This window comes from uncultured Mailhella sp. (assembly GCF_944324995.1).
Classification (GTDB): Bacteria; Desulfobacterota; Desulfovibrionia; order Desulfovibrionales; family Desulfovibrionaceae; genus Mailhella.
Genome location: NZ_CALUYL010000004.1, coordinates 1 through 57,196, shown reverse-complemented (window position 1 = coordinate 57,196; position 57,196 = coordinate 1). Strand labels below are relative to the sequence as shown.

Here is a 57,196-nt window from a genome sequence, read left to right as displayed (position 1 = left end):
GCAGTCCGGCGCGCTCTTTCTCGGCGGCATGTATCTAGCCCTGCGCGGCGTCATCCGCTGGGAAGTGCCGTTCTCATTCCTCGTCGGCGTGTTTCTTTCCGCATCCGCGCTGCATCTGGCCGATCCCGCTCTGAGCGCCGGGCCTCTCTTCCACATCTTCAGCGGCTCGACCGTGCTCGCCGCCTTCTTCCTCGCCACGGAAGACTCCTGCTCGCCGCATCGCCGCCTGCCCATGCTGCTCTACGGTCTCACCGGCGGCATTCTCGTGCTGCTCATCAGAACCTTCGGCATCTACACCGACGGCGCGCCCTTTGCCGTCATGCTCATCAACCTGCTTGCGCCCATGTTTGCCCTTATCCGCTCGCACCCCTTCGGCACGAAGCCCGGAAAGGCCGCACGCGCGTTCAGCCGCAAAGGGGGGACCAACGCATGAAAAGCATTGTTCAAATGATACTCGTGCTGTCCATCCTGTGCGGCACGGCCGGATTCTGCCTCTCCTACCTTAAAATGACCACGGCTTCCCGCATCGAAAGCCAGGCGCTCACCTTCGTTCAGGGCCCCGCCATTCTGGACGTGTTCAAGGACGCCGACAATTCTCCCATCAACGACCGCCGCGCCTTCACCCTGAAGGACGGCCGCACCGTCAACGTCTTTCCCAGCATGAAGAAGGGAAAGCTCGTCGGCGTTGCCGTGGAACAGTTCGGCAGCGGCTACGGCGGCGATCTCGGCGTGGTGGTCGGATTCAACGTGCAGAACGACACCCTTGCCGGCATAGGCATCACCACCATGAAGGAAACCGCAGGCGTGGGCACCAGAGTCAAGGAACCCGCCTTTCTGAAGCAGTTTCCCGGCAAGAGCCTGCCCGTCAAGCTGAGAAGCCAGGGCGGCGACATCGACGCCGTTTCCGGCGCCACGGTTTCGTCCAACGGCGTCATGGGCGCGGTGGACAGCGCCGTGGCCGTCTATCAGGAACTCAAGCCCCTCCTTCTGGAGACGTGGAAATAACGGAGGAACCATGAATCGCTTCATGCAGGAACTGACCAAGGGTCTGTGGAAGGAACTTCCTCCGTTCCGGCTGCTTCTGGGCCTGTGCCCCGTGCTCGCCGTAACCAAGAGCGCTTCCAGCGGCGTGGGCATGGGCATGGCCGTGCTCTTCGTGCTCACCCTCTCCAACATGCTCATCTCCATGGTGCGCAACATCATTCCCTCCAAGGTGCGCATCGCCTGCTTCATCACCATTTCCGCCACGCTCGTGGTGGCCGTGGAACTGCTCATGCAGGCCTACGCCTACCCCTTGTATCTGCAGCTCGGCATCTTCGTGCCGCTCATCGTGGTGAACTGCATCATTCTCGGCCGCGCCGAAGCCTTTGCCGCCAAGAACCCCGTGCATCTCGCCATCGCCGACGGCCTCGGCATGGGGCTCGGCTTCACCATGTCGCTCACCTTCCTCGGCTCCATCCGGGAAATTCTCGGCGCGGGAACCTGGTTCGGTCACCCCGTCATGTGGGACGGCTTCCAGCCTTTCACCATCATGGTGGAAGCGCCCGGCGCCTTCCTCTGCCTGGGGCTCACCCTCGCCGCCATGAACTACGGCACGCACCGTCAGCTCATGAAGAAGAGCCGCGAAAATTCCGAAGAACTGCCTTCGCCCTGCGGCGGCTGCCGCGCCTGCGCCCTGGGACGCAGCAATAAAGACTGAACCAGCCACGGCCGCCACCGCCCCCGCTGAGGCAGAGCGACCGGCAGACGACAAGGAGAACGCCCATGAGCGTTTTTGAAGTTTTCATTTCCGCCATATTCGTCAACAACATCGTGCTCTCCCAGAACCTGGGCAACTGCCCCTATCTGGGATGCTCCAAGGAAAAAGGCGTAGCCCTCGGCATGGGCACCTCCGTCATTTTCGTCACCGTCATGGCCACGCTGTGTACATGGCTCGTGCAGAAATATCTGCTGGTTCCCACCCATCTGGAATACCTGCAGACGCTGGTGTTCATTCTCATCATCGCCTCGCTCGTGCAGTTTGTGGAAATGTTCCTCAAAAAGGCCGTTCCGCCGCTGTACGCCTCGCTCGGCATCTTTCTTCCGCTCATCACCACGAACTGCTGCGTGCTCGGCGTAACGCTGCTCGTGCAGAGAGAACAGTACAACCTCGTCGATTCCCTGCTCTACGCCTTTGCCACGGGCGCAGGCTTTCTGCTGGCCCTGCTGCTCATGGCCGGCGTGCGCGAACGTCTGGAAACCTGCCGCGTTCCCAGCGCTCTTGCGGGCACGCCCATCGCGCTCATCATGGCAGGCATCATGTCTCTGTCCTTCATGGCCTTCAAGGGCATGGTGTAGGCGGGGCCGCTCCCGCTTCGACAGCTTTCCATCGTCAGCATAAGGACGTCGCTCATGGTTCTCTACTCCATACTTGCTCTTACCGGACTCGGCTTTGTGGCCGCCGTCCTGCTTTCCGTCGCCTCCCGCGTCTTCGCCGTCCATGAGGATCCCATGGTGGGAAAAGTTACCGACAGCCTGCCCGGCGCCAACTGCGGCGGCTGCGGCTACGCCGGCTGCGAAGGCTATGCCAACGCCGTGGTGCATGATCCTTCCATTCCGCCGAACCTGTGCGTGGTCGGCGGCGCCAAGGTGGCTTCCGCCATCGGCGAACTCACCGGCAAGCTGACCACCGAAATGGAGCCGCTCGTCGCCTACCGCCGCTGCGACAAGAACGCCGGTCAGGTGGCCCGCCGCTTCGACTACAAGGGCATCCCCTCCTGCGCCGCGGCCGCCGCCCTGCATCACGGTTCGGATCAGTGCGGATTTTCCTGCCTCGGCTTCGGCGACTGCGTCAAGGAATGCCTCACGAGCGCCCTGCACGTGGAAAACTTCATCGTGGAAGTCAACGAATCCATGTGCATAGGCTGCGGCAAATGTACCAAGATCTGCCCCAGAAACGTGCTCCAGCTCATTCCCAAGCGCGCCCGCGTGGCCATCACCTGCTCCACGCAGGACAAGCTCAAGGCCGTCATGGACGTGTGCAAGGTGGGCTGCATTCACTGCTCAAAATGCGTCAAGACCTGCCCGGCCAAGGCCATCGCCATGGTGAACGACCGCATTCAGATCGATCAGAAGCTCTGTCTGGAATACGGCGACTCCTGCGGTCAGGCCTGCGCCAAGGCCTGCCCCCGCGGCATTCTGCGTCTGCACGGCGCAGCCGCGCTCGCCGCTCAGGCCGAAGCCTGTGAAAAGGCCAGAGCCCAGGAAAAAGCCGAATAGTCTTCTCTTCCCTCCGTCGCCTCTGCGAGGTTTTCATGCTCACCCGACGCTTCTTTCTCCGCTGTCTCACCGCTGCCGCCGCAGCCGCTCTGCCCGTTTCCGCGCTCGCCCGAACCGCGGCCCCCTTCACCGAAACCCGCGTCATGATGGGCACGTTCGTCACCATCAAGACCAGCGGCGTTTCCGAAATGCAGGCGGCCGACGCCGTGGGCAGAGCCTTTGAACGCATGTCGGAGCTCGAAGCGCTGCTCACCCGATTCGACAGCGCCTCCGCCCTCGGCCAGCTCAACGCCGCCGGACGCCTCAAGGATGCGCCCGCGCCGCTGCGCACGGTGGTACAGGCGGCCTCGCGCATGCACGCTCTCACTGGCGGAGCCTTCGACCCCACCGTGCTTTCGCTTCTGGAAGTGCTGGAGCGCTCCTCGGCGGGCATCGACGCCAAAGAAGCGGCCGAGGCTTCGGAACTCATCGGCATGACGCACGTTGAGGCCTCAGGCAGCGACATCCGCTTCGACCGCAGCGGCATGAAAATGAGTCTCGACGGCATCGCCAAAGGCTACATCGCCGACGAAGGCGCGCGCCTGCTTCGCGAATCGGGCGTGAGGAACTTTCTGGTCAACGCCGGGGGAGACATCGTGGCTCAGGGCGGCAAAAACGGCGCTCCCTGGCGCGTGGCCGTGGAAAACCCGGAAAAGTATCGCGGCAACACCGCCTATCCGGCCGTCCGCAATCTGACGAATCAGGCCATGGCCACGTCCGGCACCTATGAGAACAGGTTCGACGGGAAAGGCGCGCTCAATCACATTCTGAATCCCGCAAACGGCCTCTGCGCCACGGTTCCCGGCGCCTCCGTGGTGGCCGCCTCGGCCATGGAGGCGGACGCCCTCGCCACGGCGCTGTGCGTCATGTCCCGCCCGGTGGCGTTCATGGAAGGTGTGCCTCAGGCTTCCTGCCTGATAACCCTGCCGGCAGGCAAGGTGCAGCGCTCCAGCCGCTGGAGCTGACGGCCCCGCGGCGTTTGCCTGCGTCGGCGTTTCGGCAACGTCCCGCGTTCGCCCTCACGGGCGTCAGGACAAAAGCACACTGCGCCCGACGCTGCTCGCAACGCCGCGACGTTCTCCGGATCATCTTCGGAACGCGGCCGCCGGAACGTCGTCCGACTTTTCTCAGCGCAGCACCCGATGCCCGGGCGACACTTCTTCAAACGTCGTTCCGAGCTCTTCTTCGTCGTAGGAAAGAATGGTCCGCGCTCGCTCATAGCGGGGATCAGGCTCCGGCATGGCGGAAAGCAGCACGCGGGTGTAGGCGTGGCAGGGATGCGCAAACAGCTCGTCGGCCTCCGCCTCTTCCACAAGACGGCCTGCGCGCATGACGCCCACGCGGTCGCACAGATACCGCACCATGGCCAGATCGTGCGAAATGTACAGGAAGGAAAAGCCCTGCTCCTGCTGAAGCTGCTGAAAAAGCGTCACTATCTGCGCCTGCATGGACACGTCCAGCGATGCCACGGGCTCATCGGCAATCACAAGTTCCGGATGCACGGCCACGGCCCGGGCTATGGCCACGCGCTGACGCTGACCGCCGGAAAGCTCGGCAGGCTGACGGCACAGCGCCGAGGCGTCCATTCCCACGCGGTGCAAAAGACGTTCCAGCGTCTCCCGGCGCTCTTTGCCGCGCGGCAGAAGCCCCCAGATTTCCAGAGGCTCCGCAAGAATTTCCTCTACGCTCATCACCGGATTCAGCGCCGCCGAGGAATCCTGAAAAATCATCTGCATGCCCCGTCGCACCTCGCGCCGATGCCGACGAAGCACACTGCGATCCGAAATTTTCATCCCCCGAAACCATATTTCTCCCGAGCTGACCGGATAGACGCCCATGATGGTGCGCGCCAGCGTGGACTTGCCGCAGCCCGATTCCCCCACAAGACCGTAGATCTCTCCCGGGCGCAGCGTCAGCGAAAAATGACGCACCGCCTCCACGGTGAGGGAGCGATCCACAACGAAATTCCGGCAGCAGTCGCGAATCTCCAAGAGAGGGGCAGACATGTTCAACGCCCCCTTCCGCGCACAGGGCACGCCACGCGCGGCGCGCGCGGATCAAGAAGCCAGGTGGCGGCGCTGTGCCCCGCAGACACGGGGAAAAACGGCGGCATTTCTTCGTAGTCGATGTCGAGGGCGTATTCGTTGCGTTCGGCAAAGGCGTCGCCGCGGGGAAGATGCGTCATGTCCGGCGGCATGCCGGGAATGCCGCGAAGCCGCTCGCCCCGCCGCGCCCTTGACGGCAGCGCCTGCAGAAGTCCCCAGGTGTAGGGATGCCGGGGATCATAAAAAATGTCCTCCGCGCTTCCCGTTTCCACTATTTTTCCCGCGTACATGATGGCCACCCTGTCGGCCACGCGCGCCACTACGCTCAAATCGTGCGTGATGAGCACGATGGCCGTGCCCCTGCTCGCGCTGACCTCGCGGAGCAGATCAAGAATATGCGCCTGCACGGTGACGTCGAGCGCGGTGGTCGGCTCGTCGGCAAACAGCACGAGGGGATCCAGGGCCAGCGCCACGGCCAGCACGCAGCGCTGACGCATGCCGCCGGAAAAGCAGTGCGGCTGCAGCTTCATGCGCTGTTCCGGGCGATCTATGCCCACAAGACGCAAAAGCTCCACGGCTCTGCAATCGGCCTCGCTCCCTGACACCCCGCGGCGGCGCAGTGCCTCCGTAATCTGACGCCCCACCGGCATGGCGGGATTCAGCGACGTCATGGGATCCTGAAACATCATGGAAAAGAATTCGCCCCGCAGTCGCTGCATCTGCCGTTCGGAATACGCGCAGATGTCTTCGCCAGCCGCCAGAATGCGACCGCGAAGGCGCGCCCGCTCCGGCAGCAGCTTCATGACCGCCCGGCAGAGCACGGACTTGCCGCAGCCCGATTCCCCCACCACGGCCAGAATCTCGCCCGGGTGCAGCGCAAGAGAAACGCCCCGCACCGCATGCAGCGTGCCCGACGGCGTGTCGAAATCCACTTCCAGATTCTCTATCTGAAGAACCGGTTCCTTTGATGTTCCGCTGTTCATCCTCTGACCCGCACCTGTCATGATCAACGATTCCGCCCCAAAATTTCTCTGAACGCAGACGGTTCCGCCGCAAAGAGCCTCTCTCCACGCCCGGAGGCTTCCCGCTCAGACGTTCCCGAGTCGGCGCAAAAGGATAACCCTCCGCACCGACTCGGGATGTCGCCTGTTTCTGCCAAATCAAACGCCGGGCTGGCGCTCCAGCGTCCAGTCTTCAATATTCCACATGACGCCCGCCGCATGATGCCCGAGCACCCGCGAAACGTCCAGTCCGCGCAGTCCTTCCACCGTCACGTAGTTGCCGTCCAGATAGGCGATGAAAAGATGCCCCGGATGCTTCGCGTACTCCACTTCAAACGCGCCGTAAATGCTCCTGCGCTTGTCCTGGTCCAGCGTCCCGCGGCCCTCGCGAAGCAGACGGTCCACTTCGGCGTTGGAATAGTGCATGGTATTGTCGCTCGCGCCGGTCACAAAGTCCTTGAACACGGCGTCGGGGTCGAATTCGGCGGCGAAACCGGCAAGAAAGCCGTCATATCCGGCAGTCCAGTCAAAGCGCGTGACCAGCGCAATCTTCATGTCCACGCCTGCCTGCCTGAGCTGATGCGACACCACGTTGGCGATGTCCACGCGCTCCTCTTCGTAGTCCCGAACCTGAATGGTGAAGGAAAACTTCTCGCCGTTGCGCTCGTATATGCCGTCGTCGCCCTTTTTCCATCCGAGCTTCTCCATTTCGGCCGCAAACTTCTTCATATCATAAGGATACATGTCGGCCGCGGGATTGCCGCCGAAACGGTTCTTCTGAATGGGGCTGTACGCAGGCGAACCATGACCGGCAAGCACGCTCTTCACGATGGCGGGCTTGTCGAGCGCGTAGTTCAGCACGGCGATGGAATCGGCGTTGCGCTGCCAGAAGTCGGAACGAAAATCCATGGAGCAGGAACGATAGTCCGCCGTCTGGAAGTCCACGTTGCGGAAGCCTTCCCGGCCGCGGAAACGGTCGGCATAGCGGGCGTTCAGCCACGCCACATCCGCCTCGCCGGACTGCAGCATGAGCGCCTTGGTGCTCTCCACGGCCACGGTCTTGTAAATGACGCGCCGAATGTTCGGCACCTTGCCGTAATAGTTCTCGTTGCGCTCCAGCACGATGTAGCCGCCTGCGGCGTCCCAGCTCACGAAGCGGTAGCGGCCCGTGCCCACGGGCGCATAGTTGGCCGGAGCCGTGTTGATGTCCCGCCCGGCAAACAGATGCTTCGGAAGTATGCCGATGGTGAAGTTGTCCGGCATGGCCGCGTTGGGACGAGAAAGCGTGAACACCACGGTATGCTCGTCGGGAGCCGTGACGGAGGCAATGTCCTCGTAGTTGCTGGTGACGGAGGAAGTCAGCGTCTTGTCTTTGGTGAGCGCCTCGTAGGTGTAGAGCACGTCCTCAACGGTGAACGGCCTGCCGTCGTGCCAGAGCACGCCCGGACGAAGCCTGAACGTGTACGTCGTGCCCTCCACGGACATGCTCTCGGCAAGATCCGGCACGGGACGACCGTGGGCGTCGTACTTCATGAGCCCGGAAAAAATGATGGTGGGCAGCTCCTGATGATTGTTCAGCAGCGGATTGATGGTGCTCTCGTTTTCGCCCGCATACATGAGCGTGTCGTTGTCGAGTTCGGCCGCGCCTGCGGGAACGACCATCAGGCACGCAAGAAAGCATGCGGCAAGCCATTTCAGGTTCATGTTGCCTCCGTGGGGCAGATCAAAGGTTGCTGGGGCCGCGCTCGCGGATCCGGCGAAAGGCCTGACCCAGAACTGTCAAGCACAGCAGTATGACCATGAGAAAAATTCCGGGAAAAACAATGACCCACCAGGTGTTCAGAAGCAGCGCCTTGTCCGCGAGGGCCAGCATGCTGCCGAGCGACACCACGTCCACCGGAAGCCCCAGACCGATGAAGCTGAGGGTGGCTTCCATGATCATGCCCGTGCTGACGCTCGACACGATCATGAACAGCACGGCGGACATCACGTTGGGAATGAGATGCCTGCGCAGAATCCGGAAAAACGACGCGCCCATGCAGCGCGCGGCCAGCAGATAGTCGCTGCCCCGTATCTGCCGCACTTCGCCCCGCACCATGCGGGCCAGGGCGAACCAGCCGGTGACGCCGATGACGAGGGAAAGTTCAAGAATGTCCGGCGTGCCCATGAGCGAAAGCAGCAGTATCTGCGAAAGCAGCCGGGGCACGCTCTGACACAGCTCGACCACGCGCATCATGGCGGCGTCCGCCACGTCGGAAGCCATGCCGGACGCGCATCCGTACCCGAGGCCGAGCACGGCAATGACCGCCGTGCTCAGAAGTCCCACGGTCAGCGAGGCGCGGCATCCTCTCCAGATGATGGAATAAATGTCCCGCCCGAGCGAATCCGTGCCGAACCAGAACTCGGCGTCCGGCGCATGATCGACAAAGGCGAGATGAAACAGGGCGGGATCATGCCTCGCGAGCTCGTCGGAAAACAGACAGGCCGTCACGATCAGCGCAAAAAGCAGACCGGCCAGCGCCGTGGTCGCGCGGATCCGACGCCTCCGGCAGGGGCGGACGTCGTCGGAAAACGGTTCGGCACGATGCGCTCCGACAAGCTGAAAGGACGTCGCTTTCATACGCCTCCGCGTTCCGCGCCCTTCATGCGGGAGTCGATGATTTCGTTGACGGCCTGCGCCAGAATGCTGCTCACAATGACCAGGAACCCGGCGAGCATGACCATGAGCATGAGCATGTTGTAGTCGTGATACTTGGCGCTCGACACGGAAAGCAGACCGATGCCGGGATAGTTGAACACGGTTTCGGCCACATAGGTTCCGCTCAGCACGTGGGGAACGGAAATGGCCATGAGGCTCACGATGCCGGGCAGCACGTTGCGCAGGCAGTGACGCATGAGCACGCGCCGTCTGCCGAGGCCCTTGGAGCGGGCGAGCAGAACATAGTCGCGCCGTACCTCGTCGAGCAGGCGATTGCGTATCATGCAGGCGTAGTACCACACGTGACTGGCCACCATGACCACGAGCGGCAGCACGAGATGCCGCATTCTGTCGGCCACGTCTCCGGCCATGCCGGGGCGGTACGCGCCGCTGCCGGGCAGCCAGTGCAGATTCACGCTGAACACCAGCACCAGCATGGTGCCGAGCCAGAACGCCGGCGTGTAGAAGGCCACGGTTCCCGCCGCGCACAGCGTGCGGTCTATCCAGGAATCCTCGTAGCGCACGCAGATGAGCGCCATGCCTATGGCCAGCGCAAACACGAGCGCGTAGGCCGCGCCTCCGAGAATCAGCGTGTTGCCGATGAGCGGCCCGGCCACTTCCAGCGCCGGACGCTTGTACTTGAGCGACATGCCGAAGTCTCCCTGCGCCACGCCGGAAAGCCACTTTTCATACTGCACCCAGAGAGGCGCGTCGAGCCCCAGCCTGTGCCTTGCGGCCTCAAGCTCCCCGGTGCTCATGGACTGCACGGCGTCGCCGTAAAAGGACTGCAACGGATCTCCCGGAGCCATGCGCGACAGGCAGAACACCAGCACGGACAGCCAGAACATCATCAGGACAATCATGACGACGTGCTTGCCCAAAACGCGGGCCACGGCTCTCGCTTTCATGAATATTCCCCTCCCGGCGGGAAAAAACGCGGTGATCGGACGACGCATCCGGCCATACACAACAACGTCGGTCATAAAAACCGGCTCACGCTTCCAAAGTGTTATTTTTTAAAAAATCGTGTTACGAATATAGAGGGGCTCTCCTCTCCTGTCAAGGCGACCACATATCGCCGGAACTCGCCCCTTTTCCGCGGCTCTCATGCGACGCACGGATCATTATTTTTCATGCTGTTTCAACGTGTTGTGCGAATATTTACCGCCTCCTGCCGAAGACGGAGTCACGAAGTGCGGCAGGCGCGCATCTGCTTTCGTCCGTTATTTTTTCGCGCCTGCCCCCGGCGCTCCCGCCCGATGCACGCCGGAAGCTCCGGCGTCCCGCAATCTGCCCTCAAACTTCAATCTTCCCCACCCGCGTGGGGCAGCGCCCTGCCGCTCGCGCCTCCATGACGGGCGCTTTTCCTTTGGCAGAGCCTTTCGGCGATGCCGATTCAGCAGGCCTGACCAGTCGAACGCGCGTCCGTCTCATCCGCCCTTCCCGGCACGCACGATGACACGGCGAAGGGCTCCGGACACTCCCGGACGCTGCTGCATCCCCATGACGACGCGGCCCGTCTTCGCCCTTTTCCGCAAGTCCTTTTTCGTCCACACTGTCGTGGACCAAAGCACCCGCCGCGCTTCTCTCCCTTCTTCCGCAATGCTATATTCTCCCTCGGGCCGCCCGGGAGGCCGGACATTCATCGGGAGAACAGCCATGAAACCGCATCATCTGGAAAAGGAAAAATTTTTCCACTACAAGGGCACGACGGCCTGCTACGCGCTCATCGTCACCGCAGACTGGCAGGTCGTTCTTGCCGACAAAATGCCCCCGCTGAACATGTGGGGAGAACAGGAACCCGAAACGTTCCCACACGCCGTCGATCCCGTCATTGCCTGCATGGCCTATCGCTGGGCCGCACGCGTCTTTCTCGACTGGCTTCATACACGGCATCCGCCGCAGTTCTGGTTCAGCACCGACGAGGTGAAGAATCGCCGTTCCCTGTATATGCGCTATGCTCTCAAGCTCGAAGAACACGGCTACCGCTGCTACGCCTCAAGCGACGACATGTTCCGCTTCGTGCGCACGGCGGATGACTGAACGCTCCGCACGGCGTCGCGGCCTCCCCCGACCGGAACCTCCGCCTCGCAGAAACGGGCACGGCCAAAAATCGCCCGGAAGCACAACGCCTGCCCTGCCGAAAGCCCCGCGGGAATTAAACGCAGAAAGGGCTTACGACATTCATCGTAAGCCCTTCCGAAATTTGGCTCCCCGAGACGGACTTGAACCGCCAACCTAGTGATTAACAGTCACCCGCTCTGCCTATTGAGCTATCGGGGAACGAAGCAACATTTGCTGCGAAAAATTACTTAGCGGATTACACCTGCACCGTCAAGCGTTTTCTTTCATCTTACGTAAAAAAATTCGGAACTTCAGGAAACATTCGGAAAACGCCGCCGTGACGTCCGGTTTTTCGCCGCACAAAGCCCGCGTCAAATATCGTTTCCGGAGGAATGCCGCCAGTCGTCATGTCGCCCTGCCGCTCTTCCGATTGAGGGATACGCTTCGCGCGGAAGCGAAATCGAAAAAACAGCATCATGCTCCGGCGTATGATATCGCATGGAATGAGGGATGCGCACGGACCGTCCGCACGCAAAACCATACGTTCACGCCGGGCCGCGTTCACAGATTTCCGTTGAGGGATTCCCGGCGGACCGCCCGCCTGGAAAAACAGAATTCTGTCTGCGGCATCGCTTCGCCGACTGAGGGACCGCCCCGGATCGTCCGGAGCGGAATCATTGAAGCGGATCAGGGCATGTCTTCTGCCGACATCCCTCCCGTAACTGCTATTTCAACACGGCGCCGGTGTTGGCGCTGCTTACCAGACGAGCGTAACGGGCAAGCCAGCCGCTCTTGATGTTGGGTTCGCGGGGCACAAACGCCGCCTTTCTGCGGGCGAGCTCTTCTTCGCTCACGTTCACATTGATGCTGGCGTTGGGAATGTCGATGCTGATGATGTCGCCTTCCTGAATCAGGCCGATGGGACCGCCGTCCGCGGCTTCAGGAGAGACGTGGCCGATGGAAGCGCCGCGGCTTGCGCCGCTGAAGCGTCCGTCGGTGATGAGGGCCACGGTGGTGTCCAGCTTCATGCCGGCAAGGGCGCTGGTGGGATTGAGCATTTCGCGCATGCCCGGGCCGCCCTTGGGGCCTTCGTAGCGGATGACCACCACGTCGCCTTCGTGAATCTTGCCGTTGTAGATGGCGTCGATGGCTTCGTCTTCGCTGTCGAACACGCGGGCGGGGCCGCTGTGCGTGAGCATTTCAGGAGCCACGGCGCTGCGCTTCACCACGCAGCCGTCGGGAGCGATGTTGCCCCAGAGAATCTGAAGGCCGCCCGTGGGGCTGTAGGGATTGGAAAGAGGACGAACCGCGCCGGTATCCTTGATGACCGCGCCCTTGATGTTCTCCGCAACGGTCTTGCCCGTGGCGGTGATGAGGCTGGTGTCGAGGAAGCCGCCCTTGGCAAGTTCGGCCTGCACGGCGGCAATGCCGCCCGCGGCGTACAGATCCTGCATGTGGGTGGGGCCGGCGGGCGCAAGGTGGCAGAGGTTCGGCACCTGCGCGCTCACTTCGTTGAACAGGGAAAGATCAAAGGCCACGCCGGCCTCGTGGGCAATGGCCAGCAGGTGCAGCACGGTGTTGGTGCTGCAGCCGAGCGCCATGTCGCAGGCCAGGGCGTTGCGCAGAGACTTTTCGTTCACGATGTCGCGGGGCTTGATGTCGCGCTTCAAAAGTTCCATCACGGCCATGCCGGCATGCTTGGCAAGCTGCATGCGGCGGGCGTGAACCGCAGGAATGGTGCCGTTGCCGGGCAGCGCAATGCCCACGGCTTCGCACAGGCAGTTCATGGAGTTGGCGGTGTACATGCCCGCGCAGCTGCCGCAGCCGGGGCACACGCCGGTTTCGCACTCTTCAAGCATGGCGTCGTCGATAAGGCCGATCTTGCGGGCGCCCACGGCTTCAAACATTTTGGAGAGACTTACTTCCTCGCCGTTGTACACGCCGGCCATCATGGGGCCGCCGCTGCACACCACGGAAGGAATGTTCAGACGCAGCGCGCCCATGAGCATGCCGGGCACGATCTTGTCGCAGTTGGGCACCAGCACCAGGGCGTCCAGCTGATGCGCCATGGCCATGGTCTCCACGCTGTCGGCAATGAGTTCACGGCTCGCCAGCGAATACTTCATGCCGATGTGTCCCATGGCAATGCCGTCGCACACGCCGATGGCCGGAATGAGAATGGGAGTGCCGCCTGCCATGCGCACGCCGGCCTTGACGGCCTCGGCGATCTTGTCCAGATGGGCGTGTCCGGGAACGATCTCGCTGTAGGCGCTGACGACGCCCACGAGCGGACGATCAAGTTCTTCCTTGGTGTAGCCCATGGCATAGAAAAGACTGCGGTTGGGCGCGCGTTCCACGCCCTGCGTGACATTCGCACTGCGAAGCTTCATGAGATGCTCTCTCCTGTTCCCCTGAAAAAAAGACAGAAAATCGCCGGACAGAGGGGTCTGCCCGGCGATGTTTTCAAACCAGTGTTACTTCTTGAGCCAGCTCATCATCTGACGCAGTTCGGCGCCGACCTTTTCCAGCTGATGCTCGGCTTCCAGACGACGGGTGGCAAGGAACTTGCCCTTGCGGCCGGCGGAGAATTCCTGCATGAACTCGGAAGCGAAGGTGCCGTCCTGGATTTCTCTCAGGATCTGCTTCATTTCCTTGCGGGTTTCGGCGGTGATGATGCGCTTGCCGGTGCGGTAGTCGCCGTATTCGGCGGTGTTGGAGATGGAGTAGCGCATGAAGCCGAAGCCGCCGTTGTTGATGAGGTCAACGATGAGCTTCATTTCGTGGATGGTTTCAAAGTACGCCATTTCAGGAGCGTATCCGGCTTCCACGAGGGTTTCAAAACCGGCCTTCATGAGTTCGGTCACGCCGCCGCAGAGCACGGCCTGTTCGCCGAAGAGGTCGGTTTCGGTTTCTTCACGATAGGTGGTTTCCAAGATACCGGCGCGGCCGGCGCCGATGCCGGAAGCATAGGCCAGGGCGTAGTCCTTGGCATGACCGCTGTAGTCCTGAGCAACGGCGATGAGGCTGGGAACGCCCTTGCCTTCCAGGTACTGGCTGCGCACGGTGTGGCCGGGGCCCTTGGGAGCGATCATGATGACGTCGATGTTGGAAGCGGGCTTCACGAAGCCGAAGTGGATGTTGAAGCCGTGGGCGAAGCACAGCACGTTGCCTTCCTTCATGTGGGGGGCGACCTGCTTGTTGTAGATGTCGGCGGCGACTTCGTCGGGCACGAGCATCATGACGATGTCGCCGGCTTCGGCGGCGGGTTCCACTTCCATGACCTTCAGACCGGCGGCTTCAGCCTTGGCCCAGCTGGAGCTGCCCTTGCGCAGACCGACGACAACGTTCACGCCGCTTTCATGCAGGTTCTGAGCATGAGCGTGACCCTGGCTGCCGTAGCCGATGATGGCGACAGTCTTGCCGTCGAGCATGCCGAGATTGCAGTCTGCGTCATAGTACTTCTTAATCATGATAACTTCTCCATTTCAATGACTATAATTCATTCTCAGCAGCAAAAGGTCAATCCTTGCTGCTTTTCCACCAATCACTCTGCGATCCTCTGGGCATGCCGATGATGCCGGAACGGCACATTTCGAGGATCTGATAGGGCGACATCACCTCAAGGAAGCCTTCTATCTTGGAAGGCTTTCCGGTGAGTTGTATTACCATGCTACTAGAGGTAAGGTCAATAATGCGCGCCCGATAAACCTCAACGATATCCTTGATGGGCGAAATTGTGGCGGCGTCGAAGGCGATGCGCAGCATGATGGTCTCGCTCAGCAGGCTTTCGTTGGGCGGAAGCAGGGTGATGGACTTCACTTCCTCCATCTTGAGGGTCTGCTTCACGATCTGATCGAGAACGTGGGTGTCGCCTTCCGTCACGATGGTGATGATGGAAATGGCGGGATCGCTGGTCTGCGCGGCCGTAACGCTGGTCATGTTGAAGCGGCGGCGGGCAAAAAGGGAGGACACGCGTGCCATGACGTTGGCGTTGTTATCCACCACGATGGAAATCACATGTTTCGTCATATTGTCCCCCTTCTCTATTCCATGATGATGGAGTCGCAGGTGCAGCCGCCGGGAATCATGGGAAGCACCTTCTCATCCTTGTCGATGCAGCAGTGGATCCACACGGGGCCGTCGCTCGTGAGCGCTTCCGCCATGGCCTTTTCCAGATCGGCCATGGTTTCGCAGTGGAAGCCCTTGCCGCCGAAGCCTTCAATAACCTTCACGTAATCGGTGCGGCGGTTGAGGTCGGTGCAGGAGTAGCGCTTGCCGTAGAAGCTCGTCTGCCACTGACGCACCATGCCGAGAACGTGGTTGTCGAGAATCACGGTGATGACGGGCAGATGGAAGCTCACCGCGGTGCAGGCCTCGTTCATGTTCATGTGGAAGGAGCCGTCGCCGGTAAAGAGGATCACGCGCTTTTCGGGGCAGGCGATCTTGGCGCCGATGGCCGCGCCGTAGCCGAAGCCCATGGTGCCGAGGCCGCCGCTCGTGAGGAAGTGGCGGGGCTTGACGTGATGCAGATACTGAGCGGCCCACATCTGATGCTGACCCACGTCGGTGACGTAGATGGCGTCGAGTCCGGCCATTTCGTTGACCTTGCGGATGACCTGATGCGGCTTGAGCACGGTGTCGCTGTCTTCGGGATGATAGTCTTCCTGACGCCATTCGGCGATCTGGGTGAGCCATTCGTCGCGGCAGGTCTGATGCACCTTGGGCAGCAGCGCGCAGATGACGTCCTTCACGTCGCCGACGAGGCTGACGTCCACGTTGACGTTCTTGTTCACTTCGCTGGGATCGATGTCGATCTGAATGAGCTTGGCGCGGCGGCCGAACGCGTCGGGGGCGAGGGCCACGCGGTCGCTGAAGCGAGTGCCCACGGCCACCATGACGTCGGCGTAGTCAAGGGCGAAGTTGCTGGTGCGGCAGCCGTGCATGCCCACCATGCCGAGATTGAGCGGATCGTCGCTGTCGATGACGCCCGCGCCCATGAGGGTGTAGGCGCCGGGCATGCAGGTCTTCTTCATGAGGGCGGCAAGTTCCGCGCTCGCGCCCGAGGAGATGACGCCGCCGCCGTAGTAGATGGCCGGACGCTGGGCGTTGTTGATGATTTCCGCCGCCTTGTCGATGGCTTCCATGTTGATCTTCGTGGTGTAGGTATCGCGCACGGGAGCCGCGGGCACGAATTCGGCCACGGCCGAGGTCATGTCCTTGGGAATGTCCACGAGCACCGGGCCCTTGCGGCCGGTCTGGGCGATGCGGAAGGCCTCGCGCAGGATGTCGGCCAGATCCTCCACCCTGTCCACCACGAAATTGTGCTTGGTGATGGGCATGGTGATGCCCGCAATGTACACTTCCTGGAAGCTGTCCTGTCCGATGAGGGGCGTGGGCACGTTGCCCGTGATGGCAACCATGGGCACGCTGTCCATGTAGGCGGTGGCAATGCCGGTAACAAGGTTGGTCGCGCCGGGGCCGCTCGTTACCAGGACAACGCCGGTGCGGCCGGTAGCACGGGCGTAGCCATCGGCCGCATGCGCGGCGCCCTGTTCATGGGCAGTAATAATATGGTGGATACGATCCTGGTATTTATACAGTGCGTCGTACAGATTCAACACAGCGCCGCCGGGGTAGCCGAACAGCGTATCCACGCCCTGCTCCACCAGCACTTCACAAAAAATTTCCGAACCGGTCAGTTTCATATTCTTCATCCTTATGGGCTGAAACCATGCTGATCCGCACGAAGCGGACCTCCCCCAGTCGCACGATCCGCCTTTGGGCGGTGTTTTTCATCCTGCGCCCCGCTGCGGACCCTTGCGGTTCGTCTCTCTGGGGGTACAGGCATAAATCGTAGAATAATACTGGACTGCTTCTTCTTGTCTTGTCAAGTGAGGAACGCCAAAATAACCCGTCGAAAAAGCAAACTATTTTTTTCACATTTTCGGAAAGCGACCGTAACAACACAAAAAGCGCCCCATCGGACTCCCCGACAGCGTTCCCTCTCTCCCTCTGATACATATTAGGATCATACATTTCTCCGACGTAACATAACCGTACCGTTGCCGACGCCGCACGGAAAAGAAACAACACGGCGCAGCGCGGTTATGTTTCGGCAAACGAGACCGTCCGGCTCGCGGCCTGCGAGTTCCCGCCGCGTCCGGGCCGCGCGTCGAACATGCCGCGCAGAGGCCAGTGCCCGCTCACAAAAAGGAACTGCCGGCGTTTTACTGAAACGCCCTGCACACCACGATCCTCCATTAAAAATAAGCCTGGCCCTGCACAACAGTTGCACGGCCCTTCCTCGGAAAGAAATTCGGGTTCGGGCAACGCTGCCTTCCGCGCCGCACGCCGCAAAGCCCTGGACACGGAGGGGCCAGCCTCCCGCAGAGCCCACAGGCAGCGACCGCCCGCCGCGTTCGCCGTCCGCCCGCAGTCCCCAAGAAAACGCACGAGCCACCCATGTTTCCTCAATATTCCTCCATCGCCCCGCAATGCTCCGCAGCGCGCCGCCGCTTTTCCCAAAAACACGCCTCAATTCCTGAAACATGTCTTTTTTTCCACGACGCTCGACAAGCATCGAATATTGGAGCACACTCAAAAGCAACCACGTTTTCCGAATATTTCTTTTCTTTTTCTGCTCCGCAGTCGCCGGACGCTTCATGTCGGCAGAAAACAGGGCGGCGTTTCCGCCAGGGAGCTTTTCATGCGTCAGAACATCTATTCCGGGCTCGACCGGCTGCCCCGGGGACTGGCGTCCGACCGCGTCACGCCGGGCTGTCTCGTGCTTGAGGGCGGCGCACTGCGCGGAACCTACAGCGTGGGCGTGATGGACGCCCTCATGGAAGCCGACGTCAACTTTGCCTGCACCATCGGCGTTTCCGCCGGAGCGCTCAACGGCATCAGCTACGTTTCCGGTCAGATCGGGCGTTCCGCGCGCAGTCCGCTGCGCTACCGGCACGATTCCCGCTATTTCGGACTCGGCGCCTTTCTGCGCAACCGCACGCCCTTCGGCTTCGACTTCATGTTCGGCGAGCTTTCCCGCACGCTGGACCCGCTGGACACGGCGCGATTCTTCCGGCCGGAACGCCGCTTCGTGGCCGTGGCCACCAACTGCCTCACCGGCAAGCCGGAATATTTTGAAAAGGGCCGCTGCTCCGACATCATGCTGGCGACGCGCGCCTCCTCCACCATGCCGTACATCTCGCAGATGGTGCGCATGAACGGCACGCCCTATCTCGACGGCGGCTGCTCGTGCAAGATTCCCTTCCGCTGGGCGCTGGAGAACGACTTTCGCGCCGTGGTCATCGTGAAGACCAATCCCGACGACTATCGCCGCGATCCCGAGGCCGGGCGCAACCTCGCCCGGCTGTTCTACGGGCCGAAGTGGCAGGCCCTCTCCGACGCTCTGGCCCGGAGCAACGCCGACTACAACGAACTGTGCGACGAGATAGAAAAACTCCGGCAGGAAGACCGCGTGTTCGTGATAAGCCCGTCGCGCTCCATGCACATAGGCCGCATGGAAAAGGATCTGGAAAAGCTCGGCGAATGGTACTGGCTGGGCTATCGCGACGCGCAGGCGCTCATGCCCGACCTCAGGGCCTATCTGGCCCGAAAGAACGGCGAAACGGACGACGCAGACAAAGAACGGATTGCAGAAAGCGCCGCGCCTTCCGAAGCTCAGCCCGCAGCAGACGCCGCATCTGCCGAAGCGCCCGCGCAAGACCGGTGAAGACAAAAACGCAGAAAGCTCCCGACGAATCGGGAGCCTTCTTTTTAATGATGGAGTGACGGGCGGCGTTCAGACCGCCGACGTGCCGCGCTACTTCGCCACGGAGGCAAAGGCGTCCAGACCGAAACGGGGACGTTCCGGGGTTTCTCCGGCGTTCAGCTTGTCGCGCAGCTCAATAAGCGCCTTGCGGAGCTGTTCGGGGCAGGACGTCACCTTCGAGGTGGGGCAGATGGGCATGTCGGCGAAGCGGTCGATCACGTCGTCGATGGACATGCCGCGAATCAGACGGCCTATGCCGTTCAGATTGCCGGGGCAGCCGCCCTTGAACTCGAAGTTGTTGATGGTCCGGCTTTTTTCATCCACGTCTATCATGAACATCTTGGAGCAGACGCGCTCCGGCGTGAAAACAAACTGCATGAGTTTTCCTCCTTAATTGGAAAACAGTGTATTACGAAAAACTCTCGCCTCTGGCAAGCCGCGAACGCCGCCGCCCTCCCCGAAGGCTCTTATTTTCCGAGCCGTCATGCACTCTGGAGGCACGCACTCCCCGAACGCCGCCGTGCTTCCCCGGCGTTTTTCTTTTCCCCCAACGCCGTCGGATGTTCCCTCCCGGGCTCTTCTGCCCCGGGCCCTGCGCCGCACGCCCGTTCTTTCCACTCGAAAACGGCCCTCTCCCTCCCCAAAGCCGTGCAAGACAACCTTTTCCCATCGGAGACGGCGCACTCCCCCGCACACCCCGGAATCTGACTTCCCCTCCTGTGCCCGCGCCGCCGAACGCCGCCGCAGATTACCGCGCAGCACGGCCTCGGCGCGGGGCCTCTTCCTCAGACAGGCGTCGTCGGCAGGGTCTTTTCCGGCGCGCATGGTTGACGCCGCGCCATTTTGTCCTATCTTGAACGTGCCGCGCATGACGCCTTCCGCATTCCGCCCCCGGGTGTCCGGAAGAATCGGCATCGCGCCGGACGCCGCCGCGCCCGCATCAACGCGCATCCGCGCTCTCAGGAAGGTCATCATGAAGAAAAGAAAAATAGTCCCCATCACCGTTCTCTCCGGCTACCTCGGCGCGGGCAAGACCACGCTGCTCAATCACGTGCTTTCCAATCAGGAAGGCTACAAGGTCGCCGTCATCGTCAACGACATCGGCGAAGTCAACATCGACGCGAGCCTCATCGCCAAGGGCGGCAGCGTGGAAATGGACGACAGCCTCGTGCCGCTCTCCAACGGCTGCATCTGCTGCTCCCTCAAGGTCGATCTGCTTCAGCAGGTGCTCAATCTCATCGAATCCGGCCGCTTCGACTACATTCTCATCGAGGCGAGCGGCATCTGCGAACCGCTGCCCATCGCGCAGACCCTCTGCCTCGGCGACGAATCCCTGCCCAAGATATGCCGCCTCGACGGCATCGTCACCGTGGTGGACGCCCGCCGCATGGTGGACGAATTTCTCGGCGGTCAGCGCCTCGTGGAAGAGGACATCGACGAAGAGGACGTGGCCAGTCTCGTCATTCAGCAGATAGAGTTCTGCACCACCATCGTGCTCAACAAGGTGGAAGGCCTCACCGAAGATCAGCTCGGTCTGCTCAGAACCGTGATCCACAAGCTCCAGCCCGAAGCGAACATCATCGAAACCAACTACGGCAAGGTGGACGTGAAGGACATTCTCGACACGGGCCGCTTCGACTTCGACCGCGCCTGCTCTTCCATCGGCTGGGTGCAGGCCCTGGAAGCCGACGCCCCCGAAGAGGACGAAGACGACCACGACGATGACCACGATCATCATCACGATCACGAACACAAGCATCATCATGATGATGACGACCACGACGAGCACAAGCACCATCACCACCACGATGACGACGAGCACGAACATCATCATGACCACGATCATGACGAGGACGAGCACGAACATCATCACGGCCATCATCACCATCATCATCACGGCGATCATGAGCACGGCGAGGAATACGGCATTTCCACCTTCGTGTATTTCCGTCGTCCGCCCTTCGATCAGAAAAAGTTCGAGGACTTCGTCAACGACGCCTGGCCTGCCAGCGTGATCCGCTGCAAGGGCCTCATCTGGTTCCGCGACGAGCCCGACACCGCCTATCTGTACGAACAGGCCGGCCGTCAGATGACCGCCTCGCCCTACGGCGAATGGGTGGCCGCCGCGCCCGCCAAGCGTCAGGCCGCCGAACGCCGCGTGGACAAGCAGCTCGACGCCGAATGGGACGACACCTACGGCGACCGCATGCAGAAACTCGTCTTCATCGGTCAGCACATGGACAAGGCCGCCATTTGCGCCGCCCTGGACGCCTGCCTCGAAAAATAACGTCCTTTCCGTTTCCGTCACGGCGGGCAGCGCCGCTCTTTTGCTCCCTTTGCGCGAAAGAACGGCCTGCCCGTCTTCCTTTTCCCGACGATCGGGCGCGCCCCGGCGCGCAGCGCACTGCGCGCACAACCTTTGCGGCGCGCCGTCAGCGCCCGTCACCTCTACCCGCGCCAGTCGCGGTCATCGTTTTCATCATGCGCAGAAACATCGTTCCCATCACGCTTCTTACCGGCTATCTCGGCGCGGGCAAGACCACGCTGCTCAATCACGTGCTTTCCAATCAGGAAGGCTACAAGGTCGCCGTCATCGTCAACGACATCGGCGAAGTCAACATCGACGCCGCGCTCATCGAAAAAGGCGGCAACGTGGAGATGGAGAGCAGTCTCATTCCCCTTTCCAACGGCTGCATCTGCTGCACCCTCAAGGACGATCTCATGCAGCAGATTCTCGATCTCATCGCCACCTGCCGCTTCGACTACATTCTCATTGAAGCGAGCGGCATCTGCGAACCCATGCCCATCGCCCAGGCCATCACGCTGGGCGACGAAGTCATGCCCACGGTGTGCCGCCTCGACGGCATCGTCACCGTGGTGGACGCCATGCGCATGGCCGACGAATTTCTGAACGGCGAAAAGCTCCTCGGCGACAACGACGAGGACGACGTGGAAAGTCTGCTCATCCAGCAGATAGAATTCTGCACCACCATCGTGCTCAACAAGGTCGATGAAGTTTCCGCCGAGCAGCTCGCCACGCTCAAGGCCGTAATCCGTCAGCTTCAGCCCGAAGCGCGCATCATCGAGACCAACTACGGCAAGGTGGCCGTCAAGGACATTCTCGACACGCACGCCTTCAACTTCGCCAAAGCGGGAAAATCCGCCGGCTGGATTCAGAGCCTTCAGCAGTTCGACGCCGACAAGGCCGCGCACGACGGGCACGATCATCACGAACACCACGCCCACGAGCATCACGAACACGCCGAAGGCCATTCCCACACCGAGGAATACGGCATTTCCACCTTCGTGTACTTCCGGCGCGCGCCCTTCAATCAGGACAAGTTCAGCGACTTCGTGGAAGCGTCCTGGCCGCAGTCGGTCATCCGCTGCAAGGGTCTTTTGTGGTTCAAAAAGAATCCCTCCATGTCGTACATGTTCGAGCAGGCAGGCAAACAGACCGTGGCCACGCCCTTCGGCCGCTGGATGGCCTCCGCACCTGCCGAACAGCGCAAGCAGGCGCGCAGGGCCAATCCCGAACTCGACCGCAACTGGGACGAACGCTACGGCGACCGCATGATCAAGCTGGTGTTCATCGGCAGACACATGGACGAGCAGGCCATCTGCGCGGCGCTGGACGCCTGTCTGGACGAAGACAAGTCCTGACGGGAGTTTGCATAATTCTCCGCGCGTTCCTCTTTTATCTCCATGACAGTTGTGCTAATCTGAACTTCATACCGGGGCAGCGGCGTTTTTCAAGGGTATTCCGGCCCTGTCCCCACGGCACTGGAGCTGCTTATGCTGAATGGTTACGACGTGATTGGCGATATACACGGATGCGCGGACAGACTGGAAGCCCTGCTCTCCCGCCTCGGCTACGAAAAAAACGGCGGCGTGTGGAGACATCCCGACCGCATGGTCGTCTTTCTCGGCGACTACATCGACCGGGGACCGCAGATTCTGGAAACGCTGACCATCGTCCGCAACATGCGCGAGGCCGGTTCCGCGGAGTGCCTCATGGGCAATCATGAATTCAACGCCGTGTGCTGGAGCACGCCCGATCCCGACAATCCGGGCGAGTTCATCCGCAGTCACAACGAGGCGCACACGGCCCAGCACGCCGCCACGCTGGAACAGCTTGCCGGATGCTATCAGCCCTGGATTCAGTGGATGCGCACCCTGCCGCTGTGGCTGGAGCTCGGCGATCTCGGCGGGGACGGCAGTCGCCTGCACATGATTCACGCCTGCTGGTCTCCGACGGCCATGCGCACGCTGCTCAACAACGAATGCGGAGGCGAAAGCCTGGTGACCGGCCGCAAGGACGCGCCCCGTCTCACCGAAACGGGATACGTGCGCGCCGGAGGCGACACGGGAAGCTGCGAATACGAGGCGCTGGAAGTGCTGCTCAAGGGCCCGGAAATTCCGCTGCCGGAGGGCGTCTTCTTTGAAGACAAGGACGGACACCCCCGCCGCCGCATCCGCGTGAAATGGTGGCTCGGCATGGGCCGCACCTGCCGCGAAATGGCCCTCATGGGCCGCGACGACATTGCCTCCCTTCCCGAAGACGCCGTGCCGGACCCCGGAAGCTGGGAATCCATCGACGTGGAATATCCCACCTTTTTCGGGCATTACTGGCGCAGCCCCGGCGAAGAGATACGCCTCTATTCTCCCTCCGTGGCCTGCCTCGACTTCAGCGCGGTACACGGCGGCCCGCTTGTGGCCTATCGCTGGAACCGCGGCGACACCGCCCTGCGGGACGACCGCTTCGTGTGGGTCGGCAAGGAGGCGGACGCCACCTCCCGCTCGCAGCGCATCTTCTTCCCCTGATGCCGCGCAGAGCGCCGGGTAAAGCGCGCTTTTCCCCCTGCGCCGCCTTCCATCATCGACAAAAGCTCCCGCAGACGCGGGAGCTTTTTTCATGCGCAAAAACGCCGCCATCCTGAACCGAAGGCGGCGTTTCTCTGCAAAAAAGATGGAGAGAACCGGGCGGGGCTGCCGGAAAGGGGACCTGTTCCCTTCCGAAAGGCGCTCTTCTCCTGCAGGAAGAACTCCCCGCCCGTTCTGACGACTCTCCGGCAAAACCATGCCGGAAGGCGAGAGACCGTCCGACCTCTCAAAACATGCTGCGGCCGCGCGAGGCAAAAAGGGCCGCACCGACCACCGGCGTTTGCGCCTGCTCGAAGGGGAAAGCCCGCGCCGCGGTCTTCTTCCGAAAACTTCGGCGCAGGCCCGCAGGACAGGCGGCCCGGCGCTGAAAGGACATGCGTTCAACGCCGTCTGCCGGGCTCATCGCCACGCGCAGTTCCCTGCGCCGCCCTTCTCTTCCGAACCGGCCAGGGCTTAAAAACGCAGATCGCGTTCCCCCTGCTCCAGACGCTTCAAATACTGCGCCGTCTGATTTCTCCGAGGCTCCCGGCTGATGCGGGAAAGCTCGTCGGCTATCATGTTCTCGCCGAGCGCGCGCAGTTCGTCGTCGGCGTAGTCCAGCAGATATTCCTTGAAAGTCAGCATGGCGTTGGGCTGACAGCAGTTGCTTATTTCGCCGCTCTTGGCCAGCGGCATGAAGCGGTCGCCGGTGCGGCCGGAACGATAGCAGGCCGTACAGAAGCTCGGCAGGTAGCCGTCGCGAACCAGTCCCTTGAGCACGTCTTCGGGCTTGCGCTCGTCGGCAAGATGAAACTGCGGAGCTTCGCCGGGAACAACGCGCTGCGGATGGGCGTAGCCGCCCACGCCCACGCAGGAGCCCGCGCTCATCTGCGACATGCCGATGTCGAGCAGCTCGCGGCGAAATTCCGCGGACTCTCTGGTGGTGAGAATCATGCCGGTGTAGGGCACGGCCAGACGCGTCACCGCAATGAGATGCTTGAAGTCGTCGTCGCTCACCAGACTGTAGGCGGAATAGTCCACGCCCTCGGCGGGCAGCAGCCTCGGGAACGAAATGGTGTGCGGCCCCACTCCCGCCACCGCCTCAAGATGCTCGGCGTGCATGAGCAGGCCCATCACCTCGTAACGCCAGTCGTACAGGCCGAAAAGCACGCCTATGCCCACGTCGTCCAGGCCGCCTTCCAGCATGCCGCGGTCCATGGCCTCGGTATGCCACTCGTAATTGGCCTTGGGGCCGCCCATGTGCATGAATTCGTAGGTGGGCTTGTGGTAGGTTTCCTGAAAAAGAATGTAGGTGCCCAGTCCGGCATCCTTGAGTCTGCGGTAGTTTTCCGCCGTGGTGGCGGCGATGTCCACGTTCACGCGGCGGATGGAGCCGTTGCGAAGCTTCGTGGCATAGATGGTGTGCATGCACTCAATAACGTAGTCCAGAGGGCAGTTGCGGTCGTCTTCGCCCGCCTCAAGAAGCAGACGCTTGTGACCGAGCGCCTCCAGCGCCAGCACTTCCTCGCGCAGCTCCTCCTGCGAAAGCTTGCGCCGCACGGTCTTGTTGCTCGCGTGAAATCCGCAGTAGCGGCAGTTGTTCACGCAGTAGTCCGAAAGGTACAGCGGCGCGAACATCACGATGCGGCGGCCGTAAATGTGTTCCTTGATTTCGCGGGCCAGCGCGTAGATGCTCTTCAGCGTGTCCTCGTCTTCCACAAACAGAAGCGCGGCCGCCTCGCGATGCGTGAGCCCGCGGTATTCCCGGGCCTTGTTCAGAATGCGGGCCACTTCGGCCCGGTCGGAAGAAAGCTTTCGCCCCTCTTCCAGAGACTCCAGAATTTCGGCGTGGTCGATGAACTCGTTGGAGTCCAGCGAGCGGACATTGTACATGCAGATTCCCCGGCGGATCATCCGCCCCGGCGCTCGGCCGGTCATGGCAGCAGGTGCCGTTCAGACAGGGCGCAGCAATAAAAAAAGCGCCCACCCGTAAGGAAAGGCGCCCGACAATCGCAGCTTCCCGCCGACGGCGGAAGACAAGACGGGGACAGCACAGACCTTTCTGATCGGAAAGCAGAACGCCATCCTCTCAGTCGGGATACCGTAACAAAGCCGCATGGCGCGGCAGACCTCCCGGAAGATGAATCCGCCGGTCGGACGCAGACATCATACGCTTCCTGCGCAATTAGGCAAGGGGAAAGGCCGAAACGTCCGCACCATCTTCCGCGACGAGGCGGCGCGCCCATCATCTTCTTGACAAGCCCGGGCATTCCTGAAAGTCTCCTCGTCAACGAACCGGGCCGCATCCCGGAACAATCCGGCCTTTCCCGTCCCTGCAACGGAAGATTTTTCAGGAGAAGCATCATGGAACAAACCCGCCTCGGCATTGTCGGCATCATTGTGGAAGACCTCGAAGCCTCCGCCGCCCTGAACGCTATTCTGCATCAGTACTCCGACATCATTGTCGGACGTCTGGGCATTCCCTACCGCGACAGGGGGGTGTCCATCATCTCCATCGCCGTGGACGGCAGCAACGAAGCCATTTCCGCCATGACCGGAAAAATCGGTCAGCTGGAACACGTGTCCGTGAAATCCGTCATCACCAAGTAATCTTGCGCCGCGTCAGCAAGCGAAGAGGCCCGCCGGTTCCGCCGGACGGGCCTTTTGCGTTGCGGGCGGCGAACCGGCGCGCCGGTTTATTTTCCGAAAAAAAAGTCCTATGGTCGCAAGGAACTTACGCCTCAGGAGTCACCATGCGAGAAATTTCCGTCGAACTCATACGCGACACCGTGGCGCGGCTGGCCGTGGAGGCCTGCTGCCGCCTGCCCGAATCCACGCTGGCGGCCATGCGCCAGGCCAGAGAATGCGAACTTTCCCCCACCGGCCGCGACGTGCTGGATCAGCTCATCCAGAACGCGGGCATCGCCGCCGAGGAGTGCGTTCCCATCTGTCAGGATACCGGCCTCGCCGTGGTGTTCGCCGAAATAGGTCAGGACGTCCACATCACCGGCGGACTTTTTGAAGACGCCGTCAATCAGGGCATTGCCAAGGGCTACACCGAGGGCTACCTGCGCAAGTCTTCGGTGGCGGAACCGCTCTTTGAACGCAAAAACACCGGCGACAACACGCCCGCCGTCATCCACACGCGCCTCGTGGCCGGCGACCGCATCACCCTGCGCCTGGCCCCCAAGGGCGCGGGCAGCGAAAACAAGGGCGCGCTGCACATGCTGGTTCCCGCCGACGGCATAGAAGGCGTGAAGAAGGCCGTGGTGGAAACCGTGCGCCACGCCGGAGCCAGCCCCTGCCCGCCCATGGTCATCGGCGTGGGCATAGGCGGCAACATGGAACTGGCCTGCCTGTGCGCCAAAAAGGCCTGCGCGCGCGACATTGAAAGCCGCAATCCCGATCCCCGCTACGCCAGACTCGAAGACGAGCTGCTGGAACTCGTCAACAAGCTCGGCACCGGCCCCGCCGGACTCGGCGGCAGCGTGACGGCCTTCAAGGTGAACGTGGAATTCTGCGCCACCCACATCGCCAGCCTGCCCGTAGCCGTGAACATCAACTGCAACGCCGCGCGTCACGCCGAAGCCGTGCTGTAAGGATTCCTCCATGCCCGCCACTCATCATCTTGTCACGCCCCTTTCCAAAGACGACATACGCAAACTGCGCATAGGCGACCTCGCCTTCATCAGCGGCACCATCTACGCCGCGCGCGACGCCGCCCACAAACGCATGATCGAAGCGCTCGACCGGGGAGAATCCCTGCCCTTCGATCCCGCAGGACAGATCATCTATTACGTGGGCCCCACGCCCGCAAAGCCGGGCAGCCCCATCGGCTCGGCCGGTCCCACCACCTCGGGCCGCATGGACGCCTACGCCCCGCGCCTCATGGAACTGGGACTTGCGGGCATGATCGGCAAGGGCAACCGTTCCCGCGCCGTCATGGACGCCATTCGCGACAACGTGTGCGTGTATTTTGCCGCCACCGGAGGCGCGGCCGCGCTCATTTCCCGCTGCATCCGCTCCTACGACGTGCTCGCCTGGCCGGAACTCGGCCCGGAAGCCCTGGCCGCCATGACCGTGGAAAACTTTCCCGTCACCGTAGTGGCGGACTGCTGGGGCGGCGATCAGTACGAAGAAGGGAAAAAGCCCTACCAGAGCATCTGATCCGCCGAGGCGCCTGATATCTGCTCCTGCCGCATGCGTGCGACAGGAGTTTTTTTTACGCTTCCGCCGGTGTTTTTCTCAGCCTTCCAGGGCCTGATTCCCGACGGACAGAGCCTACTTTTCCACGACCATCTTCCGGCAATCGACGCCTTTCGCCTTCGCGCAGGACGCCCGAACTCTGCAACGTCGCGTGAACATCGCCTCCCCGCTGGCGAAAGCCCCGGCGCGTCGAGAGTGTCCGACATAACCACGGACTGGGACAAGCCGGTGCAGACGCTGCGGCGCAGCCTGCGCACGGCAATTCCCCGCGGGCGGGAAAATGCCGCCGGGCCTTCGCTGCCCGACGCCAAGCTCTCCCCCGGCGAAAAAGCACTCCCCGCACGCCCCGGCCCCCTCACTTGTGGATCATGGCCTTTTCGACGCCCCTCCCCGTCCCGGCATCTTCATCCCCTCTCTTCTGCCTGTAAAAACAGGCATGCCCCCCGCAAAACCGGAACGGCCCGTCCCAGACGAAAAGCTGCCGCGCCTGCCGAAGGCATTCCCCTGCCCTCTGCTCTTCACATCTCTTTCTCTTTTCTCTCGCATGAGCCCTGTCCGTTTGCGTCGACGCAAAAAACAACGTCACGGCTTCGTACGACGTCCGCATGATTTGTTCTCTATAGCATCATCTTTCACAAGATTATAACAAAGCTGTCATAATATGCCGGGATTGTTGACGAGTGCGCTTTTCTGCACGTATATATGACAAAGTTGTTACAATTATCTTTTCCCTCCGGGGAAGCAAATAACGGCGGTGCTCCATGGCCGACATCTTCTTCGACAGGCAGGACAGAGAGCTCATGAAGATGATCAACACGATCATCGACTACGGCCCCTCCTCCGACCTTGAACATAAAATATTCAATGCCCGACTCCATCCCCACGGCATACTGAATCTCACCACCACGCACGAGTTCCGCATGGCGCAGGCCGTCATCAATCTGCTCGGCAGCCTCACCAAGTCCGGCCCCGCCGAAGATCGTCTGGCCGCCCTGCGCACGCTGCACGACGAAGTGCTGCACAGCGCCCAGACCACCTTCCGCTACAACACCGGCCGCGTGCTCATTCAGATCATGAAGGCCATCATCCGCTCGCGGGACGACGAGCACGCCCAGCTCCGGCTGATTCACGATTTCCGCAAGGCCGTTTCCGGCAATCCCCGCATCGTGCGGGAATTTCTCAACCGTCATCACCTCATGGAAATGCCGGAAGAATGGAATCAGCTCACCATGGATCATCACGTCCACGATTCCAACACCAAGGGACGCAAAAACGCCACCTTCCTCATCATGGACGCCTGGGTGAAGGGCATACGATATCTTACCGTGGTGTACTACAACTATGTGGATCTGGAAGTGGCCCGCGAGCTGCTGAGCGCCGCCGCGATCATGGGCATTTCCGTGCGTATCGGCCTTGAGTTCCGCGCGGCGTTCCGGGGCCGCTACGTGAACTTCATATGGGCTCCGCGCGGATTCTCCGACATCCAGGACTTCCTGGAATTTCTCTCCTCAGACGCCATGCGGTCCTTCATGAGCGAAGGCCGCATGGCCTCGGCCTGGATTCGGGATCACGTCATGGCCACGCTGGAGCTGTGGAACAAAAAACACGCTCACGCGCTCACGCGGGATCTCGGCATTCCCGTCACCACGCTGGACCCCGACGCGTTTCTCGCCTTTGTGGGCAACGGACAGCCTTCGCTGCTGCATCTCGCGGAATTCGTTCACAAGGCGCTGCTGCCGAAGTTCAAGACCAAAATCGCCGATCTCACCATGGAACTTGAGGAGGCAAGCGACGCCCGCAGAGAAGAAATTCTCCGGCGCATGCGCCGCATGGACGGCTTTACCCCTTCCGTCATTCACGACAGCTGCCTTGCGCCATCCTGCAATCCCGAACTGCCCTCGCCCGAAGATCCGCCCACCTCGCCCGACGACGAGCGCCCGGAACTTCTGCGCCTCAGCGTGCCGCAGCTTCTCGAACGCCTGAGCTCGCTGCGCAGCGGCTACCGCATCACCCTGCAGCTCGCCGGGCTCACCGCCGAAGACGTGCTGGAAATTCTCTGGGACGGTCAGGGGTTCATCACGCATCTGGAGCTGTTCAACGTCAAGGAATGGCACGACGGCAACCTGCCCCACCTCAAGGAAATCAACGATCTCCAGGTCGCCATCAACACGGGCGACGTCATGCGCCTCAAGAAAATTCTGCGCGGCATGCTGCGGAACTTCGACTGCGACTGCTCGCCGGATTCGCAGACCCGATGCGAAAAGTTCCGCTCCATTCTGGCCGACATTCCGGCCCTTCAGGCCCTGTACCGCTACGCGCCCCTTGCCAGTCACATGGGCACGGATTCCACCAGTCACCTCGGCAACCGCTACGGCATGGGGCTGGCCGTGCCCGAAACTCTGCCCGGCTCCGCCCGCAAGCGCCTGACCGGCAACAAATACATAAGTTCCGTCACACTGCCCATGCGTCTTCAGCTCGGCTACCGGGTGGAATACCTGCCGAGCGGTCACCCCTCGCCGCTGCTCACCTGGCTGCGCCGCCGCATGAGCTTTCTCAAATGCGGCATGAACCGCACCAGAGAATGGGAGCCCCTCTATGAAAACGTGCGCATAGAACAGCCGGGCAACATCATCACCATGGGCGGCATCACCGTGGAAAAATCCAACGGTCTCGTGCCCGAACCGGGTGCGCAGGCGCTCGCCCACGACGAGGAGGCAGGAGGCAGAGCCTACCTCAACACCACCATGTCCAACGTGCTCAAGGTGCTGCTGGGCTTCATTCCCGCGCTGCTCACCTTCCTGAACACGCAGGAATGGTGGGTGCTCGCCTGGTTCGGCGCGCCCATCTGGTTCGGCATCACCGGCGTGCGCAACGTCATTCAGGCCGTCATTGCAGGCGGCGGCGTGCGCAAAAACATGCTGCTCTCATGGAAAAAATTCGTGAACTGGTCTCGCGTGTGCGACTCGCTCATGTACACGGGCATTTCCGTCATTCTGCTGGAAGGCCTCACGCGAAACCTGCTGCTCAGCCGCGTGCTCGGCATTACCGTGGAAAACGCCCCGCTGCTCGTGTTTTCCATCATTGCGCTGGCAAACGGCATCTACATTTCCTCGCACAACATCTATCGAGGATTCCCGCGAACGGCGGTCGTCGGCAACTTCTTCCGGAGCGTGCTGGCCATTCCCGTGGCCATGCTCTACAACTCCGTGCTCTATACGCTCTTTCCGCTCATCATCAGCATGCCGCCGGAACAGATACTCATTCCCGCGGCGGCCATCGTCTCCAAATTCGCTTCCGACACCGTGGCGGGCGTCATCGAATCCGTGGCGGACAGGCGCAACAACTACCGCCTGCGCGGATGGGATTACCAAACCAAGCTCAGACACCTGTTCGACTGCTACACCAGACTCGAACTCGCCTTCCCCGACAAGGACATGCTCGCTCTTCTGGCCCAGCCCAGAGAATTCATACGCTTCACGAGTCAGGAAAAGGCCCGCGCCCTGCAGGTGGAAAGCATCATCAACGCGCTGGACCTCATGTATTTCTGGTACTATCAGCCCTGCGCCCAGCAGACGCTGATTGCTCTTCTGCGCGGCATGACCAGAGAGGAACGCGTTGTTCTGGCCCGCTTCCAAAGCATTCTGCTCAACGTTCAGGAAGTCTGTCAGCTCTTTGTGGACGGCATGCTCGGCCTGAACTTCTCCCGCGCCCTCTCCTTCTATCTGGACAACTACGAGGACTACATCGACACCATTGCCCGCCACTGCTCAGCATTCGATACCAGGTACCAGCTGCGCGGCAAAACGTCCTGCCAAAAAGAACACGACTGATCCCGCTCCCAAACAAAACGAACGCCGCGTCTGACCAGAAACAGATCAGGCGCGGCGTAGTCATTTGCGCTCCAGAGCGGCCCGCCGGAGGTTGCGCCTCGGCCGGGCATCGTCTGACGCCGACATGCTCACACGTCACTGCTGCGAGGCAGGGGCCGACGCTTCGGCAGGCGGCCACGGCGTCAGGCGGAAGCCCACATGCGTCACGGTTTTCAGAATCGGCCTTCCCGCCTCCTGCAGCGCCCTGCGCAGAGAATGAATATGCGTGCGCAGCGAATCGCTGTCCGGCGGGAAATCTCCGTAGATTTCATATTCCAGATCCTTTCGGGACACCACGCCGGGAGCCTGCCGCATGAGCCTCGCCAGAATGGTGAAGGCCGTAGGTCTGAGCGTGAGGGGAACGCCGTCGCAGGTGACTGTGTGCATGTGCGGATCCAGTTCCAGCCCGGCCCAGCTCAGCCTGCGGGATCCCTGACGAGCGCCCATGCGCCGCACCACAGCGCGCACAACCGCCTCAAATTCGCGCATGTCGGCAGACTTGTTGATGAATACATCTGCGCCCCAGTTCAGGCCAAGCACTTTGGCCTCCAGGGACTCTCCGTCCATAAACATGATAATGGGCGTTTCCAGCCCCACTTCATCGCGAAGACGACGGCACAGCGTCAGCCCGTCCATCCCGGAAAGCGCTATGTCGATGAGAAGCGCGTCGTAGGAATTGGAAGAGGCTCTCTTCCATCCGGCCGTGCCGCTGGAAGCCATATCCATATTGTAGCCAAGCGGCGTGAGATATTTGTACAGCGTCTGCGCAAACTGTTCATCTTCCGTGACGAGAAGCAGGCGAAGCCCTTTTTCTGACAGCAACGATTCCACGCGTTCAGGACCTCTTTGTAAGGTAAGTAATGTTCATGAACGACGCCGCCGGACACGGACTGCTCTTCCGAACTGCAACGGCGGGAGGTCGCCGGAGACATGCGTCAGCCTGTCATTCCCCGGACTGCTCCGGAACGACACAACGACGCGCCTTCTATCGTTTAATATTTTCCTGTTTTTTCAATGAGCTACAATAATAAAGGCGTTGCCATGTCCCATAAACTCCCCTTCGTCGCACCTGTAAAGGCTTTGCCGAAGCAGGCCATGCGCGTTAAACGCCATGCCGTGGATATTCTCACAGTATGATTCATTTCCCCCAGCAGATAATTAACTATTTTAACAGGCGTCCATGCCATGGTGTACAAAACGCCATGCGTCGCCTTTTCCGCCATTGTCCATCTTTTGGGCAGTCACTCGTTATTTTTATCCAACATATTCATATAACAGAGAATATTCACAAGCGTCATTAATTCAAAAACGGGAAAGGTCATTTTGACCTTTCCCGTTTTATTCATTTGGACACCTTGTTCATGTCCAATACGCCGAAAGCGTATTAGAACAGGTACTGGAAGGTAAGAGCGGTGCTCCAGGAGTCCTTGTCGATCTCATTGTCCGCAGCCCAAGCAGCGTGATCGCCCTTGTCATAGTCGGTGATGATGTAGGCGAGTTCGAGGCAGGCGGTCAGGTTCTTGTAGATCTGATAGGTGCTGGCCAGGTTGAATTCAACGGCGTTATCGTTATCCGTCATGTAGAAGACGGGGTTCACGTTGGCATCACCCTTCAGCATGGCGCTCGCATCGTTGGTGCCCTGGAACCAGGTGACGGTGAACTTGTGGGTCAGATCCTGCAGGAAGCTGACGTCTTCGATACCGGCCTGGAGGCCCCAGGTGCCGCCGATGGCATGACGGCTGTTGTTGTCGTACAGACCGAACTCACCGGCGGTGTAGCCGAAGGTGGGATGGAAACGACCGGCCCAAGAAGGAATCCAGCCCTGACCGAAATACTGAGCGTCGCTGTCGTCACCGGAGGCATACCAGCCGCCGAGGATCGGGGTGCCGTACGCGGTCTTGTAGGAAGCCTTGGCCTGCACATACCAGCCATGACGATCCTGAGGATTGACTTCGGCTCCCTCAGGCTGGCCGCCGTCATAGGAGAGCATACCGTAGGCACCAGAAACCTTCAGCACGAAGGGATCGAAGTAGCTCATCACGAAGTTGGTGCCGGCCCAGAAGGCATTGCCGTCCATATAGTACATATCCGTAGCAAGATAAGGCTTTCCCTTGGCGGTACCGAAGATACCGTCGGTGCTGCTATCAGGATCAGCCCCGTCATCAACAGAGGCGTACATCACATAAGGAGTGAAGGAGAAGCCGTCGAACTTGAAGGCGGCCATGGCGGCAAAGAAGTCGGACTTGTCGGACTGATCGGTATCGTTGCCCGTACCGAAGTAATCGTCACCCGCGCTCGCATAGGCACCACGCAGCCAGAAGGCGGTGAGGTCGAGCCAGTCGGTAGCAGGAGCGGTCACGACGATACCGTCGCGGCCCTGCCACCCGGGATGCATGACAGCATTCTTGCCGAAGGCGTCTTCAGGCAGACCAACGAGCTGACGGCCCATGCGGACCTTCACCACGGTCTGAGGAATCACCCAATCCACATAAGCCTGACGCATACCGACCGCAGCGCTGTTGCCGGTGGTATCGGCACCCCAATCGTAAGTAGAGGTCTTATCCTTGCTGGTGCCGACCTGAACCTGGAAGTAGCCGGACAGGTTTTCATTGGCGGTAAGGGTCATGCCGAGACGCAGACGCTGACCGGCGTTGTCGAAGTTCTGGCCGGTGCCGGCGCGTTCGCCGGTGATGAAGTTGAACAGATACTGGCCGTCCATCTTAAGATCAACAGCGGAAGCAGGGGCAGACGCGGCAAAAACGAGGCCGGCAGCCAGAAGAAGCGTAGTAAGCTTTTTCATTGTAGTCATTCCTTTGCAAAAATTGGTTTGTAACACCGTTATGGAAAATCCCTCTTTTTCCATGAGACGACCTTGGCACCCCAAATTGAAAGGAAACGATATTTTTCTGTTAACAAGATGTTAAAATCAAAGTTTTTCCGCAAAAATTTTTTTATTCTGCCCGCCGCCGTCGCCCGGTTTCGTCAAAAATTTTGTCAAAAATCATGGTTCCGTCGTCCGCTTCTTCCGCGTCGAGCGTTCGCGTTCAGAGCGGCAATGCCGAATCCGCCGCGGCAACTTCGGCGGCAAGCTGCGACACTCTCCCCTTTCCCGACCGCCGTGCCGGAAGGCCTCTTCAGGCCGAGCGCGTTTCGACAGCTGTGCCTGATTATCAAAATCCCCCTATAATTTCCCTATGTTATTCCGCCCCCATCATTTTTCCCTTTCTCCCCGCGCTGCTCCCCGCCGCGCTCAGGGCATAAAAAAAGAGCCCGTCATGCCGATAATCGACATGGCAGGCTCTCTGCCGCCGCTCCGTTGCCGGAGCGGCTATGATTCAATCAGGCCTTACCCTTCCACTCTCTCGAATCTCAGGGTGCCGCCGTCTTCATTCTTGTCAACCACCACGCGCACCTTCCAGCCGTCGCGGATTTCGCCGCTGATGACCGCACGGGCGAGCCTGGTTTCCAGGTTATGCTGAATCCAGCGCTTGAGCGGACGCGCGCCGTAGGCGGGGTCGTAGGCGGATTCGGCAATGAAGTTGCGGGCTTCGTCGGTGAGTTCCAGCGTGATCTTGCGCTCGTCGAGTCTCTTCTGCAGACCCTTGATCTGCAGATCCACGATGGAGCCGATCTGATCCGCGCGCAGCGGATAGAACATCACGGTTTCATCCACACGGTTCAGGAACTCAGGACGGAAGAACTTCTTGAGTTCGTTCATCACCGCGTCGCGCACGCCGGGCTTGAATTCACCCTTCTCGTCGATGCCGTCCAGCATGATCGGCGAGCCGATGTTGGACGTCATGATAATGATGGTGTTGCGGAAGTCCACGGTGCGACCCTGGCTGTCGGTCAGACGACCGTCGTCCAGAAGCTGGAGCAGCGTGTTGAACACGTCGGGATGCGCCTTTTCCACTTCATCGAAGAGCACCACGCTGTAGGGCTTGCGGCGCACGGCCTCGGTGAGCTGACCGCCTTCCTCATAACCGACATATCCTGGCGGCGAACCGATGAGGCGGGAAACCGAGAATTTCTCCATGTATTCGCTCATGTCGAGACGAACCATGTTGTCCTCGGTATCGAACAGGGCTTCGGCCAGCGCCTTGCACAGTTCGGTCTTGCCCACGCCGGTGGGGCCGAGGAAGATGAAGGAACCGAGCGGGCGATGCGGGTCGGAAAGACCGGCGCGTGCTCTCAGCACCGCATCGGACACGGCCTGCACGGCCTCGTCCTGACCGATCACGCGTTCATGCAGACGCGCAGGCAGCTCCAGCAGCTTTTCGCGTTCCGACTGCAAAAGACGCGTCACCGGAATGCCGGTCCAGCGGGCCACGATGTCGGCCACGTCGTCCGGGCCCACTTCCTCGCGGAGCAGGCGGGTTTCCTTGCCGTCGCTCTGAGCAGCGGCCTTCGCTTCGGTCTCCTTGAGCTGTTTTTCAAGCTCGGGGAGCGTGGCGTACTTCAGCTGCGAAGCCTTGGCCAGATCGTAGGAGCGTTCCGCCTCTTCAATCTGATGACGGGTCTGCTCAATCTGTTCCTTGAGCTTGCGCACGCCGTTGATGACCTTCTTTTCCTCTTCCCAGCGGGTGCGCAGCGTGGTCTGCGTGCCGCGCAGGTCGGCGAGCTCGTTTTCCAGCTTCTGCAGACGCTCGCGGGAAGCGTCGTCGGTTTCGCGGCGCAGGGCCTCGCGCTCAATTTCGAGCTGCATGACCTTGCGGTTGATTTCATCGAGCTCGGAAGGCAGCGAATCGATTTCCGTGCGGATCATGGCCGCGGCTTCATCAATGATGTCGATGGCCTTGTCCGGCAGCTGACGGTCGGAAATGTAGCGCTGCGAGAGCACCACGGCTTCCACGATGGCGGAGTCGCTGATGCGCACGCCGTGATGCACTTCAAAGCGTTCCTTCAGACCGCGCAGAATGGAAATGGCGTCTTCGGTATTGGGCTCGTCCACCAGCACAGGCTGGAAACGACGTTCCAGAGCCGGATCCTTTTCAATATACTTGCGGTACTCGTCGATGGTGGTCGCGCCTATGCAGTGCAGTTCGCCGCGGGCCAGCATGGGCTTGAGCAGGTTGCTCGCGTCCATGGCGCCGTCGGTCTTGCCTGCGCCCACAATGGTGTGCAGTTCATCGATGAACAGAATGATGCGACCTTCCGCGCGCTGCACTTCGTTGAGTACGGCCTTCAGACGTTCCTCAAATTCGCCGCGGTACTTCGCGCCCGCAATGAGCGCGCCCATATCCAGAGCGATGAGCTTCTTGTTCTTCAGGCCTTCGGGCACGTCGCCCTTCACGATACGGTGCGCAAGACCTTCCACAATGGCGGTCTTGCCGACGCCTGCCTCACCGATAAGAACAGGGTTGTTCTTCGTGCGGCGGGACAGAATGCGGATCGTGCGGCGGATTTCCTGATCACGGCCGATGACGGGGTCGAGCTTGCCCTTGCCGGCCTCTTCCACGAGATCGCGTCCGTACTTGGAGAGCGCCTCGTAGGTTTCTTCGGGGCTGGCGGAGGTCACGCGCTGACCGCCGCGCACTTCCGCGGTGGCGCGCAGGAACTTTTCCTGATCGATGCCGTTCTTGCGGCAGATGTCGCCCATGGCTCCGCCCGCTTCAATGAGCTGAGCGAAGATGTGCTCCACGCTGATATATTCATCCTTGAGGCGACGAGCGAGCTCATCGGCCTGAGCGAGAGCGCGGGCCAGACGCTGCGTGATGCGTATGGTCTGCTGCTCCACGCCGGAACCGGTCACGGAAGGACGCTTGTCCAGCGCCTGTTCCAGTTCCGCGGCGATGACTTCGGGCTTCGCGTTCATGCGCGAGAGAATGCCGGGAACGAGCCCGTCCTTCTGACGCAGCAGCGCAAGAGCGAGATGCTCGACGTCCACTTCCTGATGATTGCGCATGAGGGCAATGTTCTGAGCGTCGCCCAGCGCCTCCTGCGCCTTCATGGTAAGCTTGTTCATGTCCATAAAAAACTCCTCCCTGCGGAACGCCCGTACCGGGGCTTGCGCCTGTCGGGCAAGGCGAATGCTTCATCGCCCCGCCCTTTCAGGGCGCAGGCGCTCCACACTTCAGACATCAGTTCCGGCCCGGCCGGAACCGTAGATTTGCTTGAAATATCCGCTCGGGAGCGCAGCTTCCCGAACGTGTTGCGCCGGCCGGAGCCTATCGGCGTTCCAGCTCTCTGAGGCGCGTTTCCAGATTCGCAATGCGGTCCAGAAGATCCACGATGATGGTGCCTGCCACACAGGGCATCTCGAAATCTTCGCACAGCCGCGTCAGCTTTCTGGTGCGGTAAATATCGGAACGGCGGAAGAAGACGGCATGGGTCGCCTGACCGGCAGGTTCCAGCCAGCCAAGTTCCATGAGTTCCCGGACACGTTCCACCGGCGTGCCCGTCTGTTCCAGAAATTCGGACCAGGCAACCAGCGCAGAGGCTGCGGGAGAGCACGCGGTTACAGTTTTAATCGCCATATCCCACCTCTTATATCATTCCGGCAGCTTACTTTTGTCCGGCAAGAGCCTTCCAGTGCTTCAGCTGTTCTTCAGTCAAATCTTCCGGTTTGGGCACGCTGATGGCGACGGTCACATATTCGTCGCCACGGCCCGTAGCCGGACCAAGGCCGCGTCCGCGGATACGCAGACGGCGTCCGCTGGAACTGCCGGCGGGAATATTCATTTCCACGTCGCCGTCCAGCGTGGGCACGCGCTTTTTGGTGCCGAACACGGCTTCCCAGGGCTGCAACGTTACGTCGCAGGCAACATCCAGCCCGTCCACGCGGAACACGGGGTGCTTCGCGTAGCGCACGGTGAGATACAGATCGCCGGCAGGATTGCCGGGATTGCCCTTGCCGCGCAGACGGAGCTTGCCTCCGTCGCGTATGCCGGCGGGAATGGTTATCTGCAGGTTGGTCGACGTGCCGCCGCCGGTGAGCGTCACCTGCTTGGTGCCGCCCTTGCGGGCTTCCTCAAGCGTGATGTCGATTTCGGCTTCCACATCGGAACCGCGCCGCGAGCGACGGCTGTAGCCGCTCTGGAACGAACCGAAGGGATCGTCGCTCTCTTGCCTGCCGAAGCCGCCGCGGCCCATCTGACCGAACAGCGCCTCGAAAAAGTCGCTGTTCACGCCGCTGAAGCCGCCCTGCGCGCCGTTGAAATTGAAGTTGAAGTTCTCAAAGCCGGGGCCGCCGGTAAACTGCTGTCCGTCCTTCCAGTTCGGGCCGAGCTGGTCGTACATGCGGCGCTTTTCATCGTCCTTGAGGACCTCATAGGCCTCATTGATGTCCTTGAACTTCTCTTCGGCGCTCTTGTCGCCGGGATTCAGGTCGGGATGATACTTGCGGGCGAGCTTCTTGTAAGCCTTGGAGATTTCATCCTTCGATGCCGAGCGCTCGACGCCCAGCAACTTGTAGTAATCCTTGTAAGCCACACCCATATCATTGTCTCCTGTGATGCTTCATTTTTTCCGCATCGACATTGAGATAAGCACGAGGGCCGGGCAGTCAAGGGGAATTGTGTCTTATTTCAGCAAGAAAGCCGAAAAAAGTGGACGCCGGGGATGATAAATCATCCACTCGTCCGGCAAAAATGTGCTGTTTTTTCACGGGAAGACGCCGGGGACGGAACGCAGCTTTTTTCGCTCCGTCAGGCGAACGGAAAACGGCTTTCGGAAGCGCCGCGCGGTCGGGGAAAAACGCCCGGCAGCCCCCCCGAGCGTTCGGAAATCTTCACGGACGAAGACCGCGGCAGGAACGCCGAACAAACGAAAAGCAGCGCTTCATTCTTCTCAGGCGAAGACGTGGGAGGAACGCCATGACCGGAACACTCCGGGCCGCGGCGGCGCATGCGGCTGCTGAAATTCACGCCTCGGCTCGCCCGCGAGCCGAACGGCCCCATTCCCCGCAACACGGCAGAAATCAGAAAAACGGACGGACTCTCCGCTCCGGGATGTTGAAAAAAGACGCCCGCTTCTCAAATAAAAAAGCGGCCCGGCCGCACGAAGATTCCGCACGGACAAGCCGCCTGACAGAAAAGCCGTTTCCGACCGGTCATGACGCTCGGAAAAAGCCGGAAAAACATCGGCGTTCCTTCCCCGCCTCCGTCCCGATTCCGGGAATCGAAGACGGGCGAAGGAACGCCGTCATTAATTAAGGATAAAGGCACGCCCGGCGGACAGCGCGCCGCCAAGGACGCGCGTTCCGGTAAAACGCCGCCTGCGCGGCGGCCAGATGCATCAGCCGCTGCTCATGACCTTTCTGACCAGCACGCGCTGATTGGGGTACAGCGGCGTGTCGGGCGTGAGCAGCGTGTCTCCGCAGGCCACGATGGCGGTTCCCTGCCGCAGCCCCAGAGTATGCAGCAGAATACCCACGTTCTTGGCCTTCACGCGGGGCACGTCCACCTGCGTCTCTTCCGGCTGGCACGTCACATGCACCACCTTGGCGGGCCAGGGCTCGCCTTCGGCCGGACGGCGGTCGGCCAGCAGCGCGGCGCGGCCTTCGGGCGTCATGAGTTCCGGGTCGCGGTACGGACAGCGTCCGGGGCAGCGATCGTCGGCGCAGCGGCCGAAAGGTTCCGGTTTGCGATCAATCATGGCCTACTTCACCGTCAGCACGACAAAGCCCTTCTTGCCGTACTTGAGCGTATATTCGCCGGCGGGCAGCGCGGTCAGGCCGTCGGTCAGCTTTTCGCCGTTCACCTTGAGGGAGCCGGCGGCAATCTTGCGCTTGGCCTCGCCGCGGGAGGGCACCAGACCGGTGGCGGCCAGAATGGCCACGGGCGAGCAGTCGTCTTCGGCGGAATTGACGCTCCAGGTGATGGCGTCTTCAGGAATGCCGCCCTTGCCGAACACGTTGTTGAAGCCTTCGCGGGCGGCGCGGGCCGCTTCCTCGCCGTGATAGCGGGCCACGATTTCCATGGCGAGCTCTTCCTTCACCAGCTTGGGGTGGAGCGTACCGGCCTGCACGCGGGCCTTCATGTCGGCGATTTCTTCCAGCGACTTCACGGAAATGAGCTCATACCAGTTCCACATGAGGTCGTCGGAAATGGACATGGCCTTGCCGAACTGATCGGCGGGCGCTTCCATGACGCCTATGTAGTTGCCGTAGGACTTGGACATCTTGCGTTCGCCGTCCAGACCCACCAGCAGAGGCAGAGTAAGCGCGCACTGAGCTTCCAGGCCGTAGTGGCCCTGAAGGGTGCGGCCCATGAGAAGGTTGAAGATCTGATCGGTGCCGCCCATTTCCACGTCGGTGCGCAGCATGACGGAGTCGTAGGCCTGCAGCAGCGGATACATGAATTCATGAATGGCGATGGGCGTGTTTTCGCGGTAGCGCTTGGCAAAGTCGTCGCGCTCCATCATGCGGGCCACGGTGCAGTTGGACATGAGGCGCAGAAAATCGGCGGGAGTGAGCTTGTCGCCCCATTCGGAGTTGAAGGCCACGGTCGTCTTTTCAGGATCGAGAATCTTGAACACCTGTTCCTTGTAGGTTTCGGCGTTCTTCTTCACTTCCTCTTCCGTGAGCGGAGGACGCGTCTTGGACTTGCCGGAAGGATCGCCGATGCGACCGGTGAAGTCGCCGATGAGGAAGGTGACGTTGTGGCCGAGTTCCTGGAACTGACGCATCTTGTGGATGACCACGGTATGCCCGAGGTGCAGGTCGGGCGCGGTGGGGTCGAAGCCGACCTTGATGTTCAAAGGCTTGTCACGGGCCAGTTTCTTGCGAAGATCCTCTTCGCTCACAAGGTCCACAATGCCGCGACGTATGATCTTCACCTGTTCGTCAATGGTCATCACTGTATTGCTCCTGCCGATAGCGGCGCTGAATGATAAAAATCCTTGCCCGTCGGAAGGGGCCGGAACACGGGCAAGCAGGCATTCTCGCAGGCTTGGGCGGCTCTGTCAACGCCGCATCCGCCCCGCGCGCCGACTCGCCCTCCCCTTCTCTTCTTCATCGCGCAAAAAAGCGCAGCGGCTCTTGACACCATGCCGAAACGCATTAAAAATAAGCCCATATTTCTCAGGGCGGGGTGAAAGTCCCCACCGGCGGTGATCCGGCCTCGGTCGGAAGCCCGCGGGCAAATCTTCATGGGAAGATGCGCAGATCCGGTGAAAATCCGGAGCCGACGGTAACAGTCCGGACGAAAGAGAATGGATCCCAGGCCTCCTTGCGGAGGCACCCCCTCTCCTCTCTCCCAGCGCCTTATGCCGCCCTGATGCCGGATATTCTCCAAAAAGGAGTTTGTCATGCGTCAGCTTTCCATCCTTGAATCCTTCGGAACTCCCCGTGAACGCGTCGAACGCGCCATAGCCTCGCTCAAAAGCGGCAACGGCGTGCTCATCGTCGATGATGAAGACCGTGAAAACGAAGGCGACCTCATCTACGCCGCCGAAACGCTCACGCCCGCGCAGATGGCCCTGCTCATCCGCGAATGCAGCGGCATCGTCTGCCTCTGCCTCACCGACGAAAAGGCCAACGCCCTTGATCTGCCTCCCATGGTGCAGAACAACACCAACAAGAACCACACGGCCTTCACCGTGACCATCGAAGCCGCAAAGGGCGTCACCACCGGCGTTTCCGCCGCCGACCGCGTCACCACGATCAAGGCCGCCATCGCTCCTAATGCCAAGCCCGAAGATCTGAACCGCCCCGGCCACGTGTTCCCCCTGCGCGCCAAGCCCAACGGCGTGCTGGAACGCCGCGGACACACCGAAGTGACCGTGGATCTGTGCCGCATGGCCGGTCTCGCGCCTGCGGGCGTGCTGTGCGAGCTCACGCTCGAAAACGGCACCATGGCCCGCCTGCCCGAAGTGGCCGACTTCGCCCGCGCCCACAACATGCCCCTCGCCACCGTTGACGACGTGGCGCAGTACCGCATGGAAATGGAAGGCAAGAACTAAGTTTCCGCCGACAAAAAAAGCCCCCGTCCGACGCACGGACGGGGGCTTTTTTTGTCTTCATCAAGACGCGTCATCGCTTCTGAGCACAGGTCAGCCCTCCTGACGCATGCGCCCTGCCGCGCCGTCCAGCGCCGCCCGCATGACCATGAAGAAACGGCCCCGGCGGGAACGGAAGGTGCGCCACGAAAACGGCAGCGCCAGAAGCATGAACGGCAGCGCAAACGGATGCGCCCGCCGCAGAAGATAAAAACGCGCGCGTATGAAATTCATGTCGTCGCGAGGCGCAAGCTCCGGATCGTCGGTCACGCTCAGAAACGGCGTCAGGCCCGCAGTGGAACAGTCCATGCGCCGCACCAGCGCGCCCGGGGCCCAGTTCAGCGCGTATCCCGCCTTTCTGGCCCGAAGTCCGTATTCCACATCCTCATAAAAGCCGCTGAAGCGCTCGTCGAAAAGTCCGATGTCCTCCGCCATGGCCCGGGTGATGAGGCAGGACGCGTCGGAAACGTAGTCCAGACGGGCCGCAATCTCCTTTCTGTCGGAAAGACCGTGCCGCTCCAGCCCCTTGTCCAGCGGAATCTGATCGCCGGTCCAGCGGCTCCAGCGTCCGCCGGCCGCGCATTCCAGCACGTCCGAATCCTTGACGAGCTGCGTGGAGCCCACCATGCCGATGGGCTGGCTGAGCCCGTCCTCCTCCAGATGCCGCAAGAGCGCCGCCAGCGCAAACGATTCCGGACGCGCGTCGTTGCGCAGCAGCCAGAAGGCATGACAGTCCCTGTCGTAGAGAAGAAAGCGCATGCCCGCATTCATGGCGCCGCCTATGCTCTCCGGCTCTTCCCGGCGAAGCAGCACCAGCGGCGCGGCCGACGTATCGGCGCCGTACGCCTCCACCGGTTCGGGCAGACCGTCCCGGGCGGCGAGAGCGCTCCATTCCTCAAGAATGCGGTCGGCCACCTCGTTGTCGGAACCGTTGTCGCATACCACGATGCGACGGGGCAATCCGCTCTGGGCATGCACGCAGGCAAGACATTCCAGCGTATTTTTCCAGTCATTGTACGTCAGAATGATGACGCCGACTTCCGTGTGCTCCATATTCCCACCTCTTGCGCAACGGCCGAAACACTTTTCTGCAAAATATCACTATGGCCCGAGGCCGTTGATCCGTCAAGGCTGATCGCCGTAACGCCGGCGGATGAAGTCCGTCACCTGCCGCTCCTCCGGGCTGAGCGCCTCATCCTCAAGGCTTATCAGATAGTGGCGCGACGGCATGAGATGCAAACCCTCCACGGGAACGGCGCGGATGAGTCCGTTGGTGACGTACCAGCTGTAGGCCGACATCTTGTGCAGAAAACATCCTGCGGCCTTGTTCTGCGCCACCATCTGCATGATGTTTTCCCGACTGTTGACGTAGGCGTAGCGTTTGATGCCCACGACGTCGTATATCTTCTTCTGAAAAAGCTGATTGCGTTTCAGCATCTGATTGGAATACGTGGCCAGGGTCAGCGAGGCGCAGTCCTCCACCGTGAGGCTCTCCTTTCCCGCCAGCGGGTGACTGCTGGAAAGGAACATGTAGTATTCATCCTCCATGAGACTCTCGCAGCGAAAGCCCATGTCCCTGTACTGCGCCACCAGCTTTTCGGCCTCGCCTTCCGAAAAGGCCGTCACCCCCACATGCGCCTTGCCCTGCTGCAAAAAGGAATACAAATCGTACACCGTGGCCTCGTGAAGCACGATGTCCACCAGCGGGAACTCCGGCTTCATCTGGGAGAAGACGTGCTCCGTCAGATAGTTGCAGGCCGAGGGAATGGCCACCACGGGAACAAGCACAGGCTCGCTGCTGCCGGCATTGAGCCTTTTCCAAGAAGCCATCTTCGCCGAAAGCTCGGCCAGCAGACTCTTGCAGTCCTCGTAAATGCGCACTCCCCACGCCGTGGGAACGCAGCCTCGGTGACTGCGCACCAGAAGCTGCACGCCGAGTTCCTCTTCCAGCGCCCGGAGGGCATTGGTGAGCGCAGGCTGCGTGATGTTGAGCTTCTGCGACGCCTTGTTGAACGAGTGCGATTCTACTACCTGAACAAAATATTGAAGCTGCTCGAGACGCATGAGACTCCGACGAAACGTACTATAAAAAAATTTATAACCAGCTTATAAAAAAAAGAAATTATACACAAGAGTCCGCATTCTGTATGACGGTATGGTGAAAGGAGCCGCAGGCTCCCTCAGACAACTTTCAGGAGAAACGCCATGACACAGCCTTCCGCCGTTGACAGCAGGCATATCCTGCATATCGTCATTTTCTTTCTTCTCACCTTCGGCATCGGATTTCTGCCGCCCGTCGGCATTACCCCCATGGGCATGAACATTCTCGGAGTCTTCCTCGGCATGCTCTACGGGTGGACCTTCATAGGCTTCGCCTGGCCCAGCATGATCTGTCTCGTGGCGCTCGGCTTCACCGGGTACGCCGATCCGGGCAAGATCATCGGCAGCGCCTTCAGCAGCCCCGCCGTGCTGTTCACCATGTTCGTGCTGGCCTTCACCACCTACTGCGACAAGAGCGGCATCAACAACGTCATGGCCAAGTGGTGCCTGAGCCGCCGCGTGTTCGCCGGGCATCCGTGGATCTTCACGGCCAGCGTGCTCACGGGCACGCTCATCATCGGCTTTCTCGTGGACGGCGTTCCCGCAGCCTTCCTCATCGCCGGCATTCTCTATTCCATGTTCCACGACATCGACATGAAGCAGGGCGACGACTATCCCGCCTACCTGCTCGCAGGCGTGTACATGGCCGGCGTGCTCTCCTTTGCCTGCAAGCCCTGGGCCGGACAGAACCTCATGGGCATCAGCGCCCTTTCCGACGTGTCCGGCGGAACGGCCGTCATCAACAACATCACCCTCATCGCCATCGCCATGCCGGTGTGCATCGCCACGCTGCTGCTCTACACGCTCATCGTGCGCTTCATTTTCCGCCCGGACATCGCCCGTCTTTCCCATCTCACGCCGGAATACCTCGACCGCATCAGCTCGCAGATACGCATAGACAACAGGCAGCGCGTCGCCGCCACCGCCCTTGTCGTGTTTCTCCTCGTCATGTTTCTGCCCAACATTCTGCCCGCCGGTTCCGCCGCGGCGAATTTCTTCGGCAAGTTCAACATGGTGGTGGCCATGGTGGTCATTCTCGGCGTGCTCTCCTTCCTGCGCGTGGACGGCGAACCCGTGTTCGACTTTCACGACTGCGCTTCCGGCATCAACTGGAATGTCATCTGGATGCTGGCCGCCTCCATGCCCGTTTCCGCGGCCCTGAGCAGCGACGGCGCAGGTCTGAGCAGAGTGCTCACCGACATTCTCAGCAGCTTTGTGGGCGACGGCAACATTCTCATATTCCTCGCCGGCTTCATGATCTTCATCAACATCATGACGCAGTTCACGCACAACGTCACCATCGTGCTCATCGCGGTTCCCCTCATCTGGAACCTCGGCCAGAGCACGGGCATCAATCCTTCAGGCTTCACCGTGCTCATGCTGCTGGCCGCGGGCGCGGCCTACGCCACCCCGGCCGCTTCCACGGTGGGCGCCCTTTCCTTCGCCAACGGCGCATGGGTGGGCATGCGCAGAGCCTTCAAGGCAGGCATCTTCGGCTGCGTGGCGGCCATCATCTGCATGCTCTGCCTCGGCCTGCCGCTCGTCATGGTCACCGTCGGACTCTAACAACATCCTTATCCCCCAAGGAGCACCATCATGGTTATAGATTTTCGCGTCCGCGCGCCTTTTGTCGCCTACAAGGACAGCTTCTTCACCCAGGAATGCCTCGATCACCTGAACAGCGAAAGCATGCTTCGCGTGGACGCTCCGGTTTCCCCGTCCGCCCGGCAGTATTCCATGCCTCTGCTGCTGCAGGAAGCCGACGAAGCCGGCATCGACAAGCTGGTCGTGCCGGTGCGCAAGTCCACGAACGGACGCAACGAGGATCTTGAAGACCTCATTGCGCAGTATCCCGACAGACTTGTCGGTCTCGCGGGCCTCGACCCCCACGATATCAACGCCGCCATTGCGGAAACCGAACGCTTCGTCGTCAACGGCCGCTGCACCGGCGTCGTCATGGAACCCGGCCAGGACAAAACGCCCTGGCTCGTCAATTCCGCCTGGGTCTTCCCCCTGTACGACTACTGCCAGGAACACGGCATTCCGCTGGTGTTCACCTTCGGCGGCATCATGACTCGCTCGCTGCGCTACTACAACCCCGAACTCATCGACGACGTCGCCGCGGCCTTTCCCCGCCTGAACATCGCCCTCATGCACGGCGGATGGCCGTATGTGTCCGAAGTCTGCCAGATCGCCCTGAACCGCCGCAACGTGTATCTCGCTCCCGACTTCTACATGCTCCGCTCCCCCGGCATGGCCGACTACGCCATGGCCGCCAACTATCTGCTGCGCGAGCGCGTCATCTTCTCCTCGGCCTACCCCATCATGCCTCTCAAGGGCGCCAAAGAAGGATATCTGGCGCAGCTGCGCGACGAAGTGAAGCCGCTCGTCATGGGCGAAAACGCGGCGCGCTTCCTAGGCCTGTAACACCTCGTTCGCCGAAGGGCGCGGATTTTTCCCCTGAAACCTTCGCCCTCCGGCGGCATGCGTCGCGCCTTTCTGCGGCCATGCGCCCGGTTCTCCGCGCCTTCCGGGGCACACGTCCTACCTGCCTCTCCGGAACAGGCGTCGCTGCCGCATGCGCCCGCGCACTGAAAAACGCCGGGCGTGTCTCTCCTCGGCTTCGACAGGCCGGGCGCTCTTCGCACAGTCATGACGCACAAAACCGTCGGTCCAAACGGCCGACGGTTTTCCTTTTAAAGAAAAACGCCCGATGTCGCAGAGAACATCGGGCGTCGAGCTTCAAAAAGCTTTGAAACTACAGCAGGTGCGCGCGCAGATCAGCGCCGTCGCGGGGAGAAAGCAGCGCGGGCGCGATGTCGAACACGGTTCTCGCACCGGTTTCACCCTTCTGGGAAAGGCGATACGCGGCGCGGGCGTAGGCGGCCAGCACGCTGGACGTGAATTCGGGGTTGGAGCCGAGCTTCAGGGAATATTCGATGACGTGCTTGGTTTCGCCGTGCTGACCGGTGCAGCCGGTGCGGATCACGAAACCGCCGTGCGGAATGCCCTTGTGATCGCGGTCGAGCTCTTCCTGGCTGATGAAGGTCACCGTGGTGTCGTACTCGTCGAAGTAGTTGGGCATGGTCTTGATTTCATGCTCAATGGCGGCCTTGTCCGCGCCTTCGGCGGCCACGACGTAGCATTCGCGGGTGTGCTTCTGACGGGTGGTCAGCTCGGGATTGCTGCCGCTGCGCACGGCTTCCATGGCGGCGGGCACCGGCACGGTGTACTGACGGGCGTCGAGCACGCCCTTGATGCGGCGGATGGCGTCGGAATGGCCCTGGCTCACGCCGCGGCCCCAGAAGGTGTAGTCATGCCCGTCGGGCAGAATGCAGTTGGCGTACAGGCGGTTCAGGGAGAACATGCCGGGGTCCCAGCCCACGGAGATGATGCCTATGGTGCCGGCCTTGCGGGCGGCTTCGTCCACGGCGTCGAAATGGGCGGGAATGTGAGCGTGCGTGTCGAAGCTGTCCACCACGTTGAACATGGCCGCAAGCTCGGGAGTCTGCTTGGGCAGATCGGTCGCGCTGCCGCCGCAGAGAATCATGACGTCTATGCGTCCCTTCCAATCCGCCACGTCGGCGAGACGGCAGACCGGAACGCCTTCGGTAAGAATCTTGACGGTGGAAGGATCGCGGCGGGAGAACACCGCCACCAGTTCCTGATCGGGATTGGCGGCAACGGCCAGTTCAACGCCGCGGCCGAGATTGCCGTAGCCCACGATGCCGATTCTGATTTTGGACATAAAAAAAGACTCCATGATGAAGATGGTGTTGATTTTTTTTGAACGATAAAAAATTGTCCCGGAAAGTCAAGAAAAAATAACATTTTTGGAAAAGTCCGTGCCGATATGATATTTTTTTGTGTCTTTCGTTACATATTTGTAAATAACCATCGAGAGTCCGGCATCGGGCAGGCGTCCGCTCTATTCTTGACAGGGTAAGAAAAGTGTTATTTTTCCGCATGTTACAAGTAGAGCCGGGCCACAGAGCGCTCTTTTTCGGCAAAAAGCCGGAACAACGCCGAATCATGAAGGCGGCAGTCCGCAAACGTTCCGTACGGGGAAAGACGGAGGACGACGGAACAATTCCGAGCCGCATGGGCTTGTTCCGCGCCGGAGGGCATGGCCTCTGCTGGAAGTTCTTTTCGGCCTGTGGCACAATTTGGTCATGCAACCCCCTCTCAAGGAGAGTGCCATGTTCTACTCGGTGCGATATTTCTCCCCCGTCGGTCCGCTCACCGTGGTCAGCGACGAGGAACACGTCGTCGGTCTCTGGATCGACGGTCAGAAATACTTTCAAAGCACGCTGACCGTCCCGCCGGTGTCCGCCACGGACCGCCCCGTGCTCATGCAGGCCGTATCGTGGCTCGACCGATATTTTTCCGGGCAAAGGCCCTCCCCCGACGAACTGCCCCTCGCCCCGGCGGGAAGCGAATTCCGCCGTTTCATCTGGCAGGCGCTGTGCCGCATTCCCTGGGGAAGCGTGGTCACCTACGGAGAGCTCGCCGAACAGGCCGCCCGCGCCTTTCACAGGAAAACCATGTCCGCCCAGGCCGTGGGCGGCGCAGTGGGGCACAACCCCATTTCCATCATCATTCCCTGCCATCGCGTCGTCGGCAGCAACGGAAGCCTCACCGGATACGCCGGAGGCATCGACAAAAAAATCCGCCTGCTGAAGCTCGAGGGCGTGAACACGGATCTTTTTCATGCCCCTGCTCCGGCCGCTTCCCGTCGGCACCAAACGTCCGCCGCCCAAACGGAGCGCAGGGGCGCGGCAATCCGCATTTCCGGCCGCAACGCCTGAGTTCGGAAGTTCATCGCGCCCCGCGAAAAAATTTGAGTTTCCGGCAGCGCTCCCCGGCGCTTCTTCCTGCGTTTTGACCGCGTTTTCCCCGCAGCTTTCCGTCCGCAGGAACAAATAACGCGCATAAGAAAAGGCCGCCCGATGTGTTGCATCGGCACGGCCTTTTCTCCTTTCAGCGAGTGAAAGAACGGGCAACGTCAGAGTTCATACCAGTCACGAATCAGTTCCCGGCAGATGGTCTCCATGAACGCTATCTGAGAAACCGGACAGGCCTCGTCCACCTGATGGGCCATGGAACTTTCACCGGGGCCGAAAATAACCACCGGGACCTGCGGCAGTCTGGTCCGGAGCGCGGCGGCGTCGGTAAAGAACTGCACCGTGGCCACCTCGGCCGGCTTGCCGGAAAGCTTTTCGTACAGGGCATACACGCGCTTCATCCACGGATGTTCCGGGTCCGTCCACACCGGCGGAATGTCCAGCGTCGTTTCCATGGCGATGTCCTTTCCGCAGATGTCCTGAATCTCTTTCCGCATCTTCTCATGATCCATGCCGGGCACGGAGCGGATGTCCATGGTCAGCACGGCCGAATCAGGTACGGAATTGCTGTTTAAGCCGGAATGCAGCGTGGAGAGCACCGACGTGCCCCTGCCCATGAACGGATGCCTTCCCTCGGCGACAAAATCCAGAAGACGATTGGCGGCCGGAAGCATTTTCGCAAGCGCGCTGTCGCCTTTCTCGGGCATGGACGCATGCGACGTGCGGCCTGACGAGGACAGGCTAAGCCACAAGGCCCCCTTGTGTCCGGCGAGAGGACGCGCTCCTGTGGGCTCTCCCACGACGACGGCCGCAATGTTCCGAAACTCCTGCTCCGGCATGTGAAACGAGCCCTTGCAGCCCCGCTCCTCTCCTCCGTAGAGATGCAGAACGAGATCCCGATCATGAATGCGGGGAGCCATGGCAAGCGCCGCGGCCAGCATGACGGCAGCGCCGCTCTTCATATCGCAGGAACCGCGGCCGTACAGGCAGCCGTCGATGATCTCCCCGGAAAAGGGATCATGCTTCCACGGCTTTGTTCCGAGAGGCACCGTGTCCACATGACCGGCCAGGCACAGCGCCCCGCCCTCGCAGTCTGGATGAAGATGCGCGGAAAGACTGCATTTTCCGGGATCGGTGTCGTCGTACCTGTCGAGAACGACGGTGAATCCCGCCTGCTTCAGCCATGCCGCAATCTGCTCAAGCAGCGCATACTCGTTGCTTCCGCCCGTTATGGTGTCGCAGCCAACCATCCACCGGGCCAGGCCCGTTCCGCTGAAATCATTCATGCCGCTCATCCGAAATACGCCTTCTTTACTTCTTCACTCTTTTTCAGCTCTTCCGCCGTTCCTTCGGCCACCACGCGTCCCTGCGCCAGAACGTAGCCGTAATGGGCTATGGCCAGGGTCTGCCGCACGTTCTGCTCGACCAGGAACACGGCAATGCCGTCTTCGCAAATCTTCCGTATGACACGGAAGTTGTCGTTGACCAGCGCGGGGGACAGGCCCAGAGACGGTTCGTCGATGATAAGGAGCTTGGGCTCGTTCATGAGTCCGCGGCCGATGGACACCATGGCCTGTTCGCCGCCGGACATGGTGCCCGCAAACTGCTCGCGCCGCTCAAGAAGGCGCGGAAAAATGCGGTACACCCGTTCGAGGCGCTGACGGATCTTGTCCCTGTCCTTTTCCATGTAGGCGCCCATGAGAAGATTTTCTTCCACGGTCATCTTGGAAAAGATGCGTCTGCCTTCGGGAATGCAGCTGATGCCGCGCGCCGCAATCTTGTGCGGCGGCAGGCCGGAAATCTCCATGCCGTTGAACAGCACGCTGCCCTTTCTGGGAGGCGTAAGGCCGAGTATGGCCCGCAGAAGCGTGGTCTTGCCCGCGCCGTTGGCTCCCAGAAGTCCGGTAATGCGGCCCGCGCATATTTCCATGTTCACGCCGCAGATGACGTCGGCCTTGCCGTAGGCCACAAACAGATTTTCTACTCTGAGAGGGGAAAACGCGACATCCATCTATACCACCTCCGTTCCCAGATAGGCCTGCTGCACCACAGGGTTGGACGTTACCTCATCATAGCTTCCCTCGCAGAGCTTGCTGCCGAAGTTCAACACGATGCAGCGGGTGGAAATTCTTTTGATGACGCTCATTTCGTGCTCAATGAGGATGATGGACGGCCTGTTGCCTTCAAATTCCATGGCCACAAGCTCGTCCATGAGCTGCCTCGTTTCGTCCTGCGTCATGCCGGCCGAAGGTTCGTCCAGAAGCAGCAGCCTGGGGCGTCCGGTCAGCGCGCGGCAAATTTCCACGCGGCGACGGTCGATCATGCTCAGTTCGCCCACCGGCTTTCTTATCTTGTCGGCAAGCGTGGGATTCAGCGCCTTCAGCATGAGACGCATGTGCTCCTCATCGTCCCGGCACTCCTGAAAGAAGGCCTTTCTGCGTATGACGTTGTGCCAGAAGCTCATATTGAGATTCTTGCAGTTGCCCATCATGACGTTGTCGAACACCGTCAGCTCAAGACACAGCCGCGAACGCTGGAACGTGCGGGCTATGCCGGCCCGGCAGATTTCCTGCGGGGTTTTGGCGGTGATGTCCTTGCCGTCAAAGACGATGTGTCCTTCGCTGGGCGTGTAGATGCCCGTAAGCACATTGAAAAACGTGGTCTTGCCGGAACCGTTCGGGCCCACGAGCCCTATCACGTCACCTTCCTCGACCTGCACGTCGAGCTTGTTGAGCGCAGCCAGGCCGCCGAAACGCATGGTAAGACCGGTACAGGAAAGCAGACTCATGCCACATCCTCCGAAGTAACAACGCGCGTTCTGCGGGGCAGCAGGCCCATGGGGCGGTACACGATCATGAGCAGAACCAGCAGGGAATACAGCAGGTAGCGGTATTCCTGAATGAACTGAAGTTTTTCCGGCAGAACCACCATGATGGAAGTCGCCAGAATGACGCCCCAGCAGTTGCCCATGCCGCCGAGCAGAAGAATGGAAAGGAACAGCAGCGAATCGGAAAACGTAAAGTTTGCCGGGCTGATGTAACCGAGCATCATGGCATAGACGGCGCCTGCCATACCCATGAGCACGTTGCCCATGGTAAAGGCCGTTACCTTCCAGCGGACGATGTTGATGCCAAAGCAGGCCGAGGCCGTTTCGTCAAGCCGCACGGCGTCCATGGCAAGGCCCATCCAGGAGCGCTCCACGCGGCGCACCATGGTGAACACGAGCGCCAGGAACAGCAGGATGAACAAATCGTAGCGCAGATAGAACGAGCCGGTAATCATGCCCCATTCCACGTCGCTGCCAAAATCCATGCCGAACAGGGAAAACGGAGGAACGGCAATGCCCTGCGGCCCGCCGAAGCTTTCGTTGACTTCCAGAAACACGTTGAACAGAAGCGCAAAGGCCATGGTCACCAGCGCGGAATAGTGTCCCGACGTTCTCAGCACGGGCAGCAGCAGCACGCATCCCACAAGTCCGGCCATGACGCCGCCCATAAGAAGCGCGACAAAAGGCGGAACCAGCCCCTGATTGAGCAGCATGCCTGCGGTGTATCCGCCCACGCCGAAAAACGACGCGGCGCTGAAATTGATGACGCCCGTGTAGCCCAGCTGAACGTTCAGGCCGAGCACGGCGATGGTGTAGCAGAAAATGGTTCCTATGAGGAAAAGACAGTAGTGATTGTCGCGGAAGAAGAACAGCAGAATGAGCGAGGCAATGAAGAGCAGCCCGGCCCACAGCCGTTCATGATGAGACACGGCGACAATGACCTTGGCATACGCGCCCATGCGCACCATGAGCCACAGCAGAAGCGCGCCTCCCACCATGTAGGTGCCGATGACGGTTTCATCCTCCGCCAGCAGGAACACCACGGAAAACACCAGCAGCGCCATGGCGGAGATCAGGCAGACGAAAATTTCTCTTGAGCGATCCATATTCACACCCTCTGACTAGAACGTTCCGCCAGAAAACCGGTGGGGCGTATTGCCATGAGCACGATGACGACGGCAAACGCAAACACGTCCTTATAGGCGCTGGAGAACGGCAGGGCCACAGCGCCTATGGTCTGGAGAAAGGCGAACACAAAACCGCCGATGATGGCGCCGTAGATATTGCCGAGACCTCCGATGACTGCCGCACTGAAACCGATGGCTCCCAGAAGCACGCCCATGCTGAAGTTGATTTCATTGTAATAGATGCCGTTCATGAGTCCGGCGAACGCGGCCACTCCGGAACCGAGCGCAAAGGTGAGCAGCACGATGAAGGAGAAATTCACGCCCATGAGCTGCGCGGTTTCGGAATCCTGCGCCACGGCGCGCACCGCCATGCCGAGCTTCGTCTTGTTGATGAGCACATGAATGCCGCCGATGAGCACCAGTCCGCCGACAAACAAAAGCACGTTGTCGAGGCGCACCGTCACGCCGCCCAGCATCCAGGAGGCGTCGGGCAGCAACTTGGGAAAAGGCTGCGGATTGGAGCCGTCGGGATAAAACAGACGTATGGCTTCACGCAGCACGGTTCCCAGCATCATGGTGGCAAGAAGCGTATTCAGAGGCGGCGAAGAACGAAGACGCATGATAAGTCCCCGGGCAAGAAACACGCCCAGAAGGCATACGGCAAGCAGACTGGCCAGCAGCACCCACAGGCAGACCCAGACGGTGTCTATTTCAGGGTACACGGACTGCAGCCAGACATACGTTCCCAAACCGGCAAACGCGCCGACCATGACCGTATCGCCGTGAGAGAAAACAATAATATCCAATACGCCGAAAAACAGTGTAAAGCCGACAGCCACCAGAGCGTACATCATGCCGAGCATGAGTCCGTTCATGATGAACTGCGCCAGCAGAACGCCATCCATAAAACCATATCCTTTTAATAAAGCACTGGGCCGACCGGGGGCATCCGCCCTCAGGCCGGCCCGGGAAACTTACTTGTTGAGCTTTTTCAAGGCACGTTCTCCAGAACAGTACTTGCTGTCTTCCCAGAAGATCCACTGTCCGTCCTGAACGATGTACTTGCTCACGGCAGGCTCGATGTTCTGGCCGTGATCGTCATAGGTCACCTTGCCGACCAGCGTATCGGCAGACTTGATGTTCTGCAGGTAGCTGATGATCTTCTTGTGGTTGGGGCCTTCGGCTTCAATGGCGTCGAGCAGCTGCACCATGGCGGCATAGGCAAAGGGACCGTACGCTTCGGGAGCCTGCTCGTAGCCGTGCTTTTCATAGCTGCTCAGGAAGGCCGCGCCGCCGGGCAGCTTTTCGAGGGGAGAACCTTCAATGAAGCTCATGCAGCCTTCCGCGGCCTCGTCGCCCACGCCGTGAATGAAGGCGTCGGACTTGATGCCGGAAACGCCCTGGAACTGAATGTCCGTCATGCCGAGCTTGACCATCTGCGCGCGGACGCGCACGCCCGTGGGAACCAGACTGGCGAAGTACAGCACCTGGGGATCAAGAGCCTTGATCTTGGTCAGCTCCGCGGTGAAGTCCTGCTGATTGGACGTCACGCCGAACTCGCCCACGATTTCGCCGCCGTTCTTCTTCACGAAGTCGCTGAAGTAGGAAGCGTGTCCCTTGCCGTAGTCGGTCGTATCGTGGATGATGGCGAACTTCTTGTAGCCGAGTCCGGTCATGAACTTGGCGGCCACTTCGTTCTGATTGATCATCGTCCCGGGAATACGGAAGATTTCCTTGTAGTTGTTGCCGTAGGTAATGTCGGGATGCACGGCGCCCCAGATGATGGCGGGCATGCCGAAACGGTGGAAGATGTCCACGGTGCTCAAGGCCACGGCGGAAACGTAATGCGCCACCACGCCGGCTACCTTGCGGTCCGACGCGAGCTTGGTCACGACCTGCACGCCTACGTTGGGCTTGCCTTCGTCGTCCAGCACCACGAGTTCATAGTGATACTTGCTGTTGGGATTCTCATTGCGTTCCTGCACGGCAAGATCAGCCGAGTTTCTGCCGCCCATGCCGAGCGAGCTCAGTCCGCCGGTAAGCGATCCCACAAAACCCACTTTAACCGTTTCCTTGGCATAGGCCGAAGAAAACTCTCCCCCGGTCACCACCAGAAGACCGGTGCAAAGGCAAAGCAGGGAACGTTTGAAAAAAGAAATACCGTTCATATAGCAATGTCCTTTTTTTGTTAGAAGTGCCTGAGACATCTTCCTTCAAGCAAGAACCATGCCATTGCATATAACTCACTATATTCGTTTGATTTATAATTTTATATCCTGCACATTCATTTTTGATGATACAATTATGTCTTTATCTTTTCGTTCCAGTGCATGAAATAGAAAGGCGTTTCTTTTATCAAAACACCGGCAGGCGCGGCATCTGCCGAGCATGAAAATCCGCCATTCTGTCGCAAATATATAAAAATCACAATAAATTCACACGGTTGACAAGAAAAGCCGCTGCATCCATTTCACAGCAGACGTTTTTCTCCGGGGCAGAACTGCATTCGGCGAGTCTGACAGCGATCAATCTAAAAATATATCAGCCGACACGACTCAATCATCCGCCGCCCCCTTATCCTCGCTCGGGGCAACGCTCTTTCGCGAAAATCGAAGAAAAAATACGTCTATTTCAGAGGGTTCCGCCATACTGCCAGGGGAACGTCGCACCTGTTTTTTTTCAGAAAAATTCAGGCCGTATTCCCGCAACGCTTTGCGCAACAAGGCCTGCCGAGCTCTCAACGTTCGCCGCGCCTTTTTCTCCGTTTTTCACGCCTCATCGCACAGCATGTTCAGACTTTCGCGTACACGAAAAATTTTCCAGACTCTCACTATTGATACAAAAAAATTAAGCAGCACAACGCGCCGAGGTTCCCCCCTCAGAAAAGAACGACTTTGCAGAATCCAAAAATATCCTGCGCGCCGTCGGCAATCAAAACAACAAGAATCAGCAGGCAGCCCTTCCGAAAGGTTGGTTTGAAGGAGTTTGAAACGTGTTTTGCAGGCGACTTGAGCGGCACGCCGCCCTGTGAGGCATGCAGCCGGCCATGCCGGATAACGCGCAAAGCGCAACAGCATCTTGCCGAACCCGCAAGTACGATATTGCGGGAGGCTCCTCGATCTGCCTCTGGAAAATTCCTCCGGCCGACTCCGCCGCTGCGATGTTTTTCTTTTGAAGGCTCTTCCGCAGGCATCTTTCCAAACAGGAAAGCCCAATGTTGCGGATGTCGCGGGAGGATCCTCGATTTTTCTCTGCAAACTTCCTCCCGCGGCTTTTCCGCCGCGATATTTTCCTTTTCAGTCGCTTCCCGTGTTGCGGGGGTTCCTCGATCTGCCTCTGAAACATTCCTCCGTCAGACCGGCCGCTAAGAAAATTTTCTTTGCCGCTCTCTTCCGCCGCCTCAGCCATCCGAAGGAATAAAAACAAAAAGGGAAGGAAACCCGAAGTGGATCTTCCTTCCCTCAAAACTCATTCTGCAAGCGCAGGCTTTAAACGACGAAAGGCTCCTGAACAGGAGCCTTTCTAAAGATAACCTTGGCATCGGCC

General features: G+C 60.4%; 50 protein-coding genes, 1 tRNA gene and 1 riboswitch (1 of these 52 cut by a window edge). Of the genes, 21 read left to right on the top strand and 30 right to left on the bottom strand.

Going from position 1 to position 57,196, the window contains the following annotated elements; genetic code table 11:
• The 6 genes from Q0K02_RS03425 to Q0K02_RS03400 all read left to right on the top strand — a co-directional run.
• Positions 1–433: the final stretch of an RnfABCDGE type electron transport complex subunit D gene (locus tag Q0K02_RS03425; RefSeq protein ID WP_294485082.1), read on the top strand. It extends 569 nt beyond the left edge of the window; only the last 433 of its 1,002 coding nucleotides appear in the window; its start codon lies beyond the left edge, outside the window; the stop codon is at positions 431–433.
• Positions 430–1,005, top strand: coding sequence for an RnfABCDGE type electron transport complex subunit G (gene rnfG, locus Q0K02_RS03420; RefSeq protein WP_294485080.1), 576 nt, complete (start codon positions 430–432; stop codon positions 1,003–1,005). The genes Q0K02_RS03425 and rnfG overlap by 4 nt, the downstream gene beginning before the upstream one ends.
• 10 nt (positions 1,006–1,015) lie before the next feature.
• Positions 1,016–1,699 carry an electron transport complex subunit E gene (locus Q0K02_RS03415; RefSeq protein WP_294485077.1) on the top strand — a complete coding sequence of 228 codons (684 nt, stop codon included), beginning with the start codon at positions 1,016–1,018 and terminating at the stop codon, positions 1,697–1,699.
• A 65-nt stretch (positions 1,700–1,764) separates the two neighbouring features.
• On the top strand, positions 1,765–2,337 hold the full coding sequence (locus tag Q0K02_RS03410; RefSeq protein WP_294485076.1) for an RnfABCDGE type electron transport complex subunit A: 573 nt from the start codon (positions 1,765–1,767) through the stop codon (positions 2,335–2,337).
• A gap of 54 nt (positions 2,338–2,391) precedes the next feature.
• A complete protein-coding gene (rnfB, locus tag Q0K02_RS03405; RefSeq protein ID WP_294485075.1) occupies positions 2,392–3,258 on the top strand; it encodes an RnfABCDGE type electron transport complex subunit B in 867 nt (288 codons plus the stop codon).
• 35 nt (positions 3,259–3,293) lie between these two features.
• Positions 3,294–4,262, top strand: coding sequence for an FAD:protein FMN transferase (locus Q0K02_RS03400; protein ID WP_294485074.1), 969 nt, complete (start codon positions 3,294–3,296; stop codon positions 4,260–4,262).
• Positions 4,263–4,424: 162 nt separating this feature from the next.
• On the opposite strand, the gene Q0K02_RS03395 is transcribed toward Q0K02_RS03400, so the two are convergent.
• The 5 genes from Q0K02_RS03395 to Q0K02_RS03375 all read right to left on the bottom strand — a co-directional run bounded on the left by Q0K02_RS03395 (position 4,425) and on the right by Q0K02_RS03375 (position 9,949).
• On the bottom strand, positions 4,425–5,303 hold the full coding sequence (locus Q0K02_RS03395; protein ID WP_294485072.1) for an ATP-binding cassette domain-containing protein: 879 nt from the start codon (positions 5,301–5,303) through the stop codon (positions 4,425–4,427).
• Between the two features lie 2 nt (positions 5,304–5,305).
• A complete protein-coding gene (locus tag Q0K02_RS03390; RefSeq protein ID WP_294485070.1) occupies positions 5,306–6,346 on the bottom strand; it encodes an ABC transporter ATP-binding protein in 1,041 nt (346 codons plus the stop codon).
• 156 nt (positions 6,347–6,502) lie between these two features.
• Complete coding sequence (locus Q0K02_RS03385) at positions 6,503–8,047, bottom strand: ABC transporter substrate-binding protein (protein ID WP_294485068.1); 1,545 nt, start codon at positions 8,045–8,047, stop codon at positions 6,503–6,505.
• 19 nt (positions 8,048–8,066) lie between these two features.
• Entirely contained in the window at positions 8,067–8,963 is an 897-nt protein-coding gene (locus Q0K02_RS03380) for an ABC transporter permease (protein ID WP_294485066.1), read from the bottom strand.
• Positions 8,960–9,949: an ABC transporter permease gene (locus Q0K02_RS03375; RefSeq protein WP_294485064.1), complete on the bottom strand. Its 990-nt coding sequence runs from the start codon at positions 9,947–9,949 to the stop codon at positions 8,960–8,962. Before Q0K02_RS03375 ends, Q0K02_RS03380 begins: the two co-directional genes overlap by 4 nt.
• A gap of 751 nt (positions 9,950–10,700) precedes the next feature.
• Between Q0K02_RS03375 and Q0K02_RS03370 the strand changes: the two genes are divergently transcribed.
• Positions 10,701–11,084, top strand: coding sequence for a hypothetical protein (locus Q0K02_RS03370; RefSeq protein ID WP_294485063.1), 384 nt, complete (start codon positions 10,701–10,703; stop codon positions 11,082–11,084).
• Between the two features lie 164 nt (positions 11,085–11,248).
• On the opposite strand, the gene Q0K02_RS03365 is transcribed toward Q0K02_RS03370, so the two are convergent.
• The 6 genes from Q0K02_RS03365 to ilvB all read right to left on the bottom strand — a co-directional run bounded on the left by Q0K02_RS03365 (position 11,249) and on the right by ilvB (position 16,810).
• A tRNA-Asn gene (locus tag Q0K02_RS03365) sits at positions 11,249–11,324 on the bottom strand.
• A 70-nt stretch (positions 11,325–11,394) separates the two neighbouring features.
• Complete coding sequence (locus Q0K02_RS03360; protein WP_294485062.1) at positions 11,395–11,583, bottom strand: hypothetical protein; 189 nt, start codon at positions 11,581–11,583, stop codon at positions 11,395–11,397.
• 247 nt (positions 11,584–11,830) lie between these two features.
• Positions 11,831–13,495: a dihydroxy-acid dehydratase gene (gene ilvD / locus Q0K02_RS03355; RefSeq protein ID WP_294485060.1), complete on the bottom strand. Its 1,665-nt coding sequence runs from the start codon at positions 13,493–13,495 to the stop codon at positions 11,831–11,833.
• Between the two features lie 84 nt (positions 13,496–13,579).
• Positions 13,580–14,572: a ketol-acid reductoisomerase gene (gene ilvC / locus Q0K02_RS03350; protein WP_294485171.1), complete on the bottom strand. Its 993-nt coding sequence runs from the start codon at positions 14,570–14,572 to the stop codon at positions 13,580–13,582.
• 52 nt (positions 14,573–14,624) lie between these two features.
• On the bottom strand, positions 14,625–15,134 hold the full coding sequence (ilvN, locus tag Q0K02_RS03345) for an acetolactate synthase small subunit (protein ID WP_294485058.1): 510 nt from the start codon (positions 15,132–15,134) through the stop codon (positions 14,625–14,627).
• Between the two features lie 14 nt (positions 15,135–15,148).
• Positions 15,149–16,810 carry a biosynthetic-type acetolactate synthase large subunit gene (gene ilvB / locus Q0K02_RS03340; protein WP_294485056.1) on the bottom strand — a complete coding sequence of 554 codons (1,662 nt, stop codon included), beginning with the start codon at positions 16,808–16,810 and terminating at the stop codon, positions 15,149–15,151.
• Between the two features lie 1,001 nt (positions 16,811–17,811).
• Here ilvB and Q0K02_RS03335 point away from each other — a divergent pair.
• Entirely contained in the window at positions 17,812–18,837 is a 1,026-nt protein-coding gene (locus Q0K02_RS03335; RefSeq protein ID WP_294485053.1) for a patatin family protein, read from the top strand.
• A gap of 90 nt (positions 18,838–18,927) precedes the next feature.
• Here Q0K02_RS03335 and Q0K02_RS03330 read toward each other — a convergent pair whose 3' ends face one another.
• The gene (locus tag Q0K02_RS03330; protein ID WP_294485052.1) at positions 18,928–19,254 is read right to left on the bottom strand and encodes a TIGR03905 family TSCPD domain-containing protein; all 327 of its coding nucleotides are present in this window, start codon (positions 19,252–19,254) and stop codon (positions 18,928–18,930) included.
• A 595-nt stretch (positions 19,255–19,849) separates the two neighbouring features.
• On the opposite strand from Q0K02_RS03330, the gene Q0K02_RS03325 reads away from it, so the two are divergent.
• The 3 genes from Q0K02_RS03325 (at position 19,850) to Q0K02_RS03315 (ending at position 23,700) form a co-directional block, all read left to right on the top strand.
• The gene (locus Q0K02_RS03325; protein WP_294485050.1) at positions 19,850–21,163 is read left to right on the top strand and encodes a GTP-binding protein; all 1,314 of its coding nucleotides are present in this window, start codon (positions 19,850–19,852) and stop codon (positions 21,161–21,163) included.
• A gap of 194 nt (positions 21,164–21,357) precedes the next feature.
• Positions 21,358–22,539: a GTP-binding protein gene (locus Q0K02_RS03320; RefSeq protein WP_294485048.1), complete on the top strand. Its 1,182-nt coding sequence runs from the start codon at positions 21,358–21,360 to the stop codon at positions 22,537–22,539.
• 132 nt (positions 22,540–22,671) lie between these two features.
• Positions 22,672–23,700 (top strand): metallophosphoesterase, encoded by a 1,029-nt coding sequence (locus Q0K02_RS03315; RefSeq protein ID WP_294485047.1) that lies wholly within the window; start codon positions 22,672–22,674, stop codon positions 23,698–23,700.
• Positions 23,701–24,213: 513 nt separating this feature from the next.
• On the opposite strand, the gene hydG is transcribed toward Q0K02_RS03315, so the two are convergent.
• Positions 24,214–25,632: a [FeFe] hydrogenase H-cluster radical SAM maturase HydG gene (gene hydG, locus Q0K02_RS03310; RefSeq protein ID WP_294485045.1), complete on the bottom strand. Its 1,419-nt coding sequence runs from the start codon at positions 25,630–25,632 to the stop codon at positions 24,214–24,216.
• A 471-nt stretch (positions 25,633–26,103) separates the two neighbouring features.
• On the opposite strand from hydG, the gene Q0K02_RS03305 reads away from it, so the two are divergent.
• From Q0K02_RS03305 to Q0K02_RS03290, 4 genes are all read left to right on the top strand, one after another.
• Positions 26,104–26,349 carry a TM1266 family iron-only hydrogenase system putative regulator gene (locus Q0K02_RS03305; protein WP_294485043.1) on the top strand — a complete coding sequence of 82 codons (246 nt, stop codon included), beginning with the start codon at positions 26,104–26,106 and terminating at the stop codon, positions 26,347–26,349.
• A 143-nt stretch (positions 26,350–26,492) separates the two neighbouring features.
• Positions 26,493–27,338, top strand: a complete 846-nt coding sequence (locus Q0K02_RS03300) for a fumarate hydratase (RefSeq protein ID WP_294485042.1) — start codon at positions 26,493–26,495, stop codon at positions 27,336–27,338.
• A 10-nt stretch (positions 27,339–27,348) separates the two neighbouring features.
• Positions 27,349–27,906 (top strand): Fe-S-containing hydro-lyase, encoded by a 558-nt coding sequence (locus Q0K02_RS03295; RefSeq protein ID WP_294485040.1) that lies wholly within the window; start codon positions 27,349–27,351, stop codon positions 27,904–27,906.
• 800 nt (positions 27,907–28,706) lie between these two features.
• Positions 28,707–31,775: a hypothetical protein gene (locus tag Q0K02_RS03290; RefSeq protein WP_294485038.1), complete on the top strand. Its 3,069-nt coding sequence runs from the start codon at positions 28,707–28,709 to the stop codon at positions 31,773–31,775.
• A gap of 135 nt (positions 31,776–31,910) precedes the next feature.
• Here the strand turns inward: Q0K02_RS03290 and Q0K02_RS03285 are convergent, their stop codons facing one another.
• On the bottom strand, positions 31,911–32,645 hold the full coding sequence (locus Q0K02_RS03285; RefSeq protein WP_294485036.1) for a response regulator transcription factor: 735 nt from the start codon (positions 32,643–32,645) through the stop codon (positions 31,911–31,913).
• 553 nt (positions 32,646–33,198) lie between these two features.
• Positions 33,199–34,614 carry an outer membrane homotrimeric porin gene (locus tag Q0K02_RS03280; RefSeq protein WP_294485034.1) on the bottom strand — a complete coding sequence of 472 codons (1,416 nt, stop codon included), beginning with the start codon at positions 34,612–34,614 and terminating at the stop codon, positions 33,199–33,201.
• 72 nt (positions 34,615–34,686) lie between these two features.
• On the opposite strand from Q0K02_RS03280, the gene Q0K02_RS03275 reads away from it, so the two are divergent.
• A complete protein-coding gene (locus Q0K02_RS03275; protein WP_294485032.1) occupies positions 34,687–35,001 on the top strand; it encodes a hypothetical protein in 315 nt (104 codons plus the stop codon).
• Between the two features lie 159 nt (positions 35,002–35,160).
• Here the strand turns inward: Q0K02_RS03275 and clpB are convergent, their stop codons facing one another.
• From clpB to Q0K02_RS03260, 3 genes are all read right to left on the bottom strand, one after another.
• A complete protein-coding gene (clpB, locus tag Q0K02_RS03270) occupies positions 35,161–37,785 on the bottom strand; it encodes an ATP-dependent chaperone ClpB (protein ID WP_294485029.1) in 2,625 nt (874 codons plus the stop codon).
• A gap of 196 nt (positions 37,786–37,981) precedes the next feature.
• Positions 37,982–38,290, bottom strand: a complete 309-nt coding sequence (locus tag Q0K02_RS03265; protein WP_294485026.1) for a chaperone modulator CbpM — start codon at positions 38,288–38,290, stop codon at positions 37,982–37,984.
• A gap of 28 nt (positions 38,291–38,318) precedes the next feature.
• Positions 38,319–39,251, bottom strand: coding sequence for a J domain-containing protein (locus tag Q0K02_RS03260; protein WP_294485024.1), 933 nt, complete (start codon positions 39,249–39,251; stop codon positions 38,319–38,321).
• A 377-nt stretch (positions 39,252–39,628) separates the two neighbouring features.
• Here Q0K02_RS03260 and Q0K02_RS03255 point away from each other — a divergent pair, with 377 nt between their 5' ends.
• Positions 39,629–39,967 carry a hypothetical protein gene (locus Q0K02_RS03255; protein WP_294485023.1) on the top strand — a complete coding sequence of 113 codons (339 nt, stop codon included), beginning with the start codon at positions 39,629–39,631 and terminating at the stop codon, positions 39,965–39,967.
• An 82-nt stretch (positions 39,968–40,049) separates the two neighbouring features.
• Here Q0K02_RS03255 and Q0K02_RS03250 read toward each other — a convergent pair whose 3' ends face one another.
• On the bottom strand, positions 40,050–40,409 hold the full coding sequence (locus Q0K02_RS03250; protein WP_294485021.1) for a hypothetical protein: 360 nt from the start codon (positions 40,407–40,409) through the stop codon (positions 40,050–40,052).
• Positions 40,410–40,412: 3 nt separating this feature from the next.
• Complete coding sequence (tyrS, locus tag Q0K02_RS03245; protein WP_294485020.1) at positions 40,413–41,612, bottom strand: tyrosine--tRNA ligase; 1,200 nt, start codon at positions 41,610–41,612, stop codon at positions 40,413–40,415.
• Between the two features lie 215 nt (positions 41,613–41,827).
• Positions 41,828–41,972: riboswitch (FMN riboswitch) on the top strand.
• 90 nt (positions 41,973–42,062) lie between these two features.
• Here tyrS and ribB point away from each other — a divergent pair.
• Positions 42,063–42,716 (top strand): 3,4-dihydroxy-2-butanone-4-phosphate synthase, encoded by a 654-nt coding sequence (gene ribB / locus Q0K02_RS03240; RefSeq protein WP_294485018.1) that lies wholly within the window; start codon positions 42,063–42,065, stop codon positions 42,714–42,716.
• A gap of 90 nt (positions 42,717–42,806) precedes the next feature.
• Here the strand turns inward: ribB and Q0K02_RS03235 are convergent, their stop codons facing one another.
• Positions 42,807–43,805 carry a glycosyltransferase family 2 protein gene (locus Q0K02_RS03235; RefSeq protein ID WP_294485016.1) on the bottom strand — a complete coding sequence of 333 codons (999 nt, stop codon included), beginning with the start codon at positions 43,803–43,805 and terminating at the stop codon, positions 42,807–42,809.
• Between the two features lie 72 nt (positions 43,806–43,877).
• Positions 43,878–44,816 (bottom strand): LysR family transcriptional regulator, encoded by a 939-nt coding sequence (locus Q0K02_RS03230; protein ID WP_294485014.1) that lies wholly within the window; start codon positions 44,814–44,816, stop codon positions 43,878–43,880.
• Between the two features lie 141 nt (positions 44,817–44,957).
• On the opposite strand from Q0K02_RS03230, the gene Q0K02_RS03225 reads away from it, so the two are divergent.
• A complete protein-coding gene (locus tag Q0K02_RS03225) occupies positions 44,958–46,418 on the top strand; it encodes an SLC13 family permease (RefSeq protein ID WP_294485011.1) in 1,461 nt (486 codons plus the stop codon).
• Positions 46,419–46,448: 30 nt separating this feature from the next.
• Positions 46,449–47,279, top strand: coding sequence for an amidohydrolase family protein (locus tag Q0K02_RS03220; protein ID WP_294485010.1), 831 nt, complete (start codon positions 46,449–46,451; stop codon positions 47,277–47,279).
• A gap of 331 nt (positions 47,280–47,610) precedes the next feature.
• Here the strand turns inward: Q0K02_RS03220 and Q0K02_RS03215 are convergent, their stop codons facing one another.
• Positions 47,611–48,600 (bottom strand): diaminopimelate dehydrogenase, encoded by a 990-nt coding sequence (locus Q0K02_RS03215; RefSeq protein ID WP_294485008.1) that lies wholly within the window; start codon positions 48,598–48,600, stop codon positions 47,611–47,613.
• Positions 48,601–49,051: 451 nt separating this feature from the next.
• Here Q0K02_RS03215 and Q0K02_RS03210 point away from each other — a divergent pair, with 451 nt between their 5' ends.
• Positions 49,052–49,660 carry a methylated-DNA--[protein]-cysteine S-methyltransferase gene (locus Q0K02_RS03210; protein ID WP_294485007.1) on the top strand — a complete coding sequence of 203 codons (609 nt, stop codon included), beginning with the start codon at positions 49,052–49,054 and terminating at the stop codon, positions 49,658–49,660.
• Between the two features lie 197 nt (positions 49,661–49,857).
• Here the strand turns inward: Q0K02_RS03210 and Q0K02_RS03205 are convergent, their stop codons facing one another.
• The 7 genes from Q0K02_RS03205 to Q0K02_RS03175 all read right to left on the bottom strand — a co-directional run bounded on the left by Q0K02_RS03205 (position 49,858) and on the right by Q0K02_RS03175 (position 56,843).
• Positions 49,858–50,982, bottom strand: a complete 1,125-nt coding sequence (locus tag Q0K02_RS03205) for a M20/M25/M40 family metallo-hydrolase (RefSeq protein WP_294485005.1) — start codon at positions 50,980–50,982, stop codon at positions 49,858–49,860.
• Positions 50,983–50,987: 5 nt separating this feature from the next.
• Positions 50,988–51,707 (bottom strand): ABC transporter ATP-binding protein, encoded by a 720-nt coding sequence (locus Q0K02_RS03200; RefSeq protein ID WP_294485004.1) that lies wholly within the window; start codon positions 51,705–51,707, stop codon positions 50,988–50,990.
• A complete protein-coding gene (locus Q0K02_RS03195) occupies positions 51,708–52,484 on the bottom strand; it encodes an ABC transporter ATP-binding protein (protein ID WP_294485002.1) in 777 nt (258 codons plus the stop codon).
• Positions 52,481–53,629 (bottom strand): branched-chain amino acid ABC transporter permease, encoded by a 1,149-nt coding sequence (locus Q0K02_RS03190; protein WP_294485000.1) that lies wholly within the window; start codon positions 53,627–53,629, stop codon positions 52,481–52,483. Before Q0K02_RS03190 ends, Q0K02_RS03195 begins: the two co-directional genes overlap by 4 nt.
• 2 nt (positions 53,630–53,631) lie before the next feature.
• Positions 53,632–54,555 (bottom strand): branched-chain amino acid ABC transporter permease, encoded by a 924-nt coding sequence (locus Q0K02_RS03185; RefSeq protein ID WP_294484999.1) that lies wholly within the window; start codon positions 54,553–54,555, stop codon positions 53,632–53,634.
• A 69-nt stretch (positions 54,556–54,624) separates the two neighbouring features.
• The gene (locus Q0K02_RS03180; protein WP_294484996.1) at positions 54,625–55,818 is read right to left on the bottom strand and encodes a branched-chain amino acid ABC transporter substrate-binding protein; all 1,194 of its coding nucleotides are present in this window, start codon (positions 55,816–55,818) and stop codon (positions 54,625–54,627) included.
• A gap of 710 nt (positions 55,819–56,528) precedes the next feature.
• A complete protein-coding gene (locus tag Q0K02_RS03175; RefSeq protein WP_294484995.1) occupies positions 56,529–56,843 on the bottom strand; it encodes a hypothetical protein in 315 nt (104 codons plus the stop codon).
• Positions 56,844–57,196 lie beyond the last annotated feature (353 nt).

Bases quoted from the DNA above. Each gene is read 5' to 3' on its own strand.
- Q0K02_RS03255 (WP_294485023.1), top strand. From the start codon at position 39,629: ATGACCGGAACACTCCGGGCCGCGGCGGCGCATGCGGCTGCTGAAATT.
- Q0K02_RS03330 (WP_294485052.1), bottom strand. From the start codon at position 19,254: ATGCAGTTTGTTTTCACGCCGGAGCGCGTCTGCTCCAAGATGTTCATG.
- Q0K02_RS03290 (WP_294485038.1), top strand. From the start codon at position 28,707: ATGGCCGACATCTTCTTCGACAGGCAGGACAGAGAGCTCATGAAGATG.
- Q0K02_RS03235 (WP_294485016.1), bottom strand. From the start codon at position 43,805: ATGGAGCACACGGAAGTCGGCGTCATCATTCTGACGTACAATGACTGG.
- clpB (WP_294485029.1), bottom strand. From the start codon at position 37,785: ATGGACATGAACAAGCTTACCATGAAGGCGCAGGAGGCGCTGGGCGAC.
- Q0K02_RS03260 (WP_294485024.1), bottom strand. From the start codon at position 39,251: ATGGGTGTGGCTTACAAGGATTACTACAAGTTGCTGGGCGTCGAGCGC.
- Q0K02_RS03265 (WP_294485026.1), bottom strand. From the start codon at position 38,290: ATGGCGATTAAAACTGTAACCGCGTGCTCTCCCGCAGCCTCTGCGCTG.
- Q0K02_RS03225 (WP_294485011.1), top strand. From the start codon at position 44,958: ATGACACAGCCTTCCGCCGTTGACAGCAGGCATATCCTGCATATCGTC.
- Q0K02_RS03190 (WP_294485000.1), bottom strand. From the start codon at position 53,629: ATGGATCGCTCAAGAGAAATTTTCGTCTGCCTGATCTCCGCCATGGCG.
- Q0K02_RS03210 (WP_294485007.1), top strand. From the start codon at position 49,052: ATGTTCTACTCGGTGCGATATTTCTCCCCCGTCGGTCCGCTCACCGTG.
- Q0K02_RS03360 (WP_294485062.1), bottom strand. From the start codon at position 11,583: ATGATGCTGTTTTTTCGATTTCGCTTCCGCGCGAAGCGTATCCCTCAA.
- Q0K02_RS03320 (WP_294485048.1), top strand. From the start codon at position 21,358: ATGCGCAGAAACATCGTTCCCATCACGCTTCTTACCGGCTATCTCGGC.
- Q0K02_RS03370 (WP_294485063.1), top strand. From the start codon at position 10,701: ATGAAACCGCATCATCTGGAAAAGGAAAAATTTTTCCACTACAAGGGC.
- Q0K02_RS03395 (WP_294485072.1), bottom strand. From the start codon at position 5,303: ATGTCTGCCCCTCTCTTGGAGATTCGCGACTGCTGCCGGAATTTCGTT.
- rnfG (WP_294485080.1), top strand. From the start codon at position 430: ATGAAAAGCATTGTTCAAATGATACTCGTGCTGTCCATCCTGTGCGGC.
- Q0K02_RS03185 (WP_294484999.1), bottom strand. From the start codon at position 54,555: ATGGATGGCGTTCTGCTGGCGCAGTTCATCATGAACGGACTCATGCTC.
- ribB (WP_294485018.1), top strand. From the start codon at position 42,063: ATGCGTCAGCTTTCCATCCTTGAATCCTTCGGAACTCCCCGTGAACGC.
- hydG (WP_294485045.1), bottom strand. From the start codon at position 25,632: ATGTACAATGTCCGCTCGCTGGACTCCAACGAGTTCATCGACCACGCC.
- Q0K02_RS03215 (WP_294485008.1), bottom strand. From the start codon at position 48,600: ATGTCCAAAATCAGAATCGGCATCGTGGGCTACGGCAATCTCGGCCGC.
- Q0K02_RS03380 (WP_294485066.1), bottom strand. From the start codon at position 8,963: ATGAAAGCGACGTCCTTTCAGCTTGTCGGAGCGCATCGTGCCGAACCG.
- Q0K02_RS03415 (WP_294485077.1), top strand. From the start codon at position 1,016: ATGAATCGCTTCATGCAGGAACTGACCAAGGGTCTGTGGAAGGAACTT.
- Q0K02_RS03295 (WP_294485040.1), top strand. From the start codon at position 27,349: ATGCCCGCCACTCATCATCTTGTCACGCCCCTTTCCAAAGACGACATA.
- Q0K02_RS03335 (WP_294485053.1), top strand. From the start codon at position 17,812: ATGCGTCAGAACATCTATTCCGGGCTCGACCGGCTGCCCCGGGGACTG.
- ilvN (WP_294485058.1), bottom strand. From the start codon at position 15,134: ATGACGAAACATGTGATTTCCATCGTGGTGGATAACAACGCCAACGTC.
- Q0K02_RS03325 (WP_294485050.1), top strand. From the start codon at position 19,850: ATGAAGAAAAGAAAAATAGTCCCCATCACCGTTCTCTCCGGCTACCTC.
- Q0K02_RS03390 (WP_294485070.1), bottom strand. From the start codon at position 6,346: ATGACAGGTGCGGGTCAGAGGATGAACAGCGGAACATCAAAGGAACCG.
- Q0K02_RS03175 (WP_294484995.1), bottom strand. From the start codon at position 56,843: ATGCCTGCGGAAGAGCCTTCAAAAGAAAAACATCGCAGCGGCGGAGTC.
- Q0K02_RS03230 (WP_294485014.1), bottom strand. From the start codon at position 44,816: ATGCGTCTCGAGCAGCTTCAATATTTTGTTCAGGTAGTAGAATCGCAC.
- Q0K02_RS03195 (WP_294485002.1), bottom strand. From the start codon at position 52,484: ATGAGTCTGCTTTCCTGTACCGGTCTTACCATGCGTTTCGGCGGCCTG.
- Q0K02_RS03205 (WP_294485005.1), bottom strand. From the start codon at position 50,982: ATGAATGATTTCAGCGGAACGGGCCTGGCCCGGTGGATGGTTGGCTGC.
- Q0K02_RS03375 (WP_294485064.1), bottom strand. From the start codon at position 9,949: ATGAAAGCGAGAGCCGTGGCCCGCGTTTTGGGCAAGCACGTCGTCATG.
- rnfB (WP_294485075.1), top strand. From the start codon at position 2,392: ATGGTTCTCTACTCCATACTTGCTCTTACCGGACTCGGCTTTGTGGCC.
- Q0K02_RS03315 (WP_294485047.1), top strand. From the start codon at position 22,672: ATGCTGAATGGTTACGACGTGATTGGCGATATACACGGATGCGCGGAC.
- Q0K02_RS03250 (WP_294485021.1), bottom strand. From the start codon at position 40,409: ATGATTGATCGCAAACCGGAACCTTTCGGCCGCTGCGCCGACGATCGC.
- Q0K02_RS03305 (WP_294485043.1), top strand. From the start codon at position 26,104: ATGGAACAAACCCGCCTCGGCATTGTCGGCATCATTGTGGAAGACCTC.
- Q0K02_RS03300 (WP_294485042.1), top strand. From the start codon at position 26,493: ATGCGAGAAATTTCCGTCGAACTCATACGCGACACCGTGGCGCGGCTG.
- Q0K02_RS03220 (WP_294485010.1), top strand. From the start codon at position 46,449: ATGGTTATAGATTTTCGCGTCCGCGCGCCTTTTGTCGCCTACAAGGAC.
- ilvB (WP_294485056.1), bottom strand. From the start codon at position 16,810: ATGAAACTGACCGGTTCGGAAATTTTTTGTGAAGTGCTGGTGGAGCAG.
- Q0K02_RS03385 (WP_294485068.1), bottom strand. From the start codon at position 8,047: ATGAACCTGAAATGGCTTGCCGCATGCTTTCTTGCGTGCCTGATGGTC.
- Q0K02_RS03180 (WP_294484996.1), bottom strand. From the start codon at position 55,818: ATGAACGGTATTTCTTTTTTCAAACGTTCCCTGCTTTGCCTTTGCACC.
- Q0K02_RS03200 (WP_294485004.1), bottom strand. From the start codon at position 51,707: ATGGATGTCGCGTTTTCCCCTCTCAGAGTAGAAAATCTGTTTGTGGCC.
- ilvD (WP_294485060.1), bottom strand. From the start codon at position 13,495: ATGAAGCTTCGCAGTGCGAATGTCACGCAGGGCGTGGAACGCGCGCCC.
- Q0K02_RS03400 (WP_294485074.1), top strand. From the start codon at position 3,294: ATGCTCACCCGACGCTTCTTTCTCCGCTGTCTCACCGCTGCCGCCGCA.
- Q0K02_RS03280 (WP_294485034.1), bottom strand. From the start codon at position 34,614: ATGAAAAAGCTTACTACGCTTCTTCTGGCTGCCGGCCTCGTTTTTGCC.
- Q0K02_RS03410 (WP_294485076.1), top strand. From the start codon at position 1,765: ATGAGCGTTTTTGAAGTTTTCATTTCCGCCATATTCGTCAACAACATC.